General features: G+C 73.7%; 53 protein-coding genes (2 of these 53 running past the window's edge). 35 read left to right on the top strand and 18 right to left on the bottom strand.

From position 1 onward, the window contains the following. The 9 genes from KZQ38_RS32920 to KZQ38_RS32880 form a co-directional block, all read left to right on the top strand. Nucleotides 1–610, top strand: partial view of a TauD/TfdA dioxygenase family protein gene (locus tag KZQ38_RS32920; RefSeq protein WP_308258707.1) — the 3' portion only. The gene continues 305 nt to the left of window position 1, outside the view; only the last 610 of its 915 coding nucleotides appear in the window; the start codon falls outside the window, past its left edge; it ends in the stop codon at nucleotides 608–610. Between the two features lie 52 nt (nucleotides 611–662). Then, nucleotides 663–2855: a hypothetical protein gene (locus tag KZQ38_RS32915; protein WP_219447913.1), complete on the top strand. Its 2193-nt coding sequence runs from the start codon at nucleotides 663–665 to the stop codon at nucleotides 2853–2855. A gap of 230 nt (nucleotides 2856–3085) precedes the next feature. After that, a complete protein-coding gene (locus KZQ38_RS32910; RefSeq protein WP_219447912.1) occupies nucleotides 3086–4252 on the top strand; it encodes a thiolase family protein in 1167 nt (388 codons plus the stop codon). A 55-nt stretch (nucleotides 4253–4307) separates the two neighbouring features. After that, entirely contained in the window at nucleotides 4308–5879 is a 1572-nt protein-coding gene (locus tag KZQ38_RS32905) for a PH domain-containing protein (protein ID WP_219447911.1), read from the top strand. A 128-nt stretch (nucleotides 5880–6007) separates the two neighbouring features. Beyond that, a complete protein-coding gene (locus tag KZQ38_RS32900) occupies nucleotides 6008–6460 on the top strand; it encodes a YbaB/EbfC family nucleoid-associated protein (protein ID WP_219447910.1) in 453 nt (150 codons plus the stop codon). 3 nt (nucleotides 6461–6463) lie between these two features. After that, nucleotides 6464–6784, top strand: coding sequence for a type VII secretion target (locus tag KZQ38_RS32895; protein ID WP_219447909.1), 321 nt, complete (start codon nucleotides 6464–6466; stop codon nucleotides 6782–6784). Further along, entirely contained in the window at nucleotides 6781–7482 is a 702-nt protein-coding gene (locus KZQ38_RS32890; protein WP_219447908.1) for a WXG100 family type VII secretion target, read from the top strand. Before KZQ38_RS32895 ends, KZQ38_RS32890 begins: the two co-directional genes overlap by 4 nt. 7 nt (nucleotides 7483–7489) lie before the next feature. Continuing rightward, nucleotides 7490–8236, top strand: a complete 747-nt coding sequence (locus KZQ38_RS32885) for an EndoU domain-containing protein (protein ID WP_219447907.1) — start codon at nucleotides 7490–7492, stop codon at nucleotides 8234–8236. Nucleotides 8237–8241: 5 nt separating this feature from the next. Further along, on the top strand, nucleotides 8242–8835 hold the full coding sequence (locus KZQ38_RS32880; protein WP_219447906.1) for a hypothetical protein: 594 nt from the start codon (nucleotides 8242–8244) through the stop codon (nucleotides 8833–8835). Between the two features lie 46 nt (nucleotides 8836–8881). On the opposite strand, the gene KZQ38_RS32875 is transcribed toward KZQ38_RS32880, so the two are convergent. Further along, the gene (locus KZQ38_RS32875; protein ID WP_219447905.1) at nucleotides 8882–12046 is read right to left on the bottom strand and encodes a S8 family serine peptidase; all 3165 of its coding nucleotides are present in this window, start codon (nucleotides 12044–12046) and stop codon (nucleotides 8882–8884) included. 230 nt (nucleotides 12047–12276) lie between these two features. Between KZQ38_RS32875 and KZQ38_RS32870 the strand changes: the two genes are divergently transcribed. Beyond that, a complete protein-coding gene (locus KZQ38_RS32870) occupies nucleotides 12277–13407 on the top strand; it encodes a hypothetical protein (RefSeq protein ID WP_219447904.1) in 1131 nt (376 codons plus the stop codon). A gap of 50 nt (nucleotides 13408–13457) precedes the next feature. On the opposite strand, the gene KZQ38_RS32865 is transcribed toward KZQ38_RS32870, so the two are convergent. Together KZQ38_RS32865 and sigC are read right to left on the bottom strand one after the other, a co-directional pair. Next, a complete protein-coding gene (locus tag KZQ38_RS32865) occupies nucleotides 13458–13805 on the bottom strand; it encodes a recombinase family protein (protein WP_219447903.1) in 348 nt (115 codons plus the stop codon). Nucleotides 13806–13893: 88 nt separating this feature from the next. Next, complete coding sequence (sigC, locus tag KZQ38_RS32860; protein WP_219447902.1) at nucleotides 13894–14463, bottom strand: RNA polymerase sigma factor SigC; 570 nt, start codon at nucleotides 14461–14463, stop codon at nucleotides 13894–13896. A 62-nt stretch (nucleotides 14464–14525) separates the two neighbouring features. On the opposite strand from sigC, the gene KZQ38_RS32855 reads away from it, so the two are divergent. Next, nucleotides 14526–15263, top strand: a complete 738-nt coding sequence (locus KZQ38_RS32855; protein ID WP_219447901.1) for a zf-HC2 domain-containing protein — start codon at nucleotides 14526–14528, stop codon at nucleotides 15261–15263. Nucleotides 15264–15400: 137 nt separating this feature from the next. Here the strand turns inward: KZQ38_RS32855 and KZQ38_RS32850 are convergent, their stop codons facing one another. Continuing rightward, entirely contained in the window at nucleotides 15401–15997 is a 597-nt protein-coding gene (locus KZQ38_RS32850; protein ID WP_219447900.1) for a hypothetical protein, read from the bottom strand. Between the two features lie 161 nt (nucleotides 15998–16158). Between KZQ38_RS32850 and KZQ38_RS32845 the strand changes: the two genes are divergently transcribed. Then, complete coding sequence (locus tag KZQ38_RS32845; protein WP_219447899.1) at nucleotides 16159–16755, top strand: DUF4291 domain-containing protein; 597 nt, start codon at nucleotides 16159–16161, stop codon at nucleotides 16753–16755. Nucleotides 16756–16852: 97 nt separating this feature from the next. Continuing rightward, complete coding sequence (locus tag KZQ38_RS32840) at nucleotides 16853–17269, top strand: pyridoxamine 5'-phosphate oxidase family protein (RefSeq protein ID WP_219447898.1); 417 nt, start codon at nucleotides 16853–16855, stop codon at nucleotides 17267–17269. On the opposite strand, the gene KZQ38_RS32835 is transcribed toward KZQ38_RS32840, so the two are convergent. Beyond that, entirely contained in the window at nucleotides 17260–18336 is a 1077-nt protein-coding gene (locus KZQ38_RS32835) for a DmpA family aminopeptidase (RefSeq protein ID WP_219447897.1), read from the bottom strand. The genes KZQ38_RS32840 and KZQ38_RS32835 overlap by 10 nt on opposite strands. Continuing rightward, nucleotides 18337–18942 carry a TetR/AcrR family transcriptional regulator gene (locus tag KZQ38_RS32830; protein WP_219447896.1) on the bottom strand — a complete coding sequence of 202 codons (606 nt, stop codon included), beginning with the start codon at nucleotides 18940–18942 and terminating at the stop codon, nucleotides 18337–18339. Nucleotides 18943–19080: 138 nt separating this feature from the next. Between KZQ38_RS32830 and KZQ38_RS32825 the strand changes: the two genes are divergently transcribed. Further along, nucleotides 19081–20490 (top strand): APC family permease, encoded by a 1410-nt coding sequence (locus tag KZQ38_RS32825; RefSeq protein ID WP_219447895.1) that lies wholly within the window; start codon nucleotides 19081–19083, stop codon nucleotides 20488–20490. On the opposite strand, the gene KZQ38_RS32820 is transcribed toward KZQ38_RS32825, so the two are convergent. Beyond that, nucleotides 20418–21338 (bottom strand): LysR family transcriptional regulator, encoded by a 921-nt coding sequence (locus KZQ38_RS32820; protein WP_219447894.1) that lies wholly within the window; start codon nucleotides 21336–21338, stop codon nucleotides 20418–20420. The genes KZQ38_RS32825 and KZQ38_RS32820 overlap by 73 nt on opposite strands. Before the next feature lie 70 nt (nucleotides 21339–21408). On the opposite strand from KZQ38_RS32820, the gene KZQ38_RS32815 reads away from it, so the two are divergent. Beyond that, on the top strand, nucleotides 21409–22005 hold the full coding sequence (locus tag KZQ38_RS32815; RefSeq protein ID WP_219447893.1) for a short chain dehydrogenase: 597 nt from the start codon (nucleotides 21409–21411) through the stop codon (nucleotides 22003–22005). On the opposite strand, the gene KZQ38_RS32810 is transcribed toward KZQ38_RS32815, so the two are convergent. Next, on the bottom strand, nucleotides 21995–23152 hold the full coding sequence (locus KZQ38_RS32810; RefSeq protein ID WP_219447892.1) for a helix-turn-helix domain-containing protein: 1158 nt from the start codon (nucleotides 23150–23152) through the stop codon (nucleotides 21995–21997). The genes KZQ38_RS32815 and KZQ38_RS32810 overlap by 11 nt on opposite strands. Continuing rightward, nucleotides 23149–23913, bottom strand: coding sequence for a hypothetical protein (locus tag KZQ38_RS32805; RefSeq protein ID WP_219447891.1), 765 nt, complete (start codon nucleotides 23911–23913; stop codon nucleotides 23149–23151). Before KZQ38_RS32805 ends, KZQ38_RS32810 begins: the two co-directional genes overlap by 4 nt. 110 nt (nucleotides 23914–24023) lie before the next feature. Here KZQ38_RS32805 and KZQ38_RS32800 point away from each other — a divergent pair, with 110 nt between their 5' ends. Then, nucleotides 24024–24572, top strand: coding sequence for a PadR family transcriptional regulator (locus KZQ38_RS32800; protein WP_219447890.1), 549 nt, complete (start codon nucleotides 24024–24026; stop codon nucleotides 24570–24572). Beyond that, complete coding sequence (locus KZQ38_RS32795; protein WP_219447889.1) at nucleotides 24569–25531, top strand: hypothetical protein; 963 nt, start codon at nucleotides 24569–24571, stop codon at nucleotides 25529–25531. The genes KZQ38_RS32800 and KZQ38_RS32795 overlap by 4 nt, the downstream gene beginning before the upstream one ends. Here KZQ38_RS32795 and KZQ38_RS32790 read toward each other — a convergent pair. Then, complete coding sequence (locus tag KZQ38_RS32790) at nucleotides 25524–25853, bottom strand: MmcQ/YjbR family DNA-binding protein (protein WP_372452315.1); 330 nt, start codon at nucleotides 25851–25853, stop codon at nucleotides 25524–25526. The genes KZQ38_RS32795 and KZQ38_RS32790 overlap by 8 nt on opposite strands. Nucleotides 25854–25960: 107 nt before the next feature. Here KZQ38_RS32790 and KZQ38_RS32785 point away from each other — a divergent pair, with 107 nt between their 5' ends. Further along, nucleotides 25961–26956, top strand: a complete 996-nt coding sequence (locus tag KZQ38_RS32785; RefSeq protein ID WP_219447887.1) for a DUF3558 family protein — start codon at nucleotides 25961–25963, stop codon at nucleotides 26954–26956. Between the two features lie 154 nt (nucleotides 26957–27110). Further along, entirely contained in the window at nucleotides 27111–28553 is a 1443-nt protein-coding gene (locus KZQ38_RS32780; RefSeq protein WP_219447886.1) for a flavin monoamine oxidase family protein, read from the top strand. Nucleotides 28554–28557: 4 nt separating this feature from the next. Here the strand turns inward: KZQ38_RS32780 and KZQ38_RS32775 are convergent, their stop codons facing one another. The 3 genes from KZQ38_RS32775 to KZQ38_RS32765 form a co-directional block, all read right to left on the bottom strand. Next, nucleotides 28558–29067 (bottom strand): hypothetical protein, encoded by a 510-nt coding sequence (locus KZQ38_RS32775; RefSeq protein WP_219447885.1) that lies wholly within the window; start codon nucleotides 29065–29067, stop codon nucleotides 28558–28560. Continuing rightward, nucleotides 29058–29981, bottom strand: a complete 924-nt coding sequence (locus tag KZQ38_RS32770; protein ID WP_219447884.1) for a hypothetical protein — start codon at nucleotides 29979–29981, stop codon at nucleotides 29058–29060. Before KZQ38_RS32770 ends, KZQ38_RS32775 begins: the two co-directional genes overlap by 10 nt. A gap of 76 nt (nucleotides 29982–30057) precedes the next feature. After that, nucleotides 30058–30864: an SDR family NAD(P)-dependent oxidoreductase gene (locus tag KZQ38_RS32765; RefSeq protein WP_219447883.1), complete on the bottom strand. Its 807-nt coding sequence runs from the start codon at nucleotides 30862–30864 to the stop codon at nucleotides 30058–30060. Between the two features lie 149 nt (nucleotides 30865–31013). Here KZQ38_RS32765 and KZQ38_RS32760 point away from each other — a divergent pair, with 149 nt between their 5' ends. The 4 genes from KZQ38_RS32760 (at nucleotide 31014) to KZQ38_RS32745 (ending at nucleotide 36879) form a co-directional block, all read left to right on the top strand. Next, nucleotides 31014–32039 (top strand): ABC transporter permease, encoded by a 1026-nt coding sequence (locus KZQ38_RS32760; protein WP_219447882.1) that lies wholly within the window; start codon nucleotides 31014–31016, stop codon nucleotides 32037–32039. A 26-nt stretch (nucleotides 32040–32065) separates the two neighbouring features. Beyond that, entirely contained in the window at nucleotides 32066–33112 is a 1047-nt protein-coding gene (locus tag KZQ38_RS32755; RefSeq protein WP_219447881.1) for a sugar ABC transporter substrate-binding protein, read from the top strand. Then, the gene (locus KZQ38_RS32750) at nucleotides 33112–34593 is read left to right on the top strand and encodes a sugar ABC transporter ATP-binding protein (protein ID WP_219447880.1); all 1482 of its coding nucleotides are present in this window, start codon (nucleotides 33112–33114) and stop codon (nucleotides 34591–34593) included. The genes KZQ38_RS32755 and KZQ38_RS32750 overlap by 1 nt, the downstream gene beginning before the upstream one ends. Before the next feature lie 1245 nt (nucleotides 34594–35838). Further along, nucleotides 35839–36879: a family 2 encapsulin nanocompartment cargo protein terpene cyclase gene (locus tag KZQ38_RS32745; protein WP_372452314.1), complete on the top strand. Its 1041-nt coding sequence runs from the start codon at nucleotides 35839–35841 to the stop codon at nucleotides 36877–36879. 35 nt (nucleotides 36880–36914) lie between these two features. On the opposite strand, the gene KZQ38_RS32740 is transcribed toward KZQ38_RS32745, so the two are convergent. From KZQ38_RS32740 to KZQ38_RS32730, 3 genes are all read right to left on the bottom strand, one after another. Further along, the gene (locus KZQ38_RS32740) at nucleotides 36915–38360 is read right to left on the bottom strand and encodes a GMC family oxidoreductase (RefSeq protein WP_219447879.1); all 1446 of its coding nucleotides are present in this window, start codon (nucleotides 38358–38360) and stop codon (nucleotides 36915–36917) included. A gap of 217 nt (nucleotides 38361–38577) precedes the next feature. Then, nucleotides 38578–39603, bottom strand: a complete 1026-nt coding sequence (locus KZQ38_RS32735) for a hemolysin family protein (protein WP_219447878.1) — start codon at nucleotides 39601–39603, stop codon at nucleotides 38578–38580. Next, a complete protein-coding gene (locus tag KZQ38_RS32730; RefSeq protein ID WP_219447877.1) occupies nucleotides 39600–40898 on the bottom strand; it encodes a hemolysin family protein in 1299 nt (432 codons plus the stop codon). The genes KZQ38_RS32735 and KZQ38_RS32730 overlap by 4 nt, the downstream gene beginning before the upstream one ends. Before the next feature lie 111 nt (nucleotides 40899–41009). Between KZQ38_RS32730 and KZQ38_RS32725 the strand changes: the two genes are divergently transcribed. The 11 genes from KZQ38_RS32725 (at nucleotide 41010) to KZQ38_RS32675 (ending at nucleotide 52780) form a co-directional block, all read left to right on the top strand. After that, the gene (locus KZQ38_RS32725; protein ID WP_308258706.1) at nucleotides 41010–41408 is read left to right on the top strand and encodes a MerR family transcriptional regulator; all 399 of its coding nucleotides are present in this window, start codon (nucleotides 41010–41012) and stop codon (nucleotides 41406–41408) included. Between the two features lie 475 nt (nucleotides 41409–41883). Beyond that, nucleotides 41884–42954 (top strand): DUF4037 domain-containing protein, encoded by a 1071-nt coding sequence (locus KZQ38_RS32720; RefSeq protein ID WP_219447875.1) that lies wholly within the window; start codon nucleotides 41884–41886, stop codon nucleotides 42952–42954. Between the two features lie 82 nt (nucleotides 42955–43036). Next, nucleotides 43037–43867: a hypothetical protein gene (locus tag KZQ38_RS32715; protein ID WP_308258705.1), complete on the top strand. Its 831-nt coding sequence runs from the start codon at nucleotides 43037–43039 to the stop codon at nucleotides 43865–43867. Continuing rightward, nucleotides 43864–44808 (top strand): polysaccharide deacetylase family protein, encoded by a 945-nt coding sequence (locus KZQ38_RS32710; protein WP_219447874.1) that lies wholly within the window; start codon nucleotides 43864–43866, stop codon nucleotides 44806–44808. The genes KZQ38_RS32715 and KZQ38_RS32710 overlap by 4 nt, the downstream gene beginning before the upstream one ends. Continuing rightward, complete coding sequence (locus KZQ38_RS32705) at nucleotides 44805–46058, top strand: O-antigen ligase family protein (protein ID WP_219447873.1); 1254 nt, start codon at nucleotides 44805–44807, stop codon at nucleotides 46056–46058. Before KZQ38_RS32710 ends, KZQ38_RS32705 begins: the two co-directional genes overlap by 4 nt. After that, complete coding sequence (locus tag KZQ38_RS32700; protein WP_257902799.1) at nucleotides 46033–47091, top strand: glycosyltransferase; 1059 nt, start codon at nucleotides 46033–46035, stop codon at nucleotides 47089–47091. The genes KZQ38_RS32705 and KZQ38_RS32700 overlap by 26 nt, the downstream gene beginning before the upstream one ends. After that, the gene (locus KZQ38_RS32695) at nucleotides 47088–47978 is read left to right on the top strand and encodes a hypothetical protein (RefSeq protein WP_308258704.1); all 891 of its coding nucleotides are present in this window, start codon (nucleotides 47088–47090) and stop codon (nucleotides 47976–47978) included. Before KZQ38_RS32700 ends, KZQ38_RS32695 begins: the two co-directional genes overlap by 4 nt. Beyond that, nucleotides 47975–49213 carry a glycosyltransferase 87 family protein gene (locus tag KZQ38_RS32690; RefSeq protein ID WP_219447872.1) on the top strand — a complete coding sequence of 413 codons (1239 nt, stop codon included), beginning with the start codon at nucleotides 47975–47977 and terminating at the stop codon, nucleotides 49211–49213. Before KZQ38_RS32695 ends, KZQ38_RS32690 begins: the two co-directional genes overlap by 4 nt. Next, a complete protein-coding gene (locus KZQ38_RS32685; RefSeq protein WP_219447871.1) occupies nucleotides 49210–50616 on the top strand; it encodes an oligosaccharide flippase family protein in 1407 nt (468 codons plus the stop codon). The genes KZQ38_RS32690 and KZQ38_RS32685 overlap by 4 nt, the downstream gene beginning before the upstream one ends. After that, nucleotides 50613–51701, top strand: coding sequence for a glycosyltransferase (locus tag KZQ38_RS32680; protein ID WP_219447870.1), 1089 nt, complete (start codon nucleotides 50613–50615; stop codon nucleotides 51699–51701). Before KZQ38_RS32685 ends, KZQ38_RS32680 begins: the two co-directional genes overlap by 4 nt. Next, a complete protein-coding gene (locus KZQ38_RS32675) occupies nucleotides 51698–52780 on the top strand; it encodes a glycosyltransferase family 4 protein (protein WP_219447869.1) in 1083 nt (360 codons plus the stop codon). Before KZQ38_RS32680 ends, KZQ38_RS32675 begins: the two co-directional genes overlap by 4 nt. Nucleotides 52781–53059: 279 nt before the next feature. Here the strand turns inward: KZQ38_RS32675 and KZQ38_RS32670 are convergent, their stop codons facing one another. Further along, a complete protein-coding gene (locus KZQ38_RS32670; protein ID WP_257902798.1) occupies nucleotides 53060–54469 on the bottom strand; it encodes a putative glycoside hydrolase family 15 protein in 1410 nt (469 codons plus the stop codon). Next, nucleotides 54451–55839, bottom strand: coding sequence for an exopolysaccharide biosynthesis polyprenyl glycosylphosphotransferase (locus tag KZQ38_RS32665; protein ID WP_308258703.1), 1389 nt, complete (start codon nucleotides 55837–55839; stop codon nucleotides 54451–54453). The genes KZQ38_RS32670 and KZQ38_RS32665 overlap by 19 nt, the downstream gene beginning before the upstream one ends. A 401-nt stretch (nucleotides 55840–56240) precedes the next feature. Between KZQ38_RS32665 and KZQ38_RS32660 the strand changes: the two genes are divergently transcribed. Beyond that, nucleotides 56241–56463 carry the start of a glycosyltransferase gene (locus KZQ38_RS32660; RefSeq protein ID WP_219447867.1) on the top strand. 578 nt of this gene lie beyond the right edge of the window, so 223 of the gene's 801 nt are visible here — the first part of the coding sequence; its start codon is at nucleotides 56241–56243; its stop codon lies beyond the right edge, outside the window.

The raw sequence follows: 56463 nt of genomic DNA, 5'->3' as shown, positions 1-56463 counted from the left end.
CGTCACGTTCGTGGACCGCGTGCCGGCGATCAGCGTCCTGCGAGCCGTGCGCCTGCCGCCGTACGGGGGCGACACGACGTGGGCGAACACCGCGACCGCCTACGAAACGCTGCCGCCGTCGTTGAAGGCGTTGGCCGACAACCTGTGGGCCGTCCACACCAACGCCTACGACTACGCGGCCAACGCGGACGAGGTGCGCACCGGCGGTGTGGACGTGAAAGTCGAGGAGTACCGCCGGGAATTCGTCTCCGACCTGTACGAGACGGAGCACCCGGTCGTCCGCGTGCACCCGGAGACCGGTGAGCGCGCGTTGCTGCTGGGCCAGTTCGTGAAGCGGTTGGTGGGCTTGACGTCCGCCGAGTCGCAGGTGCTGTTCCAGTTGTTGCAGCAACGGATCACGCGGTTGGAGCACACCGTGCGCTGGCACTGGCAGGACGGCGACGTGGCCATCTGGGACAACCGGGCCACCCAGCACTACGCGATCGCCGACTACGACGACCGGCCGCGGCGGCTGCACCGGGTCACGGTCGCGGGCGACGTCCCGGTGGCCGTCGACGGCACGCGCAGCGTTGTCCGACGGGGGGACGCTTCGCGCTACTCCGCGTTGTGAGCCGGTGCCCCGGTGTACTGTTCGGCCGTCGCACTCCGGGGGGAGATCGTCGGTGGACCAGGTCGAGCACGATTTGTGGGTGTCGTTCCGCGAAGCGCAGGTGATGGAGCACACCGACGCGCGCACGGCGTTGCTCGAAGAGGTGGTGTTCCGGGCGGACATCGGGGACGTGCGGCGGGCGACGTTCCTGTCCCGCCGGCTGCTCGCCGACGCCTACCGGCTGGACGGGCGCTGGGACGAGGTGTTCCGGCTGTTCCGCGAGTGCCTGGCCGAGTACGACCACCGGCCGGAGCGGTTCGAGCGGGACGACGAGGCCGCGTTGCTGGTCTGGTACGCGTGGCTGGTCGCGTGCATGGTGGACTTCCCGGACATGTCGCTGGCCGAGATCACGGCCGCGCTGGACGACGTGGAGCGCCGGTTCCGCGCGGCCGGGCTCGGTTTGCACGAGGTGCACGCGGCGCGGCGCGAGGTGGCCGCGCACGTCGGTGACTGGGAAACCGCCGAGCACGCTTACCAGCGGTGGGTGGCGACGGCCGACGTGACCGACGACGACCGTTGGCTGGTCCTGACCGCGGTGGAGCAGTTGCTGGCCCGGGGTGACGCGGCGCGGGCTTGTGAACTGGCGCGGCCGGTGCTGGAGGACCCGTCCGCGGTCGACCCGGTGGTGGTGCGGGCACGCAGCCTGGTGCTGCTGCCCACCGCGCGGGCGGGCGACCTGGCGCAGGCGGCCGTGCTGTACCGGCGGTTGCTGCGCGGCATGGCGGGCGAGTTCCACTCGTTGGAGGACCACGGGCGGATCGTGGAGTTCTGCGCGCTCACCGGCAACGAGGACGCGGGCGTGGACTGGCTCGGTCCGATGACGGGTTTCGAGCAGCGGCGGCGGCCGTTCGCGACGATGGACTTCGCGACGTCGGTCGCGGTGCTGGCCGGGCGGCTGGTGGCGATCGGGCGCGGCGAGACGGAACTGGACCTGGGCGACGACCCGAACTCGGCGGCGTTCGGGGTGCTGGCGGAGCGGATGCGCGGGTTGGCGTTGGACCTCGCCGACCGGTTCGACCGCCGCAACGGCACGTCCACGCAGGGCGACCGGGTCCGCGCGCGGCTGGCGGCGCGCCCCCTGGCCGACCACGTGCGGCTGTCGCCGACCAACCGCCGCCCGCTGCCGACGCGGCCACCGGCCGGGCTGACCACGTCGGCCATGCTGGACCGCGCCGAGTGGCACGACCTGCGGTGCGAGCCGGACGAGGCGCGGGCGTGCCTGGCCGTGCCGGACGACCTGCCGGAGCCGCTGGCGGCGCGCCTCGCGGAGCTGCGGGCGAAGTTCTTCCAGGACGAGGAGACCGAGGCGCGGTTGCGGTGGGCGGCCGAGGTGCACCACGCGCACGGCGACCTGCGGCGGTGGCACCTCAACCACGCCTGGCTGGGGCTGCTGGTGGTGCACCTCGGCCGGGCCGCCGAGGGGTTGGCGCTGACCTCCGACGCGGTGGCCGGGCTGCGGGTGCTGGGCGACGACACCGACTGCGCGTGGGGCGAGCACTGGCTCGTCCACGTGCTCGCCGGGTTGGGCCGGATGACCGAGGCCGACGAGGCGTTGCGGCGCGGGTTGCGGCACGCCGGTGACGACCTGCTGGCACGCGGCTCGTTGCTCCTGCTGGAGGCGACGTTGTTCCCGGAGCGGGTCGGCGCGGCGCGGGCGGCGTTGGAGGCGTTCGTCGCGGGTGACGTGCCGGAGAAGGCGTTGGAGGCGTTGGCGCTGCTGGAGAACGCGGGCCGGTGGCAGGACCTGGTCGACCCGCTGCCGGACTGGGTGGTGGAGCGGGGCGACCGGTTGGCGGGCCGGTTGCGGTACCTGCGAGCGGTGACGTTGATCGAGGCCGGGCGGACGGCCGACGCCGTGGAGGACCTGAACGAGGCGATCGGGCAGGCGTCCCTGCGCCCGCCCGGCGCGACGGTGGAGCAGTGGTTCCAGCTGGCGCACGCCAACCACGCCGCCGGGTTGCACGAGGACGCCGTGGACGCGGGGCTGCGTGCGGCGAACTGGCTGGACCACCTGCGGGACACCGAGGACGCGAGCTGGGCGGAGTGGGCCGACCGCGCCCGGTACGTGGTGGCGGAGAGCTACCGGCTGCTCGGGGACGACCGCGCGGCCCTGCGCGAGTACCGCCGCCTGTCCGACGGCGACGGCCCCCTCGCGGCAGCGGCCTTCGTCGCCGGCAGCAGATTGTTGGAGACCGCCGAGGGCTGAGCGGGGGGCGGACACCGCGTGCCGCGCTCGACGGGTGCCGCGCTCGACGGGCGTCGCGGGCGTGCCGGGCGTCGGACCGAACGCCGCGCCGCGTGTTGAACCGAGCGCCGGGCCGCCCGCGTGCCGGGCGGGTGCGGCGCCCGGTGGCGCGCCGACCTGGCCACAAGTGGGTTGTGAAATCCAACTTAGCAGGTGTAGACCTTGGCGACGTCGAGTCTTCTGGAGGAGCCATGAGGGACGTCGTCATCGTGGACGCGGTGCGCACCCCGATCGGCCGGGGCAAACCGGGCGGCGGGCTGTCCGGGGTGCACCCGGTCGACCTGCACGCGCACGCCATCCGCGCGCTCGTCGAGCGGACCGGGGTGGACCCCGGAGTGGTGGACGACGTGATCGGGGGTGCGGTCGGCCAGGTCGGCGAGCAGAGTTCCAACACCACCCGGTGGGCGGCGCTCGCGGCCGGCTTGCCCGAGTCGGTGCCGGCGGTGACCGTGGACCGGCAGTGCGGCAGCAGCCAGCAGGCCGTGCACTTCGCCGCCCAGGGGGTGCGGTCCGGCGAGTACGACGTGGTGATCGCCTCGGGCGTGGAGTCGATGAGCCGCGTCCCGATCGGCAGCCAGGCCGCGGGCCGCGACTTCCTCGGCGAGGGCGTCGCGCGCCGCTACCCGGACGGCCTCGTCCCGCAGGGCATCAGCGCCGAACTCATCGCCCACCGGTGGGACCTGTCCCGCGCGCGCCTGGACGAGTTCGCCGCCGAGAGCCACCGCCGCGCCGCGACCGCCTGGTCCGAGGGCCGCTTCACCGGCGAGGTCAGCCCGCTGCCCGACCTGGCACGGGACGAGTCGATCCGCCCGGACACCACACCGGAGGTCCTCGCCGGCCTGCGCCCGGCGTTCCGCGCCGAGCACTGGGAACGACGCTTCCCCGAACTGGACTGGCGCGTCACGGCGGGCAACTCGTCACCGGTCAACGACGGCGCGGCAGCCGTCCTGATCACGTCGGCGGAGGCCGCCGCGCGCCTCGGCCTGCGGCCCCGCGCGCGGCTGCACTCGTTCGCCGTCGTCGGTGACGACCCGCTGCTCATGCTCACCGGCATCATCCCCGCCACCCGCAAGGTGCTCGACCGCGCCGGACTGTCCATATCGGACATATCGGCGTTCGAGGTGAACGAGGCGTTCGCGAGCGTCGTCCTGGCGTGGCTCGCGGCGACCGGCGCGGACCCGGCGCTGGTCAACGCGCACGGCGGCGCGACCGCCCTCGGTCACCCCCTCGGCGCGAGCGGCGCGCGGTTGCTCACCACCCTGCTCTCCGTGCTGGAGCACGGCGGCGGCCGGTACGGGCTCCAGACCATGTGCGAGGCGGGCGGCCTGGCCAACGCGACCGTCGTGGAACGCCTCTGAGCACACGCGGGGGCTGGTGGACGGCGGCGGTGCGGCGTGCCTCAGGATTTCCGGTATGAGCCATCCGTTCACCGCCGGGGACCTCCGCCGCTGGGAGGCGCACACCGTACCGGCGTGGGTCTACAAGGGCGTGTTGCTCGCCGGGTGGGCCTTCGCCTTCGGCTACGCCGTCACCAGGCCGACGACGTGCACGCCCGCCGCACCCTGCGAACCCGACCCGTGGCTGGCGGTGTTCACGGCGGCGTTGCTCGCGACGCCCGTGCTGTTGTGGCGGGAACCCGGTCTCGGGTGCGCGGTGGGCGCGGTGTTCGGGTTGGCGGAGGTGTTGTTCGAGGCGGACGAGGGCATCCGGCTCGCGTTCGGGCTGCACGGCCTGGCATGCGCGCTGGTGGCGCTGTGGCTGGTGGAGGCCCGCCGGGCGCAGCACCGGGTGTTCGGTGAGATCGGCACGCCGACCGTGGTGCCGCGTGAGCCGCCGGTGCGGTTCACCGGGCGGACCGCCGTCGCCGCGCTGATGCTGCTGGTCGGTCTGGTGGCGATGGTGAAGTACGTGGTCGACGCGGGCGAGCTGGCCACGCACGCGGCCGTCGCGACGCAGGTCGACGGCACCGTCACGAAGGTCGGCGAGATGGACGTGGCGGTGCGGCTGCCGTCCGGGCGGGAGCAGGTGTTCCAGGTCATCGCGCCCGCCTCGTACGCGGTCGGCTCGGACGTGCCGCTGCTGGTGGACGGCGACTGGGCGGAACTGGTCGCCGAGCCGCGCGACGTGACGTTCCCGCTGACCGCGATGACCGCGTCCCTGGGCATGGCGGTGTTCCTGCGGTTGCGGGACGTGGCGGGCCGGCGGGCGTGGCAGCGGGTGCTCGCCGGGCCGGCACCCGCGGTCGAGGTGCTGGTGCGGGCCGACGCGCGTGGCCGGGCCGTGCTGCACACCGCCGACGGCAGGCCGTTCGCGTCCATCCCGGTGTCGCCGCCGCCGGAGGACGACCGGGTGCTGGCGGTCGGCGACCTGAGCCACGGCGGCTGGGTGGTGTTGTCCACCGCGGACCGCGTGCTGCTGCCGAACCGGCCGTTGCGCCCGCACCACCGGGACGTGCCCAGGCCGGACGAGCCGGGCGAGGAGCTGCTGGGCGTGGCCCTAGAGGTGCCGCCGCTGCCGTACCCGGTGCAGCCGCACCGCCGGGACGTCGTCGCGAGCCGTTGGCTGTTCGCGGCGGCCGTGCTGCTCACCGCGGGCGCGACCGCCGTGGACGGTCCCGTCGTGCTGACCGCGTTGTGGACGGCGGGCACGTGCGCCCTGGCGGGGTGGGTGCGGGGGCGGCCGTCGGCGGTGTTCCACGCCGACCACGTGGCCCTCCGGTCGTGGCTGCGCAACTACCGGGTGCCGTGGGCGGCGGTCACGTCCATCCGCCGCGACGGCCAGCGCCTCGTGCTGGAACTGGACGACGGCTCCCGCTTCACCCTCGCGCCCGCCCGCAGGCCGGTGACCGAGCTGGGCGCCATCGCCCGCCGCCTGCACGACCTCGCGCCCGCCGGTGACGACGCCGTCACGTCGCGGATCGGCGGAGCGCTGCCGGTGCTGCTGTGGTTCGCCGCCGTCGCCGGCGCGGTGCTGCTGTTGACTTAGGACCTGTCCGGCGGGTCATCGGAGCCGGAGGATGACGGCGGGGTGACGGATTCGGCCCTGCACGGCTCATTCGCTCTTTACACTTGCCTCCTGCTCCCAGGCAGGGTGCCGCGGCGCGGAGGAGGAACGTGGACGGGAACATTCTCGACCCCGACGGCGCACGCGAGCGCCTGGCGGCGTGGAAGGGCCGGATCGACAAGTTGGCCTCGGACACCAGCGCCATGGGCGAACGCCTTCAGGCGATTCGCGTCACGGTCGGCGATCCGAGTGGGTTGGTCGAGGTCACCGTCGACTCGACGGGCTCACTGGTCGATTTGCGGTTGAGCGAGCGGATGCAGCGATCAGCCCCCGACCTCGTCTCGCGGACGATCATGGCCACTCTCCGCGACGCCAAAGCCAAGGTTGCCGATCAGTCCCAGGAGATCATCGCGGAGACGGTCGGCGCCGAGTCCGCCGTCGGACGGGCGATCACGGACAACGTCGGACGGCACCTGCGTGGCGCTCCTGCCCCGGAACGCCGGGCCGCGTCCATGGATGACGACGAGGGCTTCGACGCGCGCTCCTACCTCAGGGAAAAGTAAGCGATGGGTGACGGGTACGACGTCAGTGTCGAGCAGTTGCGCACTCACGCGAGCAATGTGGCAGCGATCGAGGCGCGGTTCGCCGCGGTGAAGGCCGCCAGTGCGCACATCGCGCAGGACGACCAGGCGTACGGCCTGCTGTGCGGCTGGATCTCCGGTGTGCTGGAAGGTCGTCACACGAAGCAGGACGAACTGATCGCCTCCGTGGAAGAGAACCTGTCGCTCGTCGGTGAGGCTCTGCGCGCCAGTGCGGATGAGTACGAGGCCATAGAGGAAGCGAACACGCAGCTGATGAACTCGGCGGACGGCGAGGGGACGCGGTGACGGACGAGTCGCTGATCGCACCGGTGCAATCGTCCCGGGAGGTGTGGACCGGATCGGGGCTGGCGGACGGCATCGAAGGACTGGTGGACGCGATCAGGAGCGAGGGGTGGGTCGACGACGCCCTCGCCGGTGCTGCTCTCGGGGTCGAGGTCGCCGCCTCCGTCATGGATCCGATCAGCGCCCTGCTGGCCAACGGGCTGGGTTGGGCCATGGAGTATTTCGAGCCGCTGCGGGAAGTGCTCGACGATCTGACCGGCAAGCCCGACGTGGTCCGCTCGCACGCCGAAACCTGGAACAACATGGCCGTCGAACTGGAGTCGATGTCCACCGACCTCGGTTCGCACCTCGCCAACGACCTGTCCAACTGGCGCGGAGAAGCCGCCGACGCCTATCGCGCGCTGATGGCCAACAACGTCGACGCACTCGGCGGCTTGGCCGCTGTCTCCGCGGCCCTGGCGGCGGCCACGGAGGGCGCCGGTGGCCTGGTGGAGCTGACCCGGGAGATCGTCCGCGACCTGATCGCCGACCTGGTCGCGCGAGTGATCGTGTGGGCGGTCGAGGCGATCTTCGTGGTGACGATCCCGGTGATCGCCACGCAGATCGCCGCGGCCGTGGTCAAGTGGGCGGGACGCATCCTGGTCTACACCACAGCGCTGATCACCAGCATCACCAACCTCACCAAGCTGCTGAACGGCTAGGGCTGTCATGGCGAAACCCAAGAACCCGGGAGGGAACTCTCCCGGCAAGCCCTCGCAGACCCACGGCAACATCAATGCGGGCAACGGCGTCACCAGCGCGCAGGCGGCCACCGCCCAGGCCGCGCAACAGGGCAAACCCGGTGGTGGGGCCGGTGGGCCGACCACCAAACCCGGCAGCACGGGCAAGCCGGCACCTCCGACCAAGCCCATCCAGCCGCCGACGGCGAACGACATCCGGCACAGCGACGCATCGCGGGAGCACATCGTCCACGGTGACGGTGGCAGGCAGGGCGGCCACCTGGCGGGTACCGGCTTCTCGAAGAAGACCGAGTTCCCGAAGGATTGGGACGAGGCGAAGATCCTCGACTCGGCGTACCAGGCCACGCAGCAGGGACCACCCGCGAAGGGGCCATACCTGACCAAGGACGCCGACGGCAACCCGGCGTGGGCCTACGACTACAAGGGCACGGTCGACGGCATCGAGGTCAAGACGACCGTGCTGGCCAACGGCGAGATCCGCACCGCCTACCCGCCCAACAGCGCCGACCCCGGCGTGATCACCAACCCGGCGGCGCCGAACCCCGCCCCGCCAGGAGTCCCGATGGGCAACCCGCCCCGCTACAGCAACCCGGACGCGGGTGGCGACGGCAGTTGGACGTGGGAGGGACCGAAGGGCGACAAGATCATCAGAGTCGTGCAGGACGCGCAGGGTAAGGTCACCACAACCGTGCTCGGCGAATACAAGAAGAAGTGAGCGCCATGGATACGAAGCTCTACGCGGCGGTCACGGATGTGTGTGCGCGACTTGCCGGCCGGCTCTCCGACGACACCCTGGGCACCGCACGGGAGCACTTCGCCGCAGGCGAGTGGGACCTGGCCGAGTCGACGCTCCTGCTCAACCTGGCCTACGAAGGCGTGGGTGTCACCGTCGAGGAACGCGACCTGATCCGTTCCTTCCTCAGCGACCCGGACAACCCGGACCTGGCCGACGTGCCGGTCGTCGACGAGGTGCCGCCGCTGCGCTACCGCTTCAGCCCGACCGGTCCGGCCGGCGCGCCCGACCCGAGTCGGGCCGACATCCTGCTGTCGGCGGACGCGCCCCGCCACGGAGGACGTCGGCTGCGCTGCGCCTGGCGGGAGGCCGCCGAAGGCGCTCCTGACGGGTCGACCTGGGTGTACGTGCTCCAGGTCAGCGACGGCACGGACGTGCTGAAGGCGTACTCGGGGCTCGCTTCGCGGTTGTGGTTGGTGCTCAAGGAGAAGTACGGGCTGGAGGTCGTGGTCGAAGGCAGGGCGGTGCCGCCCTACCAGGCCGCCGCGCTCACCCCGGCACGGCAGGTCTGGGCTGCCTGACCCCGGAACACCTGCCGCCGCCTTGCCCGGGAGCGAGCTGGACCACTCACCTGAGCCCGTACGCGCGGATCACGGTCTGGGTGACGGTGTTGCCCTCCTGGTCGCGGCCCGATGCTCGCAGTGACACGTGCTTCGCGTCCGCCGGGTGCACCACCGCCGCGACCCACCGGGTGCCGACCTTCGCCAACGGCACCGGCCGCCAGTGGCCGCCGTCGTCGTAGGACACCTGCACGGTCAGCCGCACGTCGCCGGGGTCCGCCCCGCCGTTGCGCTGCACGTACACCGGGAACACGAACGGTTTCCCGGCGGCGGCGCGGTTGTGGTCGTCCAGGGTCGGCGCGAACCGCACGGCCGTCAGCGGCAGCGAAGTGGGGCCGGCCGTGGTGTCGGACGTGAACTCCCACGTGCCGGTGACCCGCGTCGACAGGCCCGACTCGCGTTCCGCCTCCGCGCCGAGGCGGAACGCGGCACGGCCCGCCGGGACGCTCGTGCGCACCGAACCCGCACCGGGCGTCTCCGCCACCAGCACGCCGTCGCGGTGCAACGTGGTCCGCGCCGCCGTGGTCCGGGCGAATCCGTAGTGGTTCGCGTCCTGGTCGGTGAACAGCGGCAGCGAGACGCGCACCTCGTCGCCGGACCGCGCCGCCCACTCGTCGGGCCGCCCGGTGTCCGGGAACGCCGGCCCGAACACCGCCGCGTTCCACCTCTCGGCCACCGGCCTGCCCGCCCGGTAGCGGACCGGTCCGGCGGTCTGCTGGAACGACAGCGGCGGGTGGGCGTCGGGGCGCGGCATTTCGAGGAACGCGCCGTACCAGTCCACGTCCGGCGTGTTGCGGGTGGTGACGCGCAGCGGCAGCGGGCCGCCCGCGAGGGAGTCCAGGAAGCCGGTCTGGCCGGGGCCGGCCGCGGCGACGGTGGTGTGCGCCACCACCAGGTCGCGGTCGGCGAACCGGTAGCCGAGGTCGGCCGGGATGCCGCCGGCCGCGGCGCGGGAGACCCGGTAGAGGTAGGGGCTCACGGCGCCGTCCGCCGCCAGGCGTGCCTGCACCGTCCACGACGACCGGCCCGGGAAGGACGTCTTCGACGGCGCGTAGCGGATTCCGTCGAAATCACCGGCGATCACGCCGAACCCGGTGTCCCCGTGGTCGGTGCGCACGAGCAGCGACACCGACGACGACCCGACCCGCGCGTCCGGCTCGCCCACGGCCACCGACACCGGGTTGCCCGCCCGCGCGTCGAAGACCAGTTCGGTCGGCCCGTCCACGGTGATCCGCGGCTCCCCGAAGTACGTGGTCTGGCGCGTCGACGCGAGTCCCACGGTGGCGTCGAAGTAGTACGCGTCCTTCGGCAGCCGGGCCACCACGACGCCGGACGGGTCGTGGTCCACGTACGCCTGCCGCCGGGTGGTGCTGACGAACCGGTAGAAGAAGTCCGGCGTCAACGCCCCGTCGTGGTCGAGGAAGCTCAGCTTCACGTCGTAGCTCTCGACCTCCTTGTCCACGCCGATCGGCGTCCGCACGGCGGTGTCGCCGCCGGTGGCGACCAGCTCACCGCCGTAGAGGCCGTCCGGTCCGTCCAGGGCGGTCCGCACGGTCACCGCCACGGAGGCGGACGCACCAGGCGCGATGGTGACCTCGGCGGGCGTCACGGTGACCATGCCCGCCGGTGCGGGCCGTCCCGCCGGGTCCTCCACGACGTGCTCGACGCGCAACGTCACCGGTGCCGTGCCGTCGTTGCGGTACACCACTTCCCGCTCGATCGGCGCGTCGTCCCGGTGCGGCCAGGCGGCCGTGCCGAGGCTGAGCGACGCGGGTGACGCGGACACCGCCTGCCGCACCGCGCGGGCCACGTCGACCCGGCCCGCGCCCTGCTCGTACACCGTCCGGTCCGGGTTCGGCGTGGCGCTGTTCAGCAGGGCCGACTTGAGCCGGGGCGCGGTCCAGTCCGGGTGCCGGGCGGCGAGGACCGCCGCCGCGCCCGCGACGTGCGGGGTGGCCATCGACGTGCCGGACAACGCGACGTGCCCGGCGTCCACGGGGTCGCCGATGCGACCGTTCGCCGCCTTCGCCGCGACGATGCCGACGCCGGGCGCGGTGATGTCCGGTTTGATCGCGTGGTCCTGCCAACGCGGACCGCGGGAGGAGAACCCGGCGAGCCGGTCCTCGCGGTCGACCGCGCCCACGGTGAGCGCCGCGTCGGCCGCCGCGGGGCTGCCGACGACCCCCTCCGGCCCGGTGTTGCCCGCCGCGACGACGAACAACGCGCCGGTCTCGGCGCTGATCCGGTTGAGCGACCGGGACATCGGGTCGTCGCCGTCGGACGGCCACGAGCTGCCCAGGCTCAGGTTGACCACGTCGGCACGGGCGGCGGCCCACTCCATGCCCGCCACGACGTCCGACTCCCGCCCGCCGCCGGAGTCGCCGAGCACCTTGCCGACCAGCAGCGAGCTGTCCGGCGCGACGCCCTGGTAGCGACCGGCACCGGTGATCGTCGCGGCGACGTGCGTGCCGTGGCCGACCCGGTCGTCGGTGCCGCCGCTGCCGCTGAAGTCCTTCGCCTCCAGCACGGCACCGGCGAGGTCCGGGTGGGTGGCGTCGATCCCGGTGTCCAGCACGGCCACCACCGCGCCGCGACCGGTGTGCCCGGCACGCCACGCCTCGGGCGCGCCGACCTGCGGGACGCTGCGGTCCAGCGCCGCGCGCACCGGGCCGTCCAGCCACACCCCCGTGACGTCGGCGGCCCGCGTCGCGGACCAGAAACCGGTGTCCTTCGGCACCTCCACCGCGTGACCGCCGAGGCTCGGCAGCTCGCGCCCGCCGGCCGCGAGCGGTGCCGCGCCCGGCACGACGATCAGCGGTGTGGTGGCCGTGGACCGGTCGTCGTAACCGGCCCGGAGCAGGCCGGTCACGTCGAACAGCCGCTCGTCCAGCCGCCCGTCGCGCACCGCGCCCGCCGCGTCCGACGGCACCACGTGCAGGTCGCCGCGCTCGTCCCGGTGCTGGCGGAACACCACGTCCGCCCGGCCCTCCCCCGGCCGGACCTCCGCCCTGCCGTCCCGCACGGTGACCTGGTCGCCGGTCACCAGGGTGACCGTGCCGCGTGGTCCGGGCGCGGGCACGTCCGGTTCGCGCACCGCGTTCGCCGGCGGGCCGGCGGTCACCGCGGTGGCGAGCAGCCCCGCGACCAGGAGCGCTGTGCTGCTTCGGCTCATCATCCCCCCACGGGTCGCCGTGACGCCGCCTCACCGGCCGCCACTCCCCCTCGGTAACCAGATAACCGCACTCCGTGATCAGCGGCCTGCGGTTTACCGAACCGCTCCGCCGTGCCGATGATTGGTCCAGACCACGACAACGGGTCATTCCGCTGACCGGCGGACACCGATTCCACGCGGACGTGGATAACGTCCGGAGCGCGCCGCCCACCACCGCATCGGAGCGACCCATGGCCAGATTGCGCCTCCTCCTGCTCGCCGCCGCCCTACCGGTCGTGTTCGCCGCGCCCGCCGAAGCCGCCGGCGGCGCCCGCGTCACCACCACCGAACTGCCCGCCCTGGCGGGCCAGACCGCCCGCGTCGTCGCCGTCAACGACCACGGCCAGATCGCCGGCACCAGTTCCGGCGGCGGCCTGGAGCAACGCGCCGTGCTCTGGGAGCACGGCGGGACCACCGACCTCGGCCGCGGTTCCGCCACCGACCTCAACGCACGCGGGCAGGTGCTCGGCCTGGAGTTCCTCAGCGGCGGCGGTGGCACCTACCGGCAGCACCCGCGGATCTGGTTCGGTGGCACCACGACCGACATCACGCCCGCCGGCGCGGGCTACGTCGGTGCCAACGCGATCAACGCCAACGGCGACGTGCCGATGACCTACTCCCGCTCCCCGTACGGCTACCACCAGGAAGCCGCCGCGGTGTGGCGCGACGGCGGCCACGCGGGCCTCGTGCAGAGCGGTCCGCACCTGAGCATCGGCGTCATCACCGACAACGGTCTGGTGGCGGGCAGCTACATGGCGATGTTCAGCGACGACAAGTACGCGTTCCGCTGCACGGGGACCTCGTGCTCCCGACTGCCCGGCGCGCCCGGCACCGGGTCGTACTCGGTGGTCGCCGCCAACGAGGCGGGCGTCGTCGTCGGCAACCGCGACAACCAGCCCCTGCGGTGGGAGGGCGAGACCGTGACGGTGCTGCCCGGCGGTCCCGGCGCGGTCGCCTCGTCCAAGCAGGCCGTCAACGAACGCGGTGACGTGGTCGGCTGGACGCAGAACGCGGCCGGCGCGCGGCAGGCCACCGTGTGGCGTGGCGGCAAGCAGGCCGTGCTGAACGTGCCCGCGCCTTCGGAGGCGTTGGCGGTCAACGACTCCGGCGACGTCGTCGGGTACAGCTCGGCGTCCGGTCAGCAGCGCGCGTTCCTGTGGCGGCAGGGCCGGGTCGTCGACCTCGGCACGCTGGGCGGCGCGTCGAGCGTCGCCGTCGGGCTGAACAACAACGGCACGGTCATCGGCCAGGCCGCCGCGGCGGACGGCACGACCCGCGCCGTCAAGTGGCAGGTCCGGGTTCGCCACCACGGGCACCGCTGACCTCGCCGGCGGGTCGACCGCACCGCCCGTTCACGGCGCGGGCGGTGCGGTCAGCCCGCGTCCCGTGCGGTCACGACCCGGCACCCGGACAACCCCACCCGCTCCACCAGCGACCGCGACTCCCGCGGGTCGCCGGACAGGTGCCACAGGCTGGGCACCACCACCGCGTGCGGCCGGAGCTGCCGCACGACGTCGAGCAACGCGCGCAGGCCGGGGCGCGTCGCCGCGGGCTGACCCACCCGGACGTCGACGAACACGCCGCCGAGCAGCAGCCCGTGCCGCCGGGCGTGGTCACGCACCTCCGACCGGTACGCGTCCAGCCCCACCCGCACGCCTTCGCCGACGCGCACGTAGCCGTAGACCAGTTCCCCCGCGCTCACGACGGGTGTCAACGGCACCGCCCCCTCACCCCGTCCGACGGCCGATCGCCCTCCACCGTGCCCGCCGGGCGCGCCGGTGGGAGGCCACCGTCCGGGTGATCCGGGGTCAGCCGGTGTCGACGTCCTCGTGGCCCTGGCCGCGCAGCAGGTCCTCCCGTGCCCGCGCGACGCGGGAGCGCACGGTGCCGATCGGGCAGCCCAGCACCTCCGCCGCCTCCGCGTACGACAGGCCGAGGACCTGGGTCAGCAGCAGGGCCTCGCGCCGGTCCGCGGGCAGCGCCGCGAGGAGCAGGTTCAGCTCGACCACGTCCTCGAAGCCCGCCGAGCGCTCCGCCGAGCGCCGGGCGTCCGACGCCTGCTGGAAGTCGGCCGACCAGGCGATCGCGGGCCGCGCGCCGGCGGTGCGGATGTGGTCCACGACCGTGCGCCGGGCGATGGACAGCAGCCACGTGCGGGCCGAGGAGCGGCCCTCGAACGACGGCAGGCTGCGCAACGCCCGCAGGTACACCTCCTGCGCCAGGTCGTCCGCCCGCCCGGGGTCGGTGAGGTGGGCCACCAGCCGCCACACGTCGCGCTGCGTGGCGCGGATGAAGCGTTCCAGCGCGGCGCGGTCGCCTGCTCCCGCGGCCAACGCCAGGCTCGTCACCGCCTCGTCGTCACCGCGTGAGATCGACACGGTCCCAGGCTAGTGCACAGGACCACGGGAACTCCCAGGGCCTTTTGGACGACAATACGGACGTGGACTGCGACACCTGCCGGGAGGCGCTGTCGGCGCGCCTCGACGGCGAACCCGAACCGGCGCCCGCCGGTGACACCGACGCGCACCTCGCCGAGTGCGCCTCGTGCCGCGCGTGGCAGGAGGGTGCGGCGGCGTTGACGCGTTCGCTGCGCCTGCGCCCGGCCACGCCGACACCCGACCTGGTGGACGCGGTGCTCGCCGCCGCGCCCGAGATGCCGGCCACCCGCGGCTGGTACCCGCGGGTGGGGTTGGCGGGCGTGGCGGTCGCGCAGATCACGCTGGGGTTGAGCCAGGTGCTGGGCACCGGCCCGGAACCGGGCGCGACGGGGCACGGCATCCACGGCGCGAGCGGCAGCCACCTGTTCAACGAGAGCACGGCCTGGAACCTGGCGCTGGGCCTCGGCCTGCTGTGGACGGCGCTGCGCCCCCGCGCCACGACCGGGATGCTGCCCGTGGTGGCCGGGTTCGTGGCGCTGCTCGGCGTGTTCTCGGTGCAGGACCTGATGTCCGGCCAGGCGACGGTGCAGCGGGTCACGTCGCACGCGATCCTCGTGCTGGGGCTGGTGTTGATGGTGGTGGTGCACCGGGGCAGGCGGGACCCGGGCGGGTGGCGGGCGGCCGAGCCCCGGCCCGACGCGCCCGACCTCGGCGCCGACGAGGGTCCGGGCGAACCGGAGGAGGAGGTGCGGGAGGCGCGGCCCCGGCTCCGACCGGTGAGCAGGCAACGGGCCGCGTAGCCGCGTGGGCGCTCCACCGCCGGGTGAGGGTGGTGGAGCGCCGCACGGGACGCGCGTGGCCGGGAGTGGCGGGAAGGGCCGACGCGGAGCGGGTTTCCCGGTGCGGCGGGCGGGGCCCGATCACCCCGCCGGGTGGCTCACTTCGCCCAGAGCACGGCCTTTTCGCCGTTGTAGTCGTCGACGTTGTAGGCGGCGTGCGCCAGGACCGCGTCGTCCTTCGCGCCCGCCAGGTCGCACGTCTCGTACTTCGCACCCGGCGTGTTGAAGCCCTCGCCGGCGGACTTCGAGTCGCACTCCGCCGAGTCGCCCGCGAGGCCCACCATGCCCTTGCGGGTGCCGTCCGCGGCGCGGCCGACGAGCGAGATCACCAGGTTGCTCAGGTCGTCGCCGCGCACGTACTCCACCGTGTACTTGATCCGGTACGGCGTCACGCCGGTCACCTGCTCCGCCGGGAACCGCGCCAGGTCCTCGGGCGTGCCCTGCTCGATCGCCGTGACCGTGACGTTGACGGTGCCCTTCCGCTCGTCACCGTAGGAAACCGGGAGCACCGCGGCCTCGCCGACCTTCAACCTCATGCCGGGGCTGGTGTGGCCGTCGGCGGTCGTGGGTTCGGCCGGGGTCTCCCTCGTGGTCGTCCGGTCGGCCTTGCCCTTGTCGGCGGCTTCCGGTGCCTTGGGGCCGCACGCCGCCAATGCGAGGATGGCCACGGCGACGAGCAGGGGGACGTGCTTCACGGTTCTCCTCGGGGATGCGGACGGCGGTCCGCGCGGGACGGTAGCCCTCGTGGTGACACCGCGGTGTCGGTCGTTCACACCACATCGGACCGGAAATCGGTTCGATCGGCGCGCGCCCGGTGTGCGAGGGTCGGGCGGTCCCGAGACGACGGAGCAGCAGCATGACGGGTTTGCGGCAGATCCGCGCCGACTACGACCGCGACACCATCGTGGTGTACCAGGCGTACCCGCCCGCGATCGCCGACGCCGCGCTGGCGGCGGGCCGGTTCACGGCCCCGTTCTCGTTCACCCGCATGACGTGGCTCAAACCGTCGCTGCGGTGGCTGGCGCACCGCAGCAACTGGGCCCGCAAGCCCGGCCAGGAACGCGTCCTCGCGGTGCGCGTCACCCGCGACGGCTGGACGCACGCGCTGTCCCGGGCCGTGCTCACCGCGCCGGACCGGGCCGTGCACGCCAGTGCGGCGGCGTGGGCGGAATCCTTCGACCGCGCCGAGGTGCACGTCCAGTGGGACCCGGAGCGGACGCTGCGCGGTGCCGCGCTCAACCACTACAGCATCCAGGTCGGCGTCGGCCGCTCGCTGATCCGCGCCTACGCGGAGGAGTGGGTCACCGGGCTGACCGACATCACGCCCACCGTGCGGCGGATCGCGGACCTGGTCCACGCGGGACAGCACGCGCGGGCACAACGCCTGCTGCCACCGGAACGCCCGTACCCGCTCGACCCGGCCATCGCCCGGCGCATCAACGCCGACGGGTGACGGCACGCACGCGCATCCATCGCAGACGCGCACGCATGGCACGTCATCCCGCGACGCGGTTCGCTGGACGGGTCAAGCGAAACAGGAGGACCCAACCATGCCGGTGATGACCGAGGCGCAGCGCGAGGCCTTCCTGGCGGAGGCGCACGTCGGCGTGATCAGCATCGCCCGCCCCGACGGCCCGCCGCTGGCCGTGCCGATCTGGTACGACTACACGCCGGGCGGCGTGGTGCGGGTGCAGACGGGGCCGGAGTCGGTGAAGTACCGCCTGCTGACCGCCGCCCGGGAGTTCAGCCTCGTCGCGCAGGAGGAAACCCTGCCGTACCGGTACGTGAGCGTGTCCGGGCCGGTGGTGGCGGTCGAGGAGAAGACCTCCGCGGCGGACCTGGCGGCGATGACCCACCGCTACTTCGACCCCGTCCGAGCGGCCGAGTACCTGAGGTCGATCGAGGGGCACACCATCGCCACCTTCCACATGCGCCCGGAGCGCTGGTACTCCACCGACTACAGCTGAAGCTCGGCGCGGAGGCGGTCCACCGGCAGCGCGGGCGAGTGGCGACCACCCCGGCCCACCATGGTCTCCGCCGCCAGCAGGGCGTTGAGGACCGCCTCCTCCGTCGCGTGCACCACGGCCGCGTAGAAGTCGTCGATCCGGTTCCACGGGACGTGGCGCAACTCGTCGTGACCCGGCTCGCCCTCGGGGAACGCCGACGGCGTCATCGCGCCCGCGTTGCCGGTGGAGAACGCCAGGAAGATGTCGCCGGAGAAGTGCGAACCGGTGGTGCCGGTGCGCGCCAGGCCCAGCGGCACGCGGCGGGCCAGCGCGGTGCACTGGCCGGGCAGCAGCGGCGCGTCGGTGGCCACCACCGCGATCACCGAACCGGCTCCGGGCGGGGTGCGCCACGCGCCCTCCGCCATGGGGTTGTCGTCCGCGAGCGCTTCGCCCACCGGCACCCCGGTGACGACGAGTTCGTGGCGTGCGCCGAAGTTCGCCTGCACGAACACGCCGACCGTGTACGAGTCCGCGCCGTAGGCGACGACGCGCGAGGACGTGCCGTTGCCGCCCTTGAAGCCGTAGCAGTTCATGCCCGTGCCGCCGCCGACCGAGCCTTCCACCACCGGACCGGGCCGCGCGGCGTCGATCGCCGCCACCGCGTGCTCCGGCCGCACGTGCGGACCGTTGATGTCGTTGAGGTAGCCGTCCCACGTCTCCGCGACGACCGGCAGCAACCACTGGTCCGCCACGGCGGGCTTCTCCCGCGCCACCCAGTCGATCACGCCCCGGTGGCACGTGCCGACCGCGTGCGTGTTGGTCACCAGCACCGGCAGCCGCAACTGACCGGTCTCGGCGATCATCGCGGTGCCGGTCATCTCGCCGTTGCCGTTGAGCGAGAACCAGCCCGCCGCGCACGGCACGTCGAAGTCAGCGCGACCACGCGGCAGTACCGCCGTCACGCCGGTGCGGACCGACTCGCCCTCGACGAGGGTCGTGTAGCCGACCTCGACCCCCGGCACGTCGGTGATCGCGTTGTGCGGACCGGTTTCCCCGGTCAGCCGCAGTCCCAGCTCACGTGCGCGCATTCACGCCTCCAGGTCGCATCGGGTGGCGTCGGCCGCGTACGCCAGGAGGATGGATTCGGCCTGCGGGTTGGTGAACGTGGGCACGGCCTGCGTGATGTGCAGCCCCAGCCCGTCCTCCAGGGCGACCAGGCCGCGGGCGATGGTCGTCGCGTCCCGCGTCAGGTCGAACACCCCGGTGGCCGCGCCCGCTTCGAGGACCGAGGTGTAGAGCGCGACCTGCCGCTCGCACAGCCGGATGTGCTGCGCGGCGTACGCCGCGTCGCGGCGGGCGTGCGCGCCGAGTTCGTAGATCAGCACGCACAGCTCGTCGTCGCGCCCGGTCGGCAGGCCCGCCCGGATGGTCTCCACGAGCCTGCGCCGCGGGTCGGGTTCCCGGCGGGCCGCGGCCTCGCGGTCCACGCAGAACCGCTCGATGGCCTCGCGCTGCACCTCGCGCAGCAGGTCGCCCAGGGACGGGAAGTAGTAGAGCACCGACCCGGTGGACATGGCGGCCTGGTCGGCGACATCACGCAACCGCAGGTCGAGGACGCCCCGGTCCAGGACGGCCTGCCGGGCGGCGGCGACCAGCTCCCCGCGCTTCTCGTGTGCGCGGCTCGGTCTCGGCATGGCCCGATTGTTGGGGTGATCTTCAGGAAACGCAAGGGGGGCGTGTCACGGCAAAGACGTAGCCAGACATGATATTGACGTCATCGCGGCCGAGTTCTTTGATGGCCAGTCAAAGAACCGCGACCGAGGAGACCCGCCATGTCCGGTCCGTCGTCCTCTCCGCCGAACCCACCCGCCCCGGCGTTGCGCCGCGGGTTGAAAGTCGTGGGCACGCTGCTCATCACGCTGTCCGCGATCTCGCCCGCGTCATCGGTCTTCATCATCGCGCCGGGGGTGGTGGGGCAGGCGGGCAGCGGTGCGCTCTGGAGCTTCCTCGTCGCCGCCGTCGTCGGCGTGTTCATGGCGTTCGTGTACGCGGAGTTGGCGTCGGCCTACCCGCTCAGCGGCGGCGAGTACGCCATCGTCGCGCGCACCCTCGGCAGGCTGCCCGGTTTCGTCACGCTGGGGCTGCTGATGGTCACCCAGCTGCTGATCATCGCGGTCATCGCCCTGGGCGTCGGCACCTACCTGGAGGTGCTGGTGCCCGGCCTGCCGGGTCCGGTGGTGGCCGCCGCGGTCACGGCGGGCACCACCGCGCTCGCCGTGTTCGACGTGCGGCTCAACGCGTGGATCACCGGCGTGTTCCTGGTGGTCGAGATGCTGGCGCTGGCCGTGGTGACGGCCCTCGGCCTGGCCGACCCCGCCCGACCGGTCGGCGACCTGCTGGCCGACCCGGTCGCGGCGGCCGACGGCGTCGTCGGACCGGCGTCGGTCGGCGTGATCGCCGCCGCGGCGGCCGTGGCCATCTTCTCCTACAACGGCTACGGCTCCGCGGTGTACTTCGGCGAGGAGACCGCGAACGCGCACCGGGGCATCGCCCGCGCGATCCTCTGGGCGCTGGCCATCACCGTGGCGTCCGAGCTGATTCCGGTCACCGCCGTGCTGCTCGGCGCGCCGTCGTTGGGCGAACTCTTCGCGGCGGACAACATGATGAGCTATTTCGTCACGGCACGCGCGGGCACCGCGGTCAACACGGTGATCAGCCTCGCCGTCGCGCTGGCCATCCTCAACGCCGTGCTGGCGATCATCCTCATCACGTCCCGGATGGTGTTCAGCACCGGCCGCGACGCCGTGTGGCCGGGCAACATCAGCCGCAACCTCGCCGCGATCCACCCGCGCACCAACACGCCGTGGGTCGCCACCATCGCCACGGGCGCCTTCGCGACGCTGCTCTGCTTCGTGGACGAGGACTTCCTCCTGGTGGTCACCGCCACGTCGATCGTCGCCGTCTACGCGGCGCTGTGCCTGGCCGTGGTCGCCGGGCGGCGCAACGGTTCCACCGCGCACGCCGCGTACCGGATGCCGCTGTTCCCGGTCGCGCCCGTGCTGGCGCTGGCCGCGCTGGCGTACGTGGTGTGGCAGAACGCGGTGGACCCGGTGGTCGGGCGGCCGAGCCTCGCCATCACGGTCGGTATCTGCGTGGTGTCCGCGTCGTACTACCTGCTGGTGGTGCGCAGGCGTGGCGCGTGGGTGTTGCGCGGCCCCGGGAGCGACGACGAACCCTCCTGACGGAGCAGGAACCCGGCGGCGTGGTCGCGGAACGCGTGCGTCGCCGGGTGCGTCGGGGAGTGCGGCCACACCAGGTGCACGGTCACCGGCGCGGCGTCGGCCAGCGGCAGGTACCGGACGCCGGGGTGCGGGTGGCTCTCACTGGTGGCCGCGGTGGTGACGCCGACCGCGTCGCCGGTCGCGATCGTGGTCACCCACTCGTCCGCGCCCGGCACCTCGAACGTGCCGGGACGCATGTCCTCGGGCCACAGCTCGGCGTTCGTCGTGGCGGCCGTCGCGCACAGCGCCACGCGTTGATCGGCGAGGTCGGCCAGGGCCAGCGCGGCGCGGGCCGCCAGCGGGTGGTGCTCGGGCACCGCAGCGACCCTCGGCTCGGCGTACAGGGCGTGCCAGGCCAACCCCGGCCCGTCCGGCCGCAGCCGCGTGAACGCCACGTCCACCCGGCCCCGGCGCAGGTCGGCCGCCGGGTCGGCGCAGCGGCGGACGCGGACCTCGGTGTCCGGGTGGTCGGCACGCCAGTCACGCAGCAGCGGCACGGTGTGCCTGCCCAGCGCGGCCCACGCGAAGCCGACGCGCAGCGGGCGGGGACCGGCGGACGCCTCGGTGAGCGCGTCGTCGAGCAGGCCGAGGATGCGGTGCGCCTGCTCCCACAGCCGCTGCCCGGCGCCGGTGAGGGCGAGGCGGCGCGTGGTGCGCTCCACCAGCCGGGTGCCGAGGCGTTGTTCGAGCTGCTCCAGGGTCCGCGACAACGCGGGCTGGCTGATCCGCAGCGCGATCGCGGCGTCGGTGATGGTGCCCTCGTCACCGATGGCCGCCAGCGCCCGCAGGTGCCTCAGCTCCACATCCATGACCCGGGAGCATAAGTGGCTCGCGTGGGGCATTTCCGCCGACATGCGATCCGGTCCTAGCGTCACCGGCATGAAGATCCTGCTCATCGGAGCCTCCGGCACGCTCGGCACCGCCGTCCACCACGCGCTGGTCTCCCGCGGCCACGAGGTCCGCACCGCCGGGCGCGGTTCGGGCGACCTGCGCTTCGACTTCACCGACCCGTCCGGGGTCACCTCCCTGTACGACGCCGCCGGCACCGTGGACGCCGTGGTCTGCGCGGCGGGGCCGGTGCCGTTCAAACCGCTCGCCGACCTCACCGCCGAGGACTTCCGCGCGGGCGTCGACGGCAAGGTGCTCAGCCAGGTCGAGCTGGTCCGCCAGGGCGTGTCGCGCATCGCCGAGCGCGGGTCGTTCACGTTGATCACCGGCGTGCTGGCGCGTGAGCCGGTCGTCGGCGGCAGCGCGGCGTCGCTGGCGAACGGCGCGCTGGAGTCCTTCGTGCGCGCCGCCGCGATCGAGATCGCGCCGCGGCGGGTGAACGCCGTCAGCCCCACCGTGTTCACCGAGAGCCTGCCCGACTACGGCGACTTCTTCCCCGGTGTGCCGCCGGTGGACCTGGTCGCGGTCGCCCGCGCGTACGTGCGGTCGGTCGAGGGCGCGCAGACCGGCCAGGTGTTCATCCCGTAGGCGAGCCCGGACGGTCCGGGGCGGGTGCCGCCGGGGTCCGGGTGTCCGCGGGCGCCGGGACCCGGGCGGTGACCGTCCGGAACAGCTCGGCGGGCACCCTGCACTGCCCGATCAGCGCGTCCTCGCCCACACCGGCCTGCGCCAGCAGCTCCACCGCGCGCGGCAGCAGGGACGGCTGCTCCATCGCCGTCACGAGACCGGGCTCGCCGCGCCGCCAGCCGCGTGCCGAGATCGTCGCCATCGCGTTGCGGTAGGACACGTCGCCCAGCCTGCCCAGCCAGCGCGCCCGGTACAGCAACGCCTGGATGCTGACGCCCCACCGCTCCTTCAAGCGCGCCAACGACTCCCACACCGCGCCGCCCATGGACGCGGGCAGCAGCCCGCGGATCTCGGCGGCGGGCATCAGCAGTTCGGCGGCGAACCGGTGCGCCTGGTCCTCCACGACCCGGCCGCCGGGCTCGGCGTCGCCGTGCATCACCAGGTGGCCCAGCTCGTGCGCCACGTCGAACCGCTGCCGGTAGTAGTCGTGCTTGACCGGGTTGAGCACCACGACCGGCCGCAGCCCGCTGTCGAACGAGTATGCGTCCACGGACGCGGAGCGCGGCGGGCTGAACACCACCAGCACGCCGCGGTGCTCCAGCGCGCGCACCAGGTGCCCGAGCGGTCCGGGCCCGAGGCCCCACCGCTCGCGCACCAGCCGCGCGGCCCGCTCGGGGCCGTCGCCGTCCGGGTCGTCCGCCGCCACCGGCAGGTCCGGCACGTCCGGGTCGGGGAACTCGACGTGCCGCTCCAGGCCGCGGGCCACGTCCACGGCCACCTGCCCGTAGGCGGAAGCCTGGTCGCGGGCGAGCTGGCTGGTCGAGCGCAGCGACCGGAAGTGCGGCGGTCCGCTGCGCGTGGCCACGTCGTCCGGCCGCACGGCGAAGAAGCCGGGGTCGACGGCCAGGCTCAGGGCGAGCTGCGCCACGGTCGCCGCGGTGGGCCGCTTCGCGCCCGACTCCCAGGCCGCCACGGCGGTCGGGCTCTTCCCGACCCGTGCGGCGAGGTCGCTCTTGCGCAGGGCCGCGAGCCTGCGGGCGAGGGTGAGCCGGGACCCGTCGAACAGCGGGGCGACGTCCGCCGCCCGCGTGGTGGTGCGTGGGTTCACCGCTCGCCGGCCCCGGCGCGGTCGGTGTGGTCGGCACGGTCGGCACGCAGGCGCACCGGTGCGTCCGGCGCGGTGTCCGGTGCGATCGACAGCGGCTTCGCGGCGGTCCGGCGGCGGCTCGCGCCCTGCTCGGCACGCAGCACGTCCGCACGCCACGCCCACGCCGGCCCGCCGCCCGCGTTCGGCTTGGGGCGACCGATGATCAGCTCCGCCTGCCGGCTCACCGGGTCGAGGCTGTGCGCGACGACGTAGGTGTCCAGGTCGAGTGGGCGCGTGGAGTCGCCCAGGTCGTCGAACAGCGACGGCTGCACGGGGTTGGGCTCGCGCTGGAGCGCGACGCGCTGCTTGGTGCCGCTGCGCCGACCCCACGACAGGTCGTCCAGCTTGCCGAACTCACCCGCCGCGAGCAGGAACCGGCGGTGGCCCACCGCCCAGCCGGGGCTGTTGTTCAGGTTCGACCGCAGCACCACGCCCGGCGCGACGCGCGGCATCCGCTCGATGTCGCGCTCGGAGAGCCGCGCGTACAGCTCGTCCAAGCCGTCGTGCTCGTCCGGCGCCGCGTACCGCTCGCAGTGGAAGACGCGGTCCAACCTGTTGCGGAACAACGTGAAGCGCGTGTTGCCCAGCCACGCCGCGTCGTGGCCGTCGGCCTCGGAGAAGTCCTCCAGGGCGCGGGTGGTCGCGGACACGTACGCCCACCGCAGGCCCGCCAGCACGCCCGCCGCGTCGAACTCGGCGAGGACTTCCCGCTGTTCCGTCATGGCTTCGAACCTACCTCGTGACCAGCAAATCGCGCGGGAAACCAAACCGGCGCGTCGGCGGCGCACGGGACCGCTTGCGCGATAGACGTATTCGTCTATATGGTGGCGCCATGCCATCGGACGCGTCGCACAACAGCCTCGTCCTGCCGCTGCTCGGCCTGCTGGTCGAGCAGCCGGCCCACGCGTACGACCTCACCGGGCGGCTCAACGAGCGCTACGGCCACCTCACCGCCACTCGCAGCACCGTCACGTCACTGCTGAAAACCCTGGAGAGGAACGGGTTCCTCGTCGCACGCACGCCCGAAAGCGTCGGCAACCGCCCTCCCCGCACCACCTACGAACTCACCGAGCAGGGCGTGGCCGACTTCCGCGCCCGGGTCGAAACCGGTGTGGCGCGGGCACTCCCGGCGTCGGTCGACTTCACGCTCGCCGTGTCGTACCTCGGCGTCGTGCCGGCGGCGCGGGCGGAGGAGGTGTTGCGGGCACGGGCCGAACGGCTCACGGGCGAGCTGGCCGACCTGGTCCTGCCCGCGCACGTGCCGGAGGTGCACATGCTGGAGGTCCCGTACTGGCGGTCGATCGTCACCACCGAGATCGCCTGGCTGCGCGAGTCGGCGGACCGCATCCGCACCGGCGACCTCGACTGGGGTGCGCGATGAGGTTCGGCATCTACCCGGGTGGCCGCGCGGGGCCGGTCTCCGCGCGACCGGACGACCGCGTGGCGGTCGACGCGCTGGTCGGCGAACTCGCCGGCGGGCGGCCGTTCGCGGTGCGCGAGTACGTCCACTTCTTCGACGCGGCCACACCCCCGGACGTGATCACGAGCCTCGGCGCGGACCACGGCCTCGACCACCTGACCATGCCCGACGAGTGGTACGCCGCGGCCGGGCGCGAGCTGGACCTGGTCGTCAGCTACCTGCCCCGGCGGGCGGACGTGCCGGGCTGGCTGCGGTTCCTGGACGAGGTGGTCGACCGCTACGGCCACCTGGCGCGCTGCCTCCAGGTGACGCTGGAGCCGAACTTCCCGATCCCGTTCATCGACGGCAGCTCGCCCGGCGTCCTGGACGCGCTCACCGCGGGCGTCCCGCACGCGCGGGCCGCGGTGCGCCGGCGGGGCCTGGACGCGCGGATCGGGTTCTCGGTCGCCGAACCGGCGGAGTGGCTGGGCGGCGACGACGCGTTCTGGGCGCACCTGTCGGCGCTGCCGCACCGGGACTTCGCGGCCCACGTCGACTACGTCGGCCTGGGCACGTACCCGGACGCGTTCTCCCCCGTCGCGCCGGGCGGCACGGCGTCGCTCATCGCGCACGCCCTCCGCCACCTGCGGGAGAACTCGTTGCCCCGGGCCGGCATCCCGGCCGACGTGCCGGTCCACGTCGCCGAGAACGGCAGCCCGAGCGGCGCGCACCGCGACGAGCAGGGGCAGTGCGACTCGCTGACCGACATGGTCACGACGACGCTGGAGCTGGCGGAGGAGCTGAACATCACGCAGTACGAGCTGTTCTCGCTGCGTGACGCGGACAGCGCGAGCTTGGACCCGATCGGCAGCCTCGGCCTGGTCACGGACGCCTACGAGCGCAAGCCCGCGTTCGACGTGTACCGCGGGCTGATCAGGTGAGGGGCCGCGTCGCGGGGTCCGGCGCCGCGGCGACCAGCTCGTCCGGCGCGGTCAACCGCCACGCCTCGAAGACCAGTTCGGACAGCTCGTCCGCGTCGATGCCCGCCAGGTGGACCACGACCCAGCCGAAGCCGCCGGCCGTGAACTGCTCCTCGAACACGTCCGGCCGCTCGGCGACCAGCGCCCGCTGCTCGGACAGCGTCTGCTTCAACCCCACGGTCTGCGTGCGCGGCCAGTAGTAGCCGAACTTCTTCCCGCGCACGCCGAACGAGCTGTAGTGCCCGCTCTCGGTCCGCCGCACCTCGGCGAGCGCGCCGATCATGCGCAGGAACCTGTCGCTCTCCACCGCCACCGTCATTCCCCCGTATTCCGCCCGACAAGTATAAGTACCGGTGCACGCGGTGCCCGCGCTCGCCTAGGCTGCGGTCCATGATCGGCTCGCGGCGGTGGGCGCCTCTCGTGCTGGCGCTGGTGGCGTTTCTCGGCGGGTGCGGCGTGCAGGTGGCGGGCACACCGGTGCCCGTGCCCAACCCCACACCCTGGACGACCCCGAAACCCGACCCGACCGCCGCCGCGCTGCTCGGCGACCTGCCCACGCTCGACCCGTGCGGCCTGGTCGACCCCGCCGACGTGGCGCGGTTCGGCGCGGCCGAGGCCGGGCCGGTCGAGTCGCTGGACCACTGCGCGGTCAAGCTCACCACGCCCGGCGGCGCGCTGCTGGACGTCAGCGCCGGCCTGCTGGACGAGGTGGCGACCGAGGGCGAGCTGAACGCCGAGGTGCGCACCTACTCGGGCGGGCTGCGGATCGCCGTGGAGAAGGGCGACACCGCGCGCTGCGCGCGTCGCCTGGTGTTCTCCGACCTGATCACGCTCACCGTCAGCGTGGACAACTTCTCCGGCGGCGCGGTGACGGCGGCCGGGATGTGCGACGTCGCCGACGTCGCCACCGAGGCCGTCGCCCGGCGCGTGCTCGCCAAGGAGGTCCGGCACCGGGCGTTCCAGCCGAAGTCGCTCGGCCGGATCGACCCGTGCACGGCGGTGACGCCCTCGTCGGTGGCCCGCGTGCCGGGCCTGGCCACGGCCAAGGTGCGCCGCTACCCCGCCGCCCACCAGTGCCGCTGGAGCCCCGACGGCACCGCCGCGCCGCCCCGGATGCGCGTGACGTTCTCCGCCGGCGTGCCGTCCCAGCCGGACGGCAAGAACGTGACGGCGGAGGACGTGGCCGGGCGGCCGGCCACCGTCAGCCGGTCGGGCGGCGGGTCCGTCGTGCTGTGCGGCGTGGAGACCGCGCACATCCCGTTCGAGGGCGGTGTGCGGGAGCTGGCGATCGTCACGGTGACCCTGCCGCCGGGCGGGCAGGTCGACGCGGCGTGCGAGGCGGCGAAGGCGATCGCGGGCGACGTCTGGTCCAAGCTGCCGCGGTAACCGCACTATTCGGGAAAGCGGGTCCCTCGGACGGCAGACACCTGTCACGGACGGGTAGCGCCGCCCGACGCCGCCGTGACCGGGTCGGGGGACGGGACCAGCCGTCCGGGCTGTCCTCCTTGCCCCTCGCCGAACGCCGGCGCGATCGTGGCTCATGGAATTGGACGCGCTCGAACTGCTCCGGGGAGGACTCCCGGAAAGTGCCGCGCCACGGCGGCGGATCGTCGTCGTCGGCGCCGGGATGGCCGGCCTCACGACGGCCATGCTGCTCAAGGACGCCGGTCACGACGTGGTGGTGCTGGAGGGGCAGAACCGGCTCGGGGGCCGCATCCTCACCCACCGCGGTTTCGCGGGCGACATGTACGGCGAGTTCGGCGCGATGCGGTTCCCGGAGCAGCACCCGCTGGTGCAGTGGCTGATCCGGGACCGGTTCGGCCTGGAGACCCGGCCGTTCCCCATGTACGACGAGGACACGTTCGTCTTCCTCCAGGGCAAGGGCGTGCGGCGGCGGGACTTCGACGCGAGCGCGTTCACCTTCGACCTGAGCGCGCGGGAAGCCGAGAGGACACCGCACGACCTGCTGCGGCAGACCGTGCAGCCGCTGGTCGACGTGGTGGAGGGCGAGGAGCCCGGCAAGGCGTGGCAACGGCTGCTGGCGGACTACGACAAGTACACGCTGCTGGGCTACCTCAAGGAACGCGGGCTCGGTGACGGCGCGCTGGCCATGCTCGGCCCGCTGTTCAACCTGGAGAGCCGGTACCACTTCTCGCTCGTCGAGTGGTTCTCCCACTACTACGAGGACGTTTTCGGGCACCTGGTGTACATCGTGGACGGCGCCGACGCGCTGCCGCGCGCGTTCGAGCCGCAGCTGATGGACGACATCCGGCTGGGCGCGCAGGTGCACGCCGTGGAGCAGGACGACCGGCACGTGCGGGTGCACTTCCGCACGGGCAGGCGGTCCCAGGTCGTGACGGCCGACGAGTGCGTCATCACGGTGCCGTTCGCGAGCTTGCGGCACATGGAGATCGAGGGCCTGGACCCGGACAAGTGGTACGCCATCCGCAACACGTACTACGGCCGGGCGCACAAGCTGTTCATGCAGTTCTCCGAGCGGTGGTGGGAAAGCGCGTACGGGATCACGCACGGCCTCACCGTCACCGACCTCGCCATCCGCAACATCGTCTACCCGCCGGCCGGGCAGGACACGCGGTTCCGCAAGGGCGTGATGATCGCGTCCTACTGCTGGGAGCAGGACAGCATGCCGTACACGCCGCTGGCCGCGGAGGAAAGCATCGCGCAGGCGTTGGAGGACCTGGTCAAGATCCACCCGGAGGCGCGGGACACGTTCGAGTTCGGCGTCTACAAGGACTGGGCGCTGGACTGGTTCGCGTGCGGCATCGGTCCGCTGTTCCGGCCGTTCGAGATGAGCGAGGCGTTCTACGACGACGTGATCCGGCCGGTGAACCGGGTGTGGTTCGCGAACGACGCGTGCGACCGCCGCCACCGCCGGTGGGTGGAGGGCGCGTTGAAGGCGGCGGTGAAGAACGCCTACGCCATCCACTCCGGCGTCCGGGACCACATGCCGTGGCGCGACTGAGGATTCAGCACCAGCCGGCGGCGCCCGCGGTGCCGCCCCACTCGAACAGCGACCACCTGCCCGGTCGGTCGAGGGTGCCGCGGGCGAACACGACGACATCGCCCTCGGGTCCGCAGTAGACGTGGCCGCCCTGCTCGACGCGTGGCGGTACCTCCAGCACGCGCGCGACCCGGGGCAGCGCCTCGGGCGCGCCGTCCAGCGCGCGGACCGCCTCGGCGGGCGTCCGACCGCCGAACGACTCCTCCATCTCGGCGGCCAGGGCGGTGAGGTCGCGTCGGCACGCGGCGTCGTGCACGCGACCCGCCGGTCCCAGCAGGACTTCCGGCAACGGCCGCCCCGTGGTGTCGGTGGTCGCGATGGCGCCGCACGGCGGCGAAGCGGGTGATGTGGTGGTGGGCAGCGCGGTCGTGGCCGGCTCCGGGTCGCGGCCGGAGCGCACGACCACCGTGCCGACCACCAGCAGCACGCCCAGGACGACCGCCCAGAGCACCGGATCGCGCGGGTTCAGCGGCACGCCGCACGCCCCAGCCGGGACGGGTCCGGCACCGGCGCGATGGCGAACCCGGTGACGAGCTGGTAGGCGGCGCGGTAGGACGCGAAACCCGGCGCGGTGCATGCGAGGCCGGAGATCCGGAACGGGCGCCCGTCGTCGTTCACCACCACCTCCCCCGTCCCCGTCTCGGACTGGTGGACCACCACCAGTTCGTACTCGTAGGCGCGGACCTCCGCAACCGCGGTCACCACGACCTCGTGCGTCTCACCGGGAGCGAGGTGCACGGTGTGGCCGGGGAAGTACGGCCCCGTCGGCACCTGTTCGCTCCTCACGCCCGATGACGGGTTCTCCACCAGCTTGGTGTCCATCAGCCGCGGGAACGGCTCGTCCAGCGCGAGCAGCACCTCCGACGACGGATCAGCGCCCTGCGGGTTCGCCTCGACCAGGCTGCCGGTGAACACCTCGGTGGCGCGCCGGACGACGGGCCGGATGTCGGTGATGCGCACCGCCCGGTCCGGCGGGCCGGCGAGGTGCAGGCGCACGGTGTGCCGGCGCAGGCTGAACGCACCGCGGTCGCGGCGGACCTCCTCCGCCAGGCGCGGGTCGAGACCACCCGACGGCTGGTTCAAGCGCGCCAACCGCTCCGCACCGGGGAAGTCGGCCGACTCGCTGACGTAACCCCACGGTTTGTGGTCGTTGTAGGACATGTCCACCGACACCCGCGGCGGTGCGGTGCCCGGCCGCTCCTGCCGGGCCAGGATCAGCGCGGCCACGACGACCGCCACCGCGAGCACGGCCGCCGCCGCGACCCACTGCCGCCGCCGCGGTGCGCCCAGGTGCACGCCGCCGTGGATGTCGCGAGCCTGCAACACCTGGTTCGCCGGTCCCCGGTGGACGTTGCGCGTCGCGTCGTCGCCGGCGGAGTCCTCGTTCATCCAACCCCCGTGATCGCGGCGATCATAGCGGCGACCCCACCGGTCCCGACCGCAGAAATCGGGTCGGCTTCGGCGGTCAGCTCATCACGAAACCGCCGTTGGGGCTGAGCGTCTGGCCGGTCACGTACGTCCCGTCCGGCCCGACGAGGAACGCCACCGCGCCCGCGATTTCCGCCGGCTGCCCGAAGCGGTTCAACGCGATCTGGCCCGTCAGGTCACGGCGGACGACCGGTGCCATCACGTCGCCCAGCGGCGTGTCGATGTAGCCGGGCGCGACGCAGTTCACGCGGATGCCGCGTGGTGCGACGTCGCGGGCCACCGCCCTGGTGAAACCCTCGATGCCCGCCTTCGCCGCCGAGTAGTGCGGGATGTGGGCGCAGCCCGTCAAGCCGCAGATGGACGAGACGTTCACGATCACCGAGCCGGCTCCCATGTGCCGCAACGCCGCGCGCGTGCAGTAGAAAGTCCCGCCCAGGTGGACGTCGAGCATCCGGTGCCACGCCTCGTCGCTGATGTTCACCGTGGCGTTCAACTCCGTGGTCGGCGTGCCCATCCCGGCCTCGGTGAGCCGCGACGCCAAGCGGTCGAACGCGTCGTCCGCCTCCTGGCCGCCTCGGATGCCCGCGTTGTTGACGAGGATGTCGAGTCGCCCGTAGGTCTCCACGACCGTCCGCACGGCTTCGTCCACCTGCGCCGAGTCGGCGACGTCGGCCACCACCGCCATGCCCTGCCGCAGCAGGCCCGCGGTCAGCTCCGCGCCGGTCGAGTCGACGTCCAGCGCCGCCACCCGCGCGCCCTCGGCGTCCAACCGGCGGGCCACCGCCTCGCCGATACCCGAGCCCGCGCCCGTCACCAGCGCCACCTTGCCCTCGATGCTGCCCATGGCGGCAAACGCTAGCCAGGACCCGCCTGCTCCTGTGGCCCCCGACACAGTCGGTGCGCTGGTGGTCAACGGCTGTTCGCCATCGGGCAAGGCGTTCCGCCGGCGGTCACCGCACCCTGGTGGCCGTACCGGGCGGACGGAGGCGGCGCATGACCGAGGTTGACCGACGGGTTCCAGACACCCGCGGGAAGAACTCGATACTCGGGTTCGGCAGGCAGGTCCTGCGCGTGGAGTCCAGCAGCGTGCTGATCGCGACGATCCTGCTGGTGCTGGTGATCGGGGCGCTGCGCCCCAACTTCCTGACCATCGGGCAGTTGCGGGACGTGCTCAACAACTCCGTGTACGTGGCGCTGCTCGCCGCGGGCATGGCGTTCCTGCTGGCGATGCGCGAGATCGACCTGTCGGTCGGCGCGATGTTCGGGCTCTCGCTGATCACCTCCGCGCTGCTGATGCGGGAAGGCTTCAACCCGTGGGTCGCGTGCCTCGCGGGCATCGTGCTCGGCGCGGTGCTCGGGCTCGCGAACGCGTTGGTGGTGCAGCACATCGCGATCCCGGCGTTCGTGGCGACACTGGCCACGATGCAGGTGTACCGGGGGCTCGCGGTGGCGCTCGGCGACGGGCAGCAGGTCACCGGCCTGCCGCTGGAGCACTCGTTCTTCACGGTGCTCGGCGGCGACCTGCTGGGCCTGCCGGTGAGCGTGTGGATCCTGATCGCGGTCACCATCGGGCTGACCGTGCTGCTGCGCTGGACGCCGTTCGGCTACCGGGTGCGGTCCATCGGGTCCAACCCGGACGCGGCGGCGTTCTCCGGCATCTCCATCCCGCGCACGCGGCTGTACGTGCTGGTGCTGGTCGGGGCGGTCGCCGGGCTGGCGGGCGTGCTGGGGTTGGCGTTCTTCACGTCCGGTGACCCGAACATCGGGACCGGTTTCGAACTCCAGGCGATCGCGGCGGCCGTGATCGGTGGCACGCCGCTGCGCGGTGGTGTCGCCACGGTGGTGGGCGCGGTGTTCGGCGCGATCCTGCTGGGCGTCGTGTCCAGCGGTCTCGTCTACTTCAGCATCCCCGCGAACTGGAGTTCTTTCGCCACCGGTCTGGTCGTCCTCCTGGCGGTCGGGGTGGACAGCGCGCTGCGCAGCAGGCGACGTGCGCGCGAATCAATGCTCGGTCTGTGAAACCCCGCGTAGGAAATGAGGTCCTGATGCGTCCCCACCGGTACGTGGCGGCACTTGCCGTCGCCGGTCTGCTGGCCGGCTGCGGTTCGGCGGAGCCGTCCGCCGACGATCCGCTCAAGCTGGCGTTCGTGTACGCCACGTCGACGCAGAACCCGTTCCAGGAGATGGCGTTCGGCGCGAAGGCCGGTGCCGACGACGCCGGCAAGGTCGAGCTGGCGCTGAGCGCTCCGTCCAACGTGGACGGACCGCAGCAGGTGCAGCTCTTCCAGTCCGCGATCCGCAACTCCACGCACGGCGTGGCCCTGGAGACGCTGACCCCCGACCTGTTCGTGCGGCCCCTCAACCAGGCCGCCGACCTCAAGGTCCCCGTCGTCGCGGTGGACACCCTCCCGCCCTCGGGCACCAAGGTCGACCTCTACATCGGCAACAGCAACACCGAGCTGGGCAAGATGCTCGGCGAGGAGTTCGTCAAGCAGGTGCCGGAGGACGCGACCGGCGACGTCGTGCTGGGCAACGCCATCCCCGGCCTCACGCTGTTGCAGCAGCGGTTGGACGGGATGAAGTCGGTGATCGAGGCCAAGCGGCCCAAGCTGAAGATCCTCGGCCCGTTCGACTCCGGCTCCGAGCCGACGACGAACTTCAACAAGTGGAACGACATCGTCAAGGCGAACCCGAACGCCGTGGGTTACCTCGGCGTCGGCGCGCAGGACGCGGTGTCGCTGGCGTTGATCCAGAAGAACACCGGCCGCAAGTTCCTCGCCGGGTCCTGCGACCCCGACATCGCGGCCCTCCAGGCGGTCAAGGACGGCTACGTGTTCGCGCTCGCCTCGCCCGAGCACTGGCTGAAGGGCTACATCGCGCTGCGGATGCTGGCCGACCACGCGCGCACCAAGAAGCCCATGCCCACGGGTTGGTGGAACACCGGCTCGCTGGTGGTGAACGCGGAGAACATCGACCAGGTCATGGAGCGGCAGAAGGACGAGACCTCGCGCAAGGCGGCGTTCAAGGCGGAGACCGAGAAGCAGCTCGCCGACCCGGCGAAGTACCTCAAGCCCATCGAAGAGGCCAACTGATGCACGCACTCACCGCACGCGGGATCACCAAGTCCTACGGCGGGGTCACCGCGCTGGCCGGGGCGGACCTGACCCTGCGCCCCGGTTCGGTGCACGCCCTGCTCGGCGAGAACGGCGCGGGAAAGTCCACGCTGATCAAGGTGATCACGGGGGCGGTGTCGCCGGACGCGGGCGCGCTGCGGCTGGCGGGCGCGGAGGTGTCGTTCACCAGCACCGCCCAGGCGGCGGCCAACGGCGTGGCCGTGGTGTCGCAGGAGCTGAACCTGTTCCCAGACCTGGACGTGCTGGCGAACCTGTACCCGATGCGCGAGCCCCGGCGCGGTCCGCTGGCCGACCGGGCCGCGATGCTGGCCAAGGCCCGGCCCGTGCTGGAGCAGCTCGGGTTGGACGTCGACCCGAAGGCGAGGCTCGGCTCGCTCTCGCTGGCGCAGCGGCAGCTCGTGGAGATCGCGAAGGCGCTCATCGTCCAGCCGCGGGTGCTGATCCTGGACGAGCCGACGTCCGCGTTGGACAAGGACAGCTCCTCCCGGCTGCTGGACATCCTGCGCGTGCTGCGGGACCGCGAGGTGGCCGTGGTGTTCGTGTCGCACATCCTCGAAGAGGTGATGAGCCTGTGCGACGAGATCACCGTGCTGCGGGAGGGCCGCACCGTCCTGGACGCCCGGCCGCGGGCCGAACTCGACATCCCCTCGATCGTGCACGCCATGCTCGGGCAGGACCTGCCCACGCCCGTGCGGACGACGGGCACGCCCGGCGGGGCGCGGCTCGAACTGCGCGACGTGGTGGTGCCCGACCGGCTCGCCGGCGTGACGTTGTCCTTCGCGGGTGGCGAGGTCGTCGGGCTGGCCGGCCTGGCGGGCTCGGGGCACACCACGGCGCTGGAGGTCGTGGCGGGCATCCGGCGACCGGTCGGCGGCTCCGTCGAGCTGCCCGGTGGCGGCGCGCCCCGCGACTTCCGGTCCGCCATCGGGGCCGGGGTGGCGCTGGTGTCCGGTGACCGGCGGCGGGTCGGGCTGATGCTGGACAAGCCGGTGTGGGAGAACATCGCCCAGGTGCGCCCGGTGGCGTTGGCCGGTGCGCGGCTGCTGCGGACCGGCGCGCTGCGCGAGTCGGCTCGCGAGCTGGCCGGGCGGGTTGGTGTCAAGCCGCCGAACGTGGACACCCGGGCGGGCCTGCTGTCCGGCGGCAACCAGCAGAAGGTCGTGCTGGCGAAGTGGCTGGCGGCCGACCCGGCGGTGCTGCTGCTGGACGACCCCACCCGCGGGGTGGACCTCGGCGCGCGTGCCGAGATCCACGCGCTGCTGCGCAGCGTGGCCGACGCGGGCAAGGTCGTGGTGCTGTGCTCCACCGACCTGGACGAGCTGGTCGTGGCGTGCGACCGGGTCGTGGTGTTCCACAAGGGGAAGGTGTGCGCGGAGCTGACCGGTGACCGGATCGACCAGCACACCATCCTCCGCACCATGAACACCGGGGAACTGTGACGGACCGCGTCCACGGGCCACGCGGAACCACTCGATAGGGAGGAACCCTGCCCCGGCTGGCGTATGGCCTGCCGGGCAGGGGACCTGCCAGGCTCGTCCGATGTGACGGACACCGCCGCGGCCACCGCCGACTGGACCACGCCGACCGGACTGGGGACCTCAGCCGCCCGCATCGGTCGCCTGCTGGAAACCACCCCGCCCCCGCCCGCCGCGGCGACACCACCGGCCGCTCCCCCCTTCGCGAGTGCTTCGGCGGTCGGCGCGGGCTTCGTCGCACCGGGTCCGGGCCGACTCACCGCGCCCGCCGACCCGCCGCACCCCGCGGGTGGCGGTGCCGAACCGGTGGGGTCGGGCGCGAGCGTCCCCTCCGTGCCGGCCGACGTGCCGCACCCCACCGGGGGGAGCACCGGGGGGCTCACCGCGCCCGCGGACCCGCCGCTCCCTTCGGGGAGCGATCCGACGACCGGCGGGAGCCGGCCCACCGCCCCCGCCGATCCGCCCCACCCCACCGGGGGCACCGCCGGCGGCCGACCGACCGCGCCTCCCGACGTGCCGCACTCCAGCGCCGCCGCCGCGGCGATCGGTGGAAGCCACCCCTCCGTTCCCGCGGACCTCCCGCAGCCCGGCAGGGGCACCGGTCGACCGGTGGTCCTTTCCGACGTGCCGCACTTCACCGGCGGCAACCCGGCGACCGGCGGCAGCCGACCCACCGCACCGCCCGACCAGCCACACCCCACCGGCAACAACCCGGTGACCGGCGGAAGTCGCCCCACCGTTCCGGCCGACCTGCCACGTCCCACCGGCAACAACCCATCGACCGGCGGAAGTCACCCCGCCATTCCGGCCGACCTGCCACGTCCCAGCGGCAACAACCCATCCGCCGGCGGGAGCCGACCCACCGCACCGCCCGACCAGCCACACCCCACCGGCAACAACCCATCGGGCGGCGGGAGCCGGCCGACCGCTCCCCCGGACCTGCCGCACCCCACCAGCGGGACCGCCGGGCCGGGCAGCGGCCGGCCGACCGCGTCTCCCGACGTGCCGCGAGCCGGTGGCCGCAACCCGGACGCCGGCGGGAGCCGGCCCGCCGCGGCCCCCGACTCGCCCCGTGCGACCGGCGGTGCGAGCCGGTCCCCTGGTGGCGGGGTGGGGCTGCTCGCGGCACCGGTGCCGGGGCTGTTCGGCCGGTCCGGGTTGCCCGGGTTGCCGGGTGTGCCCAGCGCGGCCGACCTGCCCGGGGCCGACGTGGTGTCCGCCCTCACCAGCCTGCTCTCCGGCACCGCCGCCGGGCCGCGGGACCCGGCCTACGCCGAACGGCCCTGGGGCGACGGCAACTTCCCTCCCCTCTACGTGCCGATCGTGGAGCGGCAGGACCCCGTCCTCACCGAGGCCGTCGAGGACGATCTCGTCGCGTGGGCCGAGGAGTGCGGCTTCCGGGGCACCGAGCTGGACCAGTTGCGCGGCGCCGGGTTCGGGCGGCTGGTGGTGCTCGCGCACCCGGACAGCAGCGACGTGGGCCACCTGGCCATCGCGGCCCGGTTGAACGCCGCCTGGTGGGCCGCCGACGACCTGTACGCCGACGACAGCGGGATGGGTGCGACGCCGACCGCGTTGCCGCCGCGCCTCGCGCTGGCGATGTCCGCCATGGACCCGGTGCCCACCACGGGCGAGTTCACGCCACCGCTGGACGAGGCGCTGCGCTCCGACCCGGTGCTGGTCGCGCTGCGCTCGGCGGTCGGCCACCTCACCCGCTACAGCACCCCGGCGCAGGTCCAGCGGGTCTGCTACTCGACGTTCGCGATGTTCGTCAGCTGGAACACCTACGCCGCGTGGCGGCACACCGGCGACTACCCGCCCGCCTGGGAGTACCTGGCCGCGCGCCAGCACGACAGCTTCTACACCTCGATGACGTTGATCGACCCGGTCGGCGCCTACGAACTGCCCGCGAACCTGTACTACGACCCGCGCGTGCGCCGGGCCGCGTTCCAGGCGGGCACGGCGTCGGTCCTCGTGAACGACCTCCTGTCGGTCGCGAAGGACGCCGCCGACGAGACCCAGGTCGTCAACATGGTGCTCCAGATCGCGGCCGACCGGCGGTGCTCGGTGGCCGAGGCGACGGAGGTCACCGTGGCGCTGCACAACGACCTGGTCCGTGATTTCGAGGCGCTGCACCGCGAGCTGGCGTCCGTGCCGTCACCGGAGCTGCACCGGTTCCTGCGCGGGCTCCGCTCGTGGATGGGCGGCGGTTTCGAGTGGCACAACACGAATCCGCGTTACCGGTCGTGACCGGGTGGCGGGCGGCGCGACGACGCAGCCGCCCGTCACCCGGCGATCAGGTCCGCCGCCTTCTCCGCGATCATGGCGGTCGGGGTGTTGGTGTTGCCGGCGACGATGTTCGGCATGACGGACGCGTCGGCCACGCGCAGGCCCTCGACACCGCGCACCCGCAGGCGGGCGTCCACGACGCTGCCCATGGCACACGTGCCCGCCTGGTGGTGGTAGGTGATCACGGACCGCCGCACGTACTCGCGCAGCTCCAGCCTGCCCGGGTACATCTCGTCGGCGCCCCACTCCTTGAGCGCCTGCTCGTGCCCGATCTCCTGGCACAGCAGGACGGCCTCGACCAAGGCGTCCACATCGGACGGTTCGGACAGCACGCGCGGGTCGATCAGCGGCGGGCCGTCCACGTCGGCCAGGGTGATCCGGCCGCGGCTGCGTGGCCGGACGAGGCCCGCCATCAACGAGAACCCGTTGTCCGGACCCGTCATCCACTTCTCGTACAGCGGCGCGCTGAAGTTGAGCGGCTGGAGGTCGGGCGCCGGCAGGCCGGGCGAGCTGCGCCAGAACAGGTGCGTCTGCGCGGGCGGGATGCCGGGCGTGTGCGTGATCGGCTTGGCGGCGCTGAAGATGGTCGGCACCAGCCAGTGGTCCTGGAGGTTGTCGCCGACGCCGGGCAGGTCCGCCACGACCTCGATGCCGAGCGCGCGCAGGTCGTCCGCGGGACCGACGCCGGAGCGCAGCAGCACCTGCGGCGACCCGATCGCGCCCGCGCTCAGCACGACCTCGGCGGCGGCCCGGACGCGGTGCACCCGGTCGTACTCGGTCCACTCGACGCCCACGCACCGGTCGCCGGACATCAGCAGCTTGCGCACGTGCGCGTTGGTGACGAGGGTGAACCTCGGGTTGTCCAGGACCGGACCCAGGTAGGCGCGGGCCGTGGTGTGGCGCTTGCCATCGGCGATGGTGAACTGCATCCGGCTGACACCGGTCTGGTCCGCGCCGTTGTAGTCGGCGTTGTAGGGCACGCCCGCCTGCTGCGCGGCGAGCAGGATCGACTCCTGCACGGGGTCGGCGGCGTAGTCGCGGAGGATCGTGAGCGGCCCGTCCTCGATCCGCTCGAACAGCGGCCGGACGTCGTCCCACGCCCAGCCCTCGTTGCCGAGCGCCGCCCAGCCGTCGTAGTCGGCCGGGTTGCCGCGGACGTGGATCATCGCGTTCAACGCGTGGGAACCGCCCAGCACCCGACCCCTCGGCAGGTGCAGCGGGCGGTTCGCCGCCGCGCGCTGCGGCACCGTGCGCAGGCCCCAGTCCTGGGCGCTGTCCCAGAGTTCGTGCATCCGCAGCGGGTCGTGGATCGCGGGGTTCAGGTCGTGGTCGCCGGCTTCCAGCAGCACGACGGTGCCCTCTGTGCGGTCCAGCAGCCGTCGAGCCAGCACGCAGCCCGCCGTGCCCCCACCCACCACCACGAAGTCCGCCTCGACGACCATGGGGTCAGTCCAGCAGCCGGGGACCGTTCGTCCTTGAACCGCAGTGCACGGAGGTTGACCGGGCGCGCATGTCGCCTCGCGGTGGGTGGCGCGCGATGGCATGAGCGGGACGGAACGAGCAGAACGGACGTGCGGTGATCTCCGGCTGGGGAGGAGCAGGGCGGGCTGTCGCCCGGGGCCGACCGTCGCCGGTGAAGCGGCGGTCGGCCCTCGCGCGTCAGTCCGTCTCGTCCTCGAACTCGCCGATCAGCTCCTCCAGCAGGTCCTCCAGCGCGGCGATGCCGATCACCTGCCCGTCCGTCACGACGAGGGCCAGCTGGGCACGCGCGGCACGCATTTCGGTCACCGCGTCGGGCACCGGGAGGGTCGCGGGCAGGGTCAGCACGTCGGACATCAGGTCCCGCGCGGCGCGGGTGCCGGTTGCCGTGGCTCGCACGACGTCCCTGATGTGCACGAGGCCGACGAAACGGCCGCCCTCGTCGCGCACCGGGAACCGGGAGCGGCCCGTGGCGCGGCTGAGCACTTCGACCTCGTGCGCGTCGGTGTCCACGCTGACCGCGTCCACCTGGGACAGCGGCACCATCACCTGCTCCAGGGACGTCCCGCGCACCTGGAGCATCCTGGTCAGCAGGCGTTGCTGCCCCTCCGGGATGAGGCCGTGCTCGGCGGACTGGCGCACCAGCATCCGGATGTCGTCCGGCTGGTCGGCCTGCGACAGCTCGTCCCTCGGCTGCACCTTCATCAGGCGCAGCAGGCCGTTCGTGGTGTGGTTCAACGTGGTCAGCACCCACCGCACCGACCGGGCGAACGCGCGGAACGGCAGGGCCAGCAGCAACGCCGACCGCTCGGGGTGCGCGATGGCCCACGACTTCGGCGCCATCTCGCCCACCACCATGTGCAGGAACACCACCAGCACGAGGCTGATCGTGAACGCCACGGCGTACGACAGCTGCGTGGGCAGGCCGACCGCGAGGAAGAGCGGGTCCAGCAGGTCGGCGACGGCCGGCTTGGCCAGCGCGCCCAGACCCAGCGTGCACAGGGTGATGCCGAGCTGCGCGCCCGCGAGCATCACCGACAGCTCGCGCAACCCCGCCACGGCGGCCCGCGCGGCGCGGCTGCCGTCCTCGGCGGCCTGCTCCAGGCGGTACCGCTTGGCGGCGATCAGGGCGAACTCGCCCGCCACGAAGAACGCGTTGGCCACCAGCAGGAGCAGCGACGCGAACAACGCCCAACCGGTGTTCACCGCTCCCCCTCGGCGTGCAGCAGGACGGCGCTCGGCACGTGCCGCGACACCTCGGCGACCCGCACCACGACGCCGCCGAGCGCGAGTTCGTCACCGGGCCGCGCGGTGCGGCCCAGCCGGTGCAGCACCAGGCCGGACACGGTGTCGTAGCTCTCGTCGGACGGCAGCTCGATCCCGGTGGCGTCGGCGATCTCGTCGATCCGGTACCGGCCGGGCACCGACCACCAGCCGTCGGGTTGGCGGCGGACGCCCTCGCGCACCACGTCGTCCTCGTCGTGGATCTCGCCGACCAGCTCCTCCGCGAGGTCTTCCAGCGTGACGACACCGGCGAAGCCGCCGAACTCGTCCACGACGCACGCGAGCTGCCGACGCGCCGACCGCAACCGCTCCAGCACGACGGGCAGCGGCAGCGAGGCGGGCACCACGAGCGCGGGCGCGGCGATGTCCCGCACCGACGTGCTCGACCGGTGCTCCGGCGCCACGGTCAGCACCTCGGCGAGGCCGACGACGCCGACCAGGTCGTCCAGGTCGCGGCCGACCACCGGGAAGCGGGAGTGGCCGACGTCGAGCAGCTCCACGACGCGGGACGCCGGCTCGTCGGCGCGGACGGTGTGGACGGCCACGCGGGGCGTCATCGCCTGGTCGGCGGTGAGCCCCCGGAAGTCCAAGCCGCGGTCGAGCAGGCGGGTCAGCTCGGGGTCCAGGTGGCCCTCCGCGCCCGCCGTGCCGATGATCTGCACGAGGTCTTCGGAGGTCGCGCCCTGCGGCAGCTCTTCGACGGGCTCGATGCCGACGGCGCGCAGCAGCCGGTTCGCCGAGGCGTCGAACAACCGGATCACCGGGCCCGCCACCTTCAGGTACACGGCGGTGGACGGCGCCAGGAACTTCGCCAGCGCCTCCGGTTCGGCGATGGCCAGGTTCTTCGGCAGCAGTTCACCGAGGACCATCTGCACGACCGTGGCGAACACCAGGGCCACGACCAGCGACACCGACAGGCGTGCGGCGGCCGGCAGGCCGGTGAAGCCGAGGAGGTCGGCGAGGCCGGTGCCGAGCAGCGGTTCGGCGACGTAGCCGACCAGCAACGCGGTCACCGTGATGCCGAACTGGGCGCCGGAGAGCATGAATGAGAGCTGTTTGGTCACGGCGAAGGCGCGTCCGGCGGATTTGTCGCCGTTCTCCGCCATGTGCTGCAAACGACCGCGGTCGACCGCCATGTAGGCGAACTCCTGCGCCACGAAATATCCGGTCGCGACGGTCAGGGCGATGATGGCCAGCAGGCCGTAGAGGATCAACACGACGGCACACCGCCGCGATGTGGCCGGGGCTCGCCCGGCTCGCTACTGCAACCGTCGGAATCCGTCGGATCAGGCATGACACCGACACTAGCACGTGGCACTGTATGGTTTGTGAACGAGGCGTTGATCAGGATCGGAGAGCTGGCGGCACGTGCCGGGGTGAGCATCCGCACGGTCGACTACTACACCCAGCTCGGCTTGATCGCCCCCGCACAGCGCACAGCGGGCAACTACCGCCTCTACCGGCTGGCCGACGTGGAGCGCATCCACCTCGTGCAGCGGCTGGAGGTGCACGGCCTGCCGCTGGACGAGATCGCCGCCGCGCTCGCCCGCGGCACCACCGACGTGGGCGCGATCCTGCACCGCATCGACGCCGACCTCCAGGTGCTGCACGCGGCGGCCGAGGCCGCGTCGCCCGAGTTGCAGGGCCTGCTCGGGGCGATCGCGAACCGGGTGCACGCGTTGATCAACGTGGCCCTCCAGATCCCGCCGGACCTGCCACTCCCCTGACCGCGGGTGTCGGGGAACGGCCCTGGCACTCCTGCGCCGGGCGGGGCGACCGGTCGAGGGGCAGCCGGTGCTGAAGGCCGGGACTGTGCGCGGCGCAGCGAACCGGGCGACGTATCGGTGCGGCCGGCGAGGGCGGCGCGGGGTGAGACAGCGGTGGCGCGCAGCGGCGGGGCCGCGAGCGGCGGCGCGGGGCGGCCGGACTACGGGCCGGGCGACGGGGCCGCTGGCGCGCAGTGGGCCGGGGGCGGGGGCTGTGGGGGGGCAGGACCGGGGCGGCGCGGCAGTGCGGGGGGCGGCGGGATGCCCTGGTGTCAGGACCGCGGGCCGGGTCTGCGGGCCGGGTCTGGTGCCCGGATGCGAGGCCGGGGCCGGAGCGGAGGCGGCGCAGGCCAGGGCCGAGGTCGGCGCGGGGGCGGGGCGGAGGCGGGGCGGGGACCGGCTGGAAAACCGGCTGCGTTGGGTCGGGTGCGACGGCATGATCGGGTGGGTGTTCATACCCGGGCTGGAGCTGTCCCGTCGCTTCTACCGGGAAGCCGTGTGGCCGGCCGTGGTGGCGCGGTTCGGGGACGTGCCGCACTCCGCCGCCCGCGTCGGCGGCGGCTCGGAGGTGTTGGGGTTCGACACCGCGCGCTCCGCCGACCACGAGTGGGGCCCGCGCGTCCAACTGTTCCTCGCGGACGGCGATGACCGCGGCCCGGCGATCCACGCGGCGTTGCGGGAGGACCTGCCCAAGGAGTTCCTGGGCCACCCGACGCACTTCGTCGGCGACGGCATCGGCGTGATGACGCCCACGAACGGCCCGGTGGACCACCGCGTGGAGGTGACCACCCCGGCCGCCTGGTTCGCCGCGCACCTCGGGTTCGACCCGCGGGCCGGTGTGTCCACGGCGGACTGGTTGGGGACGCCCGCGCAAACGCTCGCCGAAGTCACCGGCGGCGCGGTGTTCCACGACCCCTCGGGTGTCCTGAGCGACGCGCGGGAGCGGTTGGCGTGGTACCCGGACGACGTGTGGCGGTACGTGCTCGCGTGCCAGTGGCAGCGGCTGGGTCAGGAGGAGGCGTTCGTCGGCCGGTGCGGCGAGGTCGGCGACGAGCTGGGCTCGGCGATCGTCGCCGCGCGGCAGGTGCGGGACCTGGTGCGGCTGGCCCTGCTCGCGCACCGCCGGTACCCGCCCTACGCCAAGTGGCTGGGCAGCGCGTTCCGGCTGCTGCCGACGGACCTGGCACCGGTGCTGCGGGCGGTGCTCGCGGCGACCGACTGGCACACGCGTGAAGCACACCTGGCCGCCGCGTACACGGCGCTGGCGGAAGCGCACAACGCGTTGGGGCTCACCGCGCCGCTGGACCCGTCGACGGGCCCGTACCACCACCGCCCGTACCGCGTGCTGCGCACCGACCGGTTCGCCCGCGCGTTGATCGACGGCATCACCGACCCGGCGCTGCGGCGACGTCCGCTGATCGGCGCCATCGACCAATTCGCGGACAACACCGACCTGGTCAGTAACGTTCCGCTGCGTCGAAATGTACTTCGTCACTCGTTCGAGTAATTAGAATATCGCTCGATCGGGAAGCCATTTCCCGGGTCGTACGCTGCCGCCCGTCGAATTCCATTTCCACGGGAGTAACCGCGTGCCCGGATATCTCGCACTCGCAGCCGCCACGGCGATGTACGCGCTGGGCATCGTGGCGCAGACCGTCGCCGCCCGCCGCGCCGCGCCCGGTCGGGGCTTCGGCCTGCTCGCCCGCCTGGCCGCCGACCGGCTGTACCTGCTCGGGTTCACCGGCCAGGTCGGCGGTTTCGCGCTCGCCTTCCTGGCCCGCGCCGAGCTGCCGCTGTACCTGGTGCAGGCCGGCTCGTCGTGCGCGGTCGGCGTCGCCACCGCGTTCGGCGTGCTCGCGCTGGGCTGGCGGGTGCGGCCGGTGGAGGTGGCCGTGCTGGTGGCGATGGCGCTGGGGCTGGTGCTGCTGGCGGGCGCGGCGGCGTCGTCGGTGGCCGCCGACATACCCACCGGCATCGGTTTCCTGGTGCTGGGCCTGCCGCTGGTCGCGGTGTTCGCGGTGTCCCGCCGGGCGACCGGTTTGATGCCGATCGCGATCGCGGCGGGCGTGGCGTACGCGGTGGTGGCCGTCGTGGGCCGGTCGCTGGCCGACGAACCGCTGCCGGAACTGCCCTTGCGCCCGCTGCTGTGGCTGATGGTCGCCGCCGCGCTGGTCGGGCAGACGTGCCTCGCGGTCGCCCTGCAACGCGGTTCCGCCACGTCCGCCGTCGCCACGATGGACTCGGTGACCGTCGTCGTCACCTCCGCGGTCGGCCTGCTGGTGCTCGGCGACCGGATCACGCCCGGCCGCGAGTGGTGGGTGGCGGCGGGCGTCGGGCTCGTCGTGCTGGGCGTGCTGGTGCTCGGCCGGGCCGCGCGGCCCGTCGCGACGCCCGCCGTGCCGGACCGGGAGGCGGTGTGAACGTCGCCAGCGTCTCCCTCGACCTGGACAACCTCTGGGCGTACCTGAAGACCCACGGCGACCCGGCGTGGCAGCGGATGCCGAGCTTCCTGCCCGCCGCCACGCCCCGGCTGCTGGAGGTGTTCGGCGAGCACGGCCTCACCACGACGGTGTTCGTGGTCGGCGCGGACGCCGAGCGCGACGACGGCGCCGCCGCCGTGGCCGCGATCGCCGCCGCCGGGCACGAGGTCGCCAACCACTCCTACGGCCACGAGCCGTGGCTGCACCGGTACTCGCGCGCCGAGGTGGAGGCGGAGGTGGTCCGCACCGAGGACGCCATCACCGCCGCAGGCGCGCCGCGCCCGGTCGGCTTCCGGGGACCCGGCTACAGCGTCACGGCGGACCTGCTGGCCGTGCTCGCCGAGCGCGGCTACCGCTACGACGCCAGCACGCTGCCGACCTGGATCGGCCCGCTGGCGCGGTACTACCACAACCGGACCGCACCGTCCACAACGGACAGCGACGAGCTGTTCGGCGGTTTCGACCGGGTGCGCGCGCCCAACCGCGCCTACCGCTGGGACACCGGTCCGGTGGAGCTGCCGGTGACCACCATGCCGCTGCTGCGCGTGCCCATCCACGGCTCCTACCTGGTGCGGCTCCACCAGGTCTCCCCCGCCCTGGCCCGCGGCTACTTCCGGGCCGCGCTGCGGTTGTGCCGGTTGCGCGGCGTGTCGCCGTCGCTGCTGCTGCACCCGACCGACGTGCTCGGCGCGGCCGACGCGCCCGGCATGGAGTTCTTCCCCGGCATGGCGGTGCCCGCCACGCGGAAGGTCGAGCTGCTGGGCTGGGTGCTCGACGCCCTGCGCGCGCACTTCGCGGTCGTCGGCACCGGTGAGCACGTGGCGCGGTTGGGCGCGGACCTGCGGGTGCGGCCCGTCGAACGGCTGGAACGCGCGGGATGACCGGGCTGCTGCGCCTCCTGGCGTGCGCGACCGTCGCACTGGCGCCGCTGGAGGGCTACCTGCTCGCGGCGCACCCCCAGGCGGCGAAGGTCGCGCCCGCGCTGCTCACCGCGGTGTGGGTGGTGCGGTGCGCGTACCGGCGCCGCCTGCCGCGACCGCACCCGGTGCACGGCGTGCTGGCGGCGTTCGCGGTGGTGCTGCTGGCGTCCACGGCGGTGCACGTGGGCGGGCCGTACGCGGTGGGCTACCTCCAGCGCTGGCTGCCGTTCCTGGTGATCACGGTGGTCCTGGTGGACGTGGCGGCCCGCGAGGTGCCGGTGCGCGCCCTGCTCGCCTCGGCCGTCGCGGGTGCGGCGGTCGCCGGGCTGGGCGCGTTGCACAGCCTGGTGGCGGAGGGCGAGACGCGCGCCACCGGGCCGTTGGAGGACCCGAACGACCTGGCCTACTTCCTGGTCGCCGCCCTGCCGCTGCTGATCGCCCTGGTCGGCGCACCACCGACGCGGTACCGGCGGGAACCGCGCGGGAACCGCCGGTCCGCGTGGCAGCCGCGGGAATCGGGTTCGCCGACCCGGTTCCCGTGGCGCGCGGTGGTGCTGGGTTCGGTCGCGGTCGTGCTGGTGGCGGGCGCGGCGGCGACGTTCTCGCGGGGTGGCGCGCTCGCGTTGGCCGCCGCCGCGCTGTGGCTGGTGGTCCGGCGCGCGGTGCCGGCGCGGGCGGTGCTGGTCGGCGTGGTGCTGGTCGTCGGGGTCGCGCTCGGCGTGCTGTTGTTCGGCGGGCCGCTGCTGGACCGGGCCGTGCGGGAGAAGGCGCACATCGCGGAGACCAATGTGGACACCCGCGAGCTGCGGTGGCAGGCCGCGGCGCGGATGCTGGCCGAGCACCCGGTGCTCGGGGTCGGGCCGGGCGGGTTCCGGGACGGCTACGTCGCCGCCTCCGGCAACGCCGAGGCGGACGAGCAGTCGCCGGTGGCGCACAACATGTACCTGGAGGTGGCCGCCGAGCTGGGTGTGCCGGGCTGGGCCCTGTTCACCGGCCTGCTGGCGGTCGCGGCGGTCGCCTCGGAACGGGTGCTGCGCGCGGGCGACCGGCGTGGCGCGGCGGCCGTGCAGGCGTCGTTGATCGCGGTCGTCGTGGCCTCCACCTTCCTGTCCCAGCAGTACTACCTGCCGTTGTGGTCGCTGGTCGCGGTCGTCGCCGCGGCCGACCTGCGTCGAAGGGGAACGGATGCGTGTGCTCCACGTGATCAGTGAGATGGGTGCCGGCGGCGCGGAGGCCCTGGTCGCCGGGATGGCCCGCGCCGGCGGGGAGTTCGGCTGGCGTACCGCCGTCGCCAGTGGCGGCGGGCACCGGGCCGAGGCGTTGCGCGGGCTGGGCGTGCCGACCTTCCCGGTGCCCGTGCCGCGTCGCCGGCCGGTCGGCGTGCTGCGTGCCGCGGCGGCCACCAGGGCGGCCGTCACGAGTTTCCGGCCCGAGGTCGTGCTGGCGCACAACGTGTCCGCGAGCGTGGTCGCCCGGCTGGCGCTGCTGCCCCGCCGGCTGCCGCTGCTGACCGTGTGCCACGGCCTCGCCGACGCCGACTACCCCCGCGCGGCACGCCTGCTGCGTCACACGTCCCGCGCGGTGGTCGCCGTGGCGGAGGCGACCGCGACGCGGTTGCGCGAGCACGGTTTGCGCCCGCTGGTGATACCCAACGCGGTGTTCCCGCAGGAACCGCGCGTGGACCGGGCGACCGTGCGGTCCGCGCTGGGCGCCGACCCGGACGTCCCGGTCGCGTTGTGCCTGGCCCGCCTGGAACCGCAGAAGCGGCACGACGTGCTGCTCTCCGCGTGGGCGCGGATCGGCGGCGGCGCGGAGCTGTGGCTCGCGGGCGACGGCTCGCTGCGGCCCGCGTTGGAGCGCGCCGCCGCCGGGTTGACCGGCGTGCGCTTCCTGGGCAACCGGCCGGACGTGCCGGACCTGCTGGCGGCGGCCGACGTGACGGTGCTGACCAGCGACTGGGAGGGGATGCCGGTGGCGGTGCTGGAATCGCTCGCCGCCGGTCTCCCCGTGGTGGCGACGGACGTGGACGGCGTCGGCGAGGCGTTGATCGGCGGCGGCGGCGTGGTGGTGCCGCCACGCGACCCCGACGCCGCGGCGGGAGCGTTGCGCGCGTTGCTCTTCGACCCGGCCAAGCGGGCGGCGGAGGGTGCGGCCGGCCGCGCGGCGGTCGCCCGCGCCCACGACCCGCGCGCGTTGATGCGGTCCTACGACGAACTCCTGCGCACCTGGGGGATCCAGCGGTGAGTCCACGCGAGAGGGGCTGGGTCCGGCACGTCGTCCGCCCGGCCACGCGGGTCGGCGCGGTGCGTTTGGTCCTGGAGTGCGCTGCCGCGGGTGTGCTGGTGGCCGCGCTGGTGCTGGCGGCGACCGCGCTCAAGGGCGACGAGTACCGCGCGCGCGTCGGGTTGCTCGCCGGTCCGGCCACACCGGAGGCGCCGCAGTACGGCGAGGTCACCGCACTCGGGCTGCCCGCGCTGGTGGAACTGGCCCGCAGCCCGTCCGTGCTGGCGCGGACCGGTGTCGAGGCGGAGCGCGTGACGGTGGAACTGGTGCCCGCGTCGGGGCTGGCGCGGTTGACGGTGCGTGCGCCGTCCGCCAGTCAGGCGGTGGTCGAGGCCACCGCCGTGGCGCGGGCCGTGGTGGAGGCGGACCTGCTCGCGCCGGCGGCGAAGCTGCGCGTGCTGGACCAGCCCGACGTGGCACGCGTGTCGCCGGACTGGCCGCTGGCACTGGGTTTGGCGCTCCTGGCGGGTGCGGTGGCCGGTGTCGCGCTGGCCGTCGTGCGGCACCTGCGGCGCACGCGCGTGGACGACGCCGTGCGGGTGGCGCTGAGCGCGTCCGGGGTCCGGCACCCGGTGCCCGTGCTGGCCGACGACGCGCCGGACCTGGTGGCGAAGCTGACCGCGTTGCTCGACGCCGCGGCCCGCCCCGCCCGGGTGGTGGCGGTCGACCCGGCGCTCACCGGTCGCGCGGAGGAACTGGCGACCCGCTTGCCGGACAAGGCTTTCGAACCCGGCGACGGGGTCGCGCTGGTCGCCGTCGCGCCGCGGGCCGGTCGGCACGAGGCGTTGGCGGGCGCGGTGGGCGTGCTGCCCCCGGGCACGGCGGTGGTCGCGGTGGTGCTCGCATGAGGCGGGAACTGGTCGGGGTGGACCGGCGGTCGGTGATCGCGGCCGTGGCGGCGGCGATCGGCGGGTTCAGCGCGTGGCGGGCGCTGCGGCCGTCCTGGGAGGCGCCGCTGCCGACGCCCGCCAACGGTGCCGAAGAGCGGATGCAGGACTTCCGGGACGCGCTCTACTTCCCGATCCGGGAGTTCCTGGCGGGCGGCAACCCGTACGACCCGGCGGCGATGTTCGCGCACTGGCCGGTGCGGCAGGCGTTCAACCTCTACCAGCCGTACCACCTGCTGCTGCACGCGCCGTTCGCGTTGCCGGGTTACCGGGTGGGCGCGGTGGCGTTCGCGCTGGTCTCGTTGCTGCTGCTGGTGTTCCTCGCGGTGCTGGCCGCCGGGCACGTCCGCGCGCCGCTCGTGCCGGGCGCGATCGTGGTCGCGGCGTTGCTGGTGACCAGCCAGGTGGGCAAGGCCCAGTTGTACGTGGGGCAGGTCAACCCGCTGATCGCGGTGGGCGCGGCGGGTGCGTTGCTGGCGCGGCGCGCGCACCCCGGCTTGGCGGCGGCGGCACTCGCCCTGGCGTGGCTCAAACCCCAGTTCGGGTTGCCGCTCGCGGTGCTGCTGTTCGTGCGCGGCTCGCGGCGGGTGGCGTGGGGCGGCACGGCGATCGCGGCGGTGGCGAGCCTGGTCGCGGTGGTGCCGCTGGTGGTCGGCGGTGGTGGCGTCGGCGCGTTCCTGGACGTCGTCGGGCGGAACCTGGAGCACGCGGGCGCGACGCCCTACGGCGCGGTGGATTCGCCCACCGCGCAACGGGTCGACGTGGCGGCGGTGTTGTTCCGGGTGACCGGGTGGCTGCCGCCGGGCGCGGAACTGGTCGCCCTGCTCGGCGTGCTGGCGGTCAGCGCGGTCCTGGTGCGGCGGCTGGCCGCGGTCGGCGACCGGGGTGCGGCGGCGGACCTGCTGACGTGCCTGGCCGTCGTGGTGTGCGTGGTGCACCAGCCCGGCGACGTGCTGATCGCCGTGCCCGCGCTGGTGTGCGCGGCGGTGGCGTGGTGGCGCGACCGCGATCCGCTGCTCGGGGTCGCGGTCGGTGCGGCGCTGGTCCCCTTCGTCCACCTGCACTTCGCGGACACCGCGCTCCGCGCGCTGCTCGGCGGCCGGGCGAGCGTCACCGCGGACGGTGTCGCCGTGGTGGTCGCGTGGGCGGCGATCGCCCTGCACGCCCGTCGTCGAGTCCTCAGTGGACAGCCGTGACCGGTGCGGTGCGCGGCTCGCTGTGGCTGTTCCTGGTCAACCTGGTCGGCAAGGGCGGCCAGGCCGCCGTCACGCTCGTGCTCGCCGCGTTTCTCACCGAGGAGGGGCTGGGCTTGGTCGCGTTGACCGTGTCGGTGGTGAACATCGGCCAGGTCGTGCAGTCGATGGGCGTGTACGACGTGATCAGCCGCACGGGTCTCGACCCGCGCCGGGTGGCGGGCACGATGCTCACGCTCAGCGTCGGGGCGGGTGTGGCGTTGGCGCTGCTGCTGGCCGTGTCGGCGGACGCGATCGCGGCGGCGCTGGACGCGCCGGCGGTCGCGCCGCTGGTCCGGCTCGCCGCGCTCGGCCTGCCGTTCACCGCGGCGGGTGGTGTCCAGCTCGCCCTGCTGCACCGGGACCTGGACTTCCGGCGGCGGATGCTGCCCGACGCGGGCGCGGCGGTGCTCGGCGCGGTGCTCACGATCGGCCTGGCGGCACTGGGTTCCGGTCCGGTGTCGCTGGTGCTGGGGCTGCTGTGCACGGCGGTCGCGCAACCGCTGCTGGGGATGGCGGTCGGGGTGCGCGTGCGGCCGGCGTGGGACCCCGACGCGGCGGTGGAGGCGGTGCGGTGGATCCGCGTGGTCGGTCCGGGCGCGTTGGTGGCGGTGCTGCTGGTCAACGTCGACTACCTGGCCGTGGGGCACGTCCTCGGCGCGGAGGCGGTGGGCGTCTACTCGCTGGCGTACCGGATCGCGTGGGTGCCCTACGTCCTGGTCGCGGTGGTGCTCGGCGGTGTCGCGTTCCCGTTGTGCGCCAGGCTGGTCCGGGAGGGGCGGCGGACCGAGCTGGCGGCGGCGGCCGGTCGGTTCACGCACGCCGCGCTGGTGGTCACCGGCGGGCTGTACGCGGTGGTCGCGGCGATGGCGGACCGGGTCGCGCTGTTCGGCGAGCGGTGGGCGCCGGCGGCGCTGCCGCTGGTGCTGCTGTGCGGGTACGGGCTCGGCTTCGGGCTCCTCCACCTGTGGTACCAGGTGATCCGCGCCGCCGGGCACGCCCGCCGCTACCTCGTGCTGGAGCTGACCCACCTGGTGGCGCTGGTGGTGGCGCTGGGCGTGGCGACCCGCTTCGGCGTGGTCGCGGTGGCCGCCGCGCAACTGGTGGTGGTGTGGCTGGTGGTCGTGCCGACGTGGGTGGTCCTGGCGCGCGACGGCACCGCGCCGCCACACCCGTGGCGCGCGGTGTCGGCGGTCGCGGCGGGCGCGGTGTGCTGCTTCGCGTTGTCCCGCCTGCTCGGTGGGTTGGCCGGTCCCACGCTGCCCGGTGCGGTCGGCGAGGGGCTGGTGCTGGTGTTCGGCTACACGGCGGCGGCACTGCTCGCCGACCGCCGCACGGTTCGCGAGCTGCGTGAGGTGCGCCGATGAAGATCGTGCACGTGACCCAACCGGTCGAGGCCGGGGTGGCGGCGGTGGTGCTGGGACTGGCCACCGCACAGCGGGACCTGGGTTGGGCGGTGGACGTCGTCTGCCCACCGGGCGCGCTCGCGCTCAGACTGGGTGACGCCGGCATCCGGGCGCACGACTGGCCCGCCGGGCGCACGCCCGGTTTCGCCACGTGGGCCGAGACCCGGTTGCTGCGCCGCAGCCTCGCCGCGCTCCGGCCGGACGTGGTGCACCTGCACAGTTCCAAGGCGGGGCTCGCGGGCCGGTTGGCCGTGCGCGGCGCCGTGCCGACGGTCTTCCAGCCGCACCTGTGGTCGTTCCAGACCGCGCAGGGCGTGCTGCGGCGGGCGGCGACGGTGTGGGAGCGGCACGCGGCGCGGTGGACGCACCAGCTCGTGTGCGTCAGCGACGACGAGCTGGCCGCGGGGCGGGCCGCGGGCGTCCGGACACCGGCCGAGGTGGTGTGCAACGGGGTCGACACCTCGGCGTTGCGACCACGCAGCCGGGTCGCCGCGCGCCGCAGGCTGCGCCTGCCGGACGTGCCGACCGCGGTGTGCGTCGGCAGGCTGGCGCCGCTCAAGGGCCAGGACCAGTTGCTGCGCGCGTGGCCCGCGGTGCTGGGTGCCGTGCCGGACGCGCGGCTGGTGCTGGTCGGCGACGGGCCGATGCGGGAGGAGTGGCAGGAGATCTGCGACCACCCGTCGGTGCGGTGGTGGGGCCACCACGCGGCGGTGGCCGACTTCTACACCGCCGCCGACGTGGTGGTGGTGCCGTCCCGCGCCGACGGCATGGCCCTGGTGCCGTTGGAGGCGATGGCGAGCGGGCGGTCCGTGGTGGCGTTCGACGTGGGCGGTGTGCGGCAGAGCGTCGGGGACGCGGGCGCGGTCGTGGCGGCGGGTGACGAGGCGGCGTTGGCGCGTGCCGTCGCGGTGCGGCTCGCCGACCCCGTGCTGACCGCCGACGAGGGCCTGATGGGGCGGCGGCGGGCGGAGCTGTTGTTCGACTCGGTGCGGGTGAGCGAGCAGATCGCGAACCTGGTGGAGAAGCTCGTGGGAGGTTTCCGGTGAGGATCGCCTACCTGCTGACGCAGGACCGGGGTGGCCCGGTGGACGTGACGGTGCGGTTGGCCACGACGCTGGCCGCGTCCGGTGAGGCGGAGGTGCGGGTGTTCGGCCCCGCGCCCGCGCGTGACGGCGAGTTGATCGAAGGGCTGCACGAACCCGTGACGGTGGCCGGGAAGACCGACCTGAAGGCGGGGCGGTGGGCGCGGGACGCGCTGCGGGCGTGGCAGCCGGACGTGGTGCACGCCCAGGACCGGCGGGCCGGGTTGGTCAGCGCGGGTTTGCGGTTGCGGCACAAGGTGGTGCAGACCTACCACGGCGTGCCGGACGACGTGAGCGAAGCCTGGTTCCGGGGCGCGGCGGGAGCGGAGGGGCCGTCCCGGTACACGCGGACCGTGCTGGCGGCCGACGCCAGCGTGGCCCGGTTCGTCCACCGCACCGTCGTGCCCGCGCCCGCCATGGGCGAGTTCCTCCAGCGGCGGCTGCGGGTGCCCGCGCACCGGTTGGCGCACATCGACAACTGCGTGGCGCTGCCCGAGCCGTGCCCGCCGACCGGGCCGGTGCGGCGGTTGCTGTTCGTCGGGCTTCTGGTGGAGCGCAAGGGTTTGGCGACGTTGCTGGACGCGTTGCCGGGTGTGCTGCCGCCCGGCGGTTCGTTGACCGTGGTCGGTGACGGGCCGTTGCGGGTTTCGTTGGAGGAGCACGCGCGCCGCGTCCTGCCGGGCCGGGTCGACTTCCTCGGGTTCCGGTCCGACGTGCCCGCCCAGCTCCGCCGGCACGACGCCCTGGTGCTGCCGTCGCACCTGGAACAGCAGCCGCTGGTGGTCGCGGAGGCGATGGCGGCGGGCAAGCCCGTCGTGGCGACCGACACCGGTGGGGTCGCGGACATGCTGAGCGACCCGGCCACCCTCGCCGCGCCCGGTGACGTGGAGGGGTTGGCGGTGTGCTTGAAGGCGTTGTTCGACGATCCCGCGCCGGGGCGGGCCGGTGCGGCGCTCGCCGCGCGGGCGCGGGAGTTGTTCGCCCCGGAGGTGTGCGCGCGGCGGCACTTGGCGTTGTACCGGGAAATCCTCGCCGACGCCTGACCCGGTCGGAACGGTTCGGACCGGGCTCGCCCGCCGGTGACACGGCCGGACGCCCTTGCCCGACGCGCGTGCGGGGTGCGGCTCGCCCGATGACGTGGGCGGGCGGGCCGCACCGGTGACGGGCTGCGGACCGCCGCGCCTCTGGCGGGCCGGGCCGCCGGCCGGAGACCGGCATCGGCCGGCTGGACCCGAGGCGGGCCGGCTCGTGCGACTCCGCCCACCGCCGGGCCGGCGGCCCCGCGGGTGGGTTGCGGCCTGCTGACCGGACTCGCGGTCTGGTCAGGAAAGTCGGGGTCGGGTGGCCCGGCTGCTCGGGGGTGCGGTCGTCGGGCTGGTGGTCGTGGTCGGGGTGCCGGTGGTCGCGGTCGCGGCTACCGGGCCGTCGGGTTTCACCAGCACCAGGGCGTCCGCGGCGCCCAGTTGGTGTGGGCTCGGGACCGGGACGTCGTCCAGCGTGACCAGGCCCGGCGGCGGGTGGATCCGGGCCGGGGTCGCGGTGGGGTTCACCGCCACCCAGCCGTTGGTGAAGCGGCGGGTCCAGGTGCCGTTCGGCAGGCGTTGCGCGGCGCCCACCGCTTCGCCCAGGCCGGCGTCCTGGTACGGCGACCACTCGGTGTCCCGGTAGTCCACCGTGGACGTGCTCTGCCAGCAGGTGTGCGGCCCGGCCAGCAGCGCGGCGGTGGCGTAGCCGACCCGCTGCTCGCGCCGGCCCTCGGCACGCGTCACCAGCAGCAGCCACCGCTCGCCCAGCGCGGCCTGGGCACGCAGTTCCATGAACTCCGTGCCGTGGAACGTGATCAGCTCACCGCTGCCGTCACCGCGCAGCCCGAAGTTCTCCTCCATCGCCCCGTCGTACCGGGAGTGCGCCGACCAGCGGCCGGGGGTGAGCTGCGACTCGGACACGTTGGGCACCAGCATCTTGCCCGCCTTGTGCAGCGCGTCGCCCGCCACGCCGAGGAACCGGTCCATGCCCTCGCGGATCCGGCGGTCCGTGGCGGCGTGGTCCGGGGTGCCCTTGAGCACGGCCTTCGAGTAGTACCCGAGCGAGCTGAAGTCGTTGTCGGCGAGCACGCCGTCCCAACCCTCGCGCACCACCTCCTCGGTCACCGCCTTGGCCCACGCGTGCTGGTAACCCTCGTCCCACACCGCCATCTGCCAGTGCCGCGGGTAGCCGTGCCACTCGATCCGCCTGCCGGCGACGTCGACGGCGAACCACTCGGGGTGCTCGCGCTCGGCCTCGAAGTACCCGACGCCGCTGGGCAGCAGCGGCGCGTCGCGGTCGCCGACGACGGCGCCCGGGTAGTCGCGCGTGCTGGAGAAGTCCTTGTACACCAACACCTTGATCTTCGGGTTGAGCTTGTGCAGCCGCCGCATGGCCTCGGTCTCGGTCGCGTTCAGCACCACCAGGTCGTACTGCTGCGCCGCGAACTTCAGGTCCGTGTACGTCGGCGACTCGCCGATCCCGTACCACCAGGCGCACGGCGCCATCGGCTTGGGGTTGCCCGCGGCCTCGGCGGGTGGCGCGCCACCGCGCCCACCCGTCGGGTCCGCCGCGAGCAGGCCGCCCGCCCGCTCGCCCCGCTCGCCGGCCAGACCCGGCAACGCCACACCGGCCACGAGGAGCGCGGCGACGCCCGCGCCGGCCAGCGCACGCCGGGTCCGCCCCCGGATCAGCGGTTCCTTCGACAAAACAGCTCACCCACCGTCAGCAACAGGATTCGCGCGTCCAGCCACAACGACCAATTCGCGATGTAGTAGTTGTCGTACCGGGACCTGTCCACTATCGAGGTGTCGCCTCTCAGGCCGTGGACCTGAGCGAGACCGGTCAATCCGGTAGGCACGCGGTGCCGCGCCCAGTATAGGTCGTGCACGGCCGAGAATTCACGCACGAAACCCGGCCGCTCGGGGCGCGGTCCGACAATCGACATGTCGCCCTTCACGATGTTCCACAACTGCGGCAGCTCGTCCAGCGAGCTGCGCCGCAGGAATCGCCCGACCGGCCCGACCCGCCGGTCGCCGACCACCGACCACCGGACCTGCGAATCGTCTTCACCGGTCATCCGCACGCTGCGGAGCTTGTAGAGCACGAACGTCCGGTCGTCCATGCCGACGCGGACCTGCCGGAAGATCACCGGCCGACCGCTCTCCAGCAGCACGGCCAGCGCGCACGCCGCGAGCACCGGTGCGAGCACGACCAGCGCGACGCCCGCGAGCACGACGTCCAGCGCCCGCTTGACCCACCACGCCGGCCGGCTGGTCGGCGCGGTGTTCAGCCGGGTCAGCGGGAAGCTGCGCAGCCGCTCCACGTCCGGCCCGTCCTGGTGCAGCTCGTGCATCCGGGGCACGACGTAGATCGCGCAGCCCAGCCGGTGGGCCGTGATGGCGGCGGTGACCAGCGGCCGGTCGGCGGCCTGGGAGAACGCGAGGACGACCGTGCCCGCCCGGGACCGGGTGATCGCCTCGGCCAGGTTCGCGTCCAGCAGCGGCGCGGGCAGCACCTCCGGCCGGAGGGCGGGCGCGGGGTCGACGAAGCCGACCGGTGACAGCCCGTACTCGGGGTGCTGGAGCATCACGGCCGCGAGGGTCGCCCCGACGTGGTCGGCGCCCACGACGAGGGTCCGGTCGCAGCGGTGGAACCGGCGGCGGGCCCACCGGCCGAAAGCAAACACCAACAGGCGGCAAGGTTCACCCCAGAGCATGAATGCGAGGGCGGCCCACTGCACCTTCACCGCCGTGTCCGGCGGTGCGCCGAGGGCCAGCACGCCGGCGGTCACCACGGCGAACGCCACCCCGGTGGCGATCACCGAGCGCGGCAGGTCGTGCAGCCACGACAGCCACAGCCGCCGCCGGTAGAGGCCGCACGAGGCGCGCACGCCGAGCAGGGCGGCGACGAGCACGCACGCCCAGACCAGAGGCAACCCGCGGCCGACCGCCGCGACCGCCACCACGTCCACCGCGACCAGCAGCACCGCGACCCCGTTGACCCGGCGGAACACGTCCCGCCGCGGCTCGGCACGCGCACCGCCCGGCGGGGCCGCGACGGCGGACGCGACACCCACCCGGATCACCGCCCGCCACCCGCCCGGACGCCGTGCGGCGCCCGTCCGACCGGTCCCCGCAGCGCCAACACCAGGCCACACCACATTCCGACGACGTCCTTTCCTCCGACCGGTCGGCGGGTCCTCCGGAACGGCGTCCGAACCGCCACAAACGTAAACCGACCGAGTTCACTCGAACGGGCACTTCGACTACGCACTGCATAAAACTTCAATAGTGACGCGGACGGATCACTCTTTCGGTAAACACAGTCCTCCTATCCGGCGAGCGAAACGGTCTGCCTTACGTGGTTCCCGTCACGACCGCGGGTGCGGAAAAGACGGGGGTCGGTGGCACTCGGGCCGAGTTCCCAGGCGAATAATTCTGGCCCGCTAACCCGGAACGAGGGAAATGGGGTCGCCCAGTGGCCGTCGACGAGCAAGAGGCGCTCAGCACGCCGGGCTCGATTCTCACCCGTGGCCGCGCGCACGTCGTGCTGCCCGCCTACAACGAGGCCGCCGCGCTCCCGCCGCTGCTGCACCGCCTCGCCGACGTCGCCCGGACGGAGGAGATCACCGCCTGGGTGATCGACGACGGGTCGACCGACCGCACCGCCGAGGCGGCGGAGCGGGTCGCGGGCCTGGACG

Source organism: Saccharothrix obliqua (genome assembly GCF_019375475.1).
GTDB lineage: Bacteria > Actinomycetota > Actinomycetes > Mycobacteriales > Pseudonocardiaceae > Actinosynnema > Actinosynnema obliqua.
This window is presented reverse-complemented; position numbering and strand designations above follow the sequence as displayed.

Coding starts and splice junctions, on each gene's coding strand:
- KZQ38_RS32790 (WP_372452315.1), bottom strand. CDS start 25,853: ATGATCGGCGCGCTCGCCGAGGTGCGGCGGACCGAGAGCGGGCACTAC.
- KZQ38_RS32835 (WP_219447897.1), bottom strand. CDS start 18,336: ATGCGCGCACGTGAGCTGGGACTGCGGCTGACCGGGGAAACCGGTCCG.
- KZQ38_RS32830 (WP_219447896.1), bottom strand. CDS start 18,942: ATGCCGAGACCGAGCCGCGCACACGAGAAGCGCGGGGAGCTGGTCGCC.
- KZQ38_RS32895 (WP_219447909.1), top strand. CDS start 6,464: ATGGGTGACGGGTACGACGTCAGTGTCGAGCAGTTGCGCACTCACGCG.
- KZQ38_RS32705 (WP_219447873.1), top strand. CDS start 44,805: ATGACCGGGCTGCTGCGCCTCCTGGCGTGCGCGACCGTCGCACTGGCG.
- KZQ38_RS32785 (WP_219447887.1), top strand. CDS start 25,961: ATGATCGGCTCGCGGCGGTGGGCGCCTCTCGTGCTGGCGCTGGTGGCG.
- KZQ38_RS32690 (WP_219447872.1), top strand. CDS start 47,975: ATGAGGCGGGAACTGGTCGGGGTGGACCGGCGGTCGGTGATCGCGGCC.
- KZQ38_RS32740 (WP_219447879.1), bottom strand. CDS start 38,360: ATGGTCGTCGAGGCGGACTTCGTGGTGGTGGGTGGGGGCACGGCGGGC.
- KZQ38_RS32840 (WP_219447898.1), top strand. CDS start 16,853: ATGCCGGTGATGACCGAGGCGCAGCGCGAGGCCTTCCTGGCGGAGGCG.
- KZQ38_RS32760 (WP_219447882.1), top strand. CDS start 31,014: ATGACCGAGGTTGACCGACGGGTTCCAGACACCCGCGGGAAGAACTCG.
- KZQ38_RS32825 (WP_219447895.1), top strand. CDS start 19,081: ATGTCCGGTCCGTCGTCCTCTCCGCCGAACCCACCCGCCCCGGCGTTG.
- KZQ38_RS32800 (WP_219447890.1), top strand. CDS start 24,024: ATGCCATCGGACGCGTCGCACAACAGCCTCGTCCTGCCGCTGCTCGGC.
- KZQ38_RS32805 (WP_219447891.1), bottom strand. CDS start 23,913: ATGACGGAACAGCGGGAAGTCCTCGCCGAGTTCGACGCGGCGGGCGTG.
- KZQ38_RS32780 (WP_219447886.1), top strand. CDS start 27,111: ATGGAATTGGACGCGCTCGAACTGCTCCGGGGAGGACTCCCGGAAAGT.
- KZQ38_RS32875 (WP_219447905.1), bottom strand. CDS start 12,046: ATGAGCCGAAGCAGCACAGCGCTCCTGGTCGCGGGGCTGCTCGCCACC.
- KZQ38_RS32680 (WP_219447870.1), top strand. CDS start 50,613: ATGAAGATCGTGCACGTGACCCAACCGGTCGAGGCCGGGGTGGCGGCG.
- KZQ38_RS32820 (WP_219447894.1), bottom strand. CDS start 21,338: ATGGATGTGGAGCTGAGGCACCTGCGGGCGCTGGCGGCCATCGGTGAC.
- KZQ38_RS32880 (WP_219447906.1), top strand. CDS start 8,242: ATGGATACGAAGCTCTACGCGGCGGTCACGGATGTGTGTGCGCGACTT.
- KZQ38_RS32845 (WP_219447899.1), top strand. CDS start 16,159: ATGACGGGTTTGCGGCAGATCCGCGCCGACTACGACCGCGACACCATC.
- KZQ38_RS32870 (WP_219447904.1), top strand. CDS start 12,277: ATGGCCAGATTGCGCCTCCTCCTGCTCGCCGCCGCCCTACCGGTCGTG.
- KZQ38_RS32905 (WP_219447911.1), top strand. CDS start 4,308: ATGAGCCATCCGTTCACCGCCGGGGACCTCCGCCGCTGGGAGGCGCAC.
- KZQ38_RS32720 (WP_219447875.1), top strand. CDS start 41,884: ATGATCGGGTGGGTGTTCATACCCGGGCTGGAGCTGTCCCGTCGCTTC.
- KZQ38_RS32795 (WP_219447889.1), top strand. CDS start 24,569: ATGAGGTTCGGCATCTACCCGGGTGGCCGCGCGGGGCCGGTCTCCGCG.
- KZQ38_RS32885 (WP_219447907.1), top strand. CDS start 7,490: ATGGCGAAACCCAAGAACCCGGGAGGGAACTCTCCCGGCAAGCCCTCG.
- KZQ38_RS32700 (WP_257902799.1), top strand. CDS start 46,033: ATGCGTGTGCTCCACGTGATCAGTGAGATGGGTGCCGGCGGCGCGGAG.
- KZQ38_RS32815 (WP_219447893.1), top strand. CDS start 21,409: ATGAAGATCCTGCTCATCGGAGCCTCCGGCACGCTCGGCACCGCCGTC.
- KZQ38_RS32770 (WP_219447884.1), bottom strand. CDS start 29,981: ATGAACGAGGACTCCGCCGGCGACGACGCGACGCGCAACGTCCACCGG.
- KZQ38_RS32765 (WP_219447883.1), bottom strand. CDS start 30,864: ATGGGCAGCATCGAGGGCAAGGTGGCGCTGGTGACGGGCGCGGGCTCG.
- KZQ38_RS32910 (WP_219447912.1), top strand. CDS start 3,086: ATGAGGGACGTCGTCATCGTGGACGCGGTGCGCACCCCGATCGGCCGG.
- KZQ38_RS32750 (WP_219447880.1), top strand. CDS start 33,112: ATGCACGCACTCACCGCACGCGGGATCACCAAGTCCTACGGCGGGGTC.
- KZQ38_RS32755 (WP_219447881.1), top strand. CDS start 32,066: ATGCGTCCCCACCGGTACGTGGCGGCACTTGCCGTCGCCGGTCTGCTG.